The organism is Stenotrophomonas sp. CS3K5, from assembly GCF_059515225.1.
Map to the genome: position 1 here is coordinate 1 of NZ_JCAKRX010000007.1, position 55,998 is coordinate 55,998.

Sequence of the window (55,998 nt, forward strand, 5' to 3'; positions counted from 1 at the left end):
GCCCATTATGTCAGACTTTTTCAGTCTGTCAACACCTTCGTTCGATCATCTCGTTCGGCGGTGGTGGGCGCCCTGTTGTCGCTGAAGCCCCTTGGTGGCGACCCCTGCGACGTGGGAGGAGAAGTATGTCCCCATCTGCATCATTTGTGAAGGGGGTGTGGCGATTTTTTTCAACGGATGTTGCATCCGTTCATGCATCGCACTGCGGGAGGATCCCGTGAAGAGCAGCCGAGCGCGGGCTATGCCGGGCGTCCTGCCCGGCCCCCTGCGGGCCGTCGCAAGCGACGTTGGCAACGGCTCCTGCCGTTGCCTTCGGCCCTACAGGACATAAGGAAGGGCCGGCTGGCGCCGGCCCTTCCTTTGTCTCAGACAGCGACCAGGCGCACGCGGGCGAAGGTGCGCTTGCCGACCTGCAGCAGGCCTTCGAAGCCCGGCTGCAGCACCTGCTGGCCATCTTCCACTACTTCGCCGTCGACCTTCACCGCGCGCTCCTTGAGCTTGCGGTTGGCTTCGGAGTTGCTCGGGGTCAGCCCGGCCGCGGTCAGCAGCGCTGCAATCCGCAGGCCCTCGGCCGGGATCGCCACGTCCTGCAGCGGCAGCTGGGTGATGTCGCCCTGCCCGGTCACCGCCGCTTCCCAGCCGGCAATGGCCTGCTCGGCCGCGGCGGCGTCGTGGAAGCGGGTCGCCAGTTCACGCGCCAGGCGCAGCTTGACCACGCGCGGGTTGAGGCCGCCATTGGCCACCTGCTCGCGCAGCTGCACCGCTTCGGCCTGGCTGATGTCGAACGACAGCAGCTCGATCCAGCGCCACATCAGGGTGTCGTCCACCTTCATGGTCTTGGTGACGATGTCGATGGCCGGCTCGCTGATGCCGATGTAGTTGCCCAGCGACTTGGACATCTTGTTGACGCCGTCCAGGCCTTCCAGCAGCGGCATGGTCAGCACCACCTGCGGCTTCTGGCCATGGTGTTCCTGCAGGCCACGGCCCATCAGCAGGTTGAACTTCTGGTCGGTACCGCCGAGCTCGACGTCCGCTTCCAGGGCCACCGAGTCGTAGCCCTGCACCAGCGGGTACAGGAACTCGTGGATGGCGATGGACTGCTGGGCGGCATAGCGCTTGGCGAAGTCGTCGCGCTCGAGCATGCGCGCCACGGTGTGCTGGCCGGCCAGGCGGATCATGTCGGCCGCACCCATCTTGCCGAACCACTCCGAATTGAAGCGGACTTCGGTACGGCTGCGGTCCAGCACCTTGAACACCTGCTCCTCATAGGTGCGGGCGTTGGCCAGCACGTCCTCACGGCTGAGCGGCTTGCGGGTCAGGCTCTTGCCGGACGGGTCGCCGATCATGCCCGTGAAGTCGCCGATCAGAAAGATGACCTGGTGGCCAAGGTCCTGGAACTGACGCATCTTGTTCAGCAGCACCGTATGGCCCAGGTGCAGGTCGGGAGCGGTGGGGTCGAAGCCGGCCTTGATCCGCAGCGGACGGCCTTCCTGCAGGCGCGCACGCAGATCCTCGAGCTTGAGGATCTCGTCGGCACCACGGCCGATCAGGGCAAGGGCTTCTTCAATCGAGGACACGTGACTACTCCCGGCAACGCCGATTCTTGTGTGGGGTGTTAAAGCAAAGTTAACCCGATTGGCTTCACAAAAGCCAATGGGCACAAGGGTTTGACGCGGTTTTCTCAGGTGTCTATGGTAACCGGCGTTTAGGCCCGCGCTCCCGGGCCGTCAGGAAAAATCGCCGATGCACAATTCCGAACAAGGGCGCGCACGCAAGCAGCGCTTCCAGGAACGCCTCCACGTCCTGCACGACAACGCCCTGCATCGGAAGCTCAGGCAACACCTTCCCGCCGCCTTCAATGAACGCTGGACCCGGCGCCATTGGATGCATGCCAGCCTGTTCGCGACCATCGGTGCGCTGGTGGCGACGATCGTCCCCGGCTTCTCGCACACCATCGATGCGCCCTTCGCCGACAGCCATACCAGCCTGGCGCTGCCGTTGCCGCCGTTGGCCCTGGCCCGCCAGCAACAGGTGCCCGGTGACAGCTGGCAGGTGCTGCGCGTACAGCGCGGCCAGACCCTGAGTGATCTGTTCGACAAAGCCGGTATCCCGGCCACCACCCTGCACCGGGTACTGGACCACCCCGGCGCGCGCGAGGCGCTGACCAAGCTTCGCCCGGGCGCCGAGATCGCCTTCGACATGCCGCTGTCCGGCGACCTGCGCAGCATCCGCTTCGACCGCGATGCCGACAACCGGGTCGAGCTGAGCCTGGCCGGCGATGACATCAAGGAGAAGGTGACCCAGCGCGAGACCTCCACGCGCACGGTGGTCACCAGCGGCGAAATCACCAGTTCGCTGTATGCGGCCGCGCGCCGGGCCGGGCTGTCGCCGTCGGCGATCGCGACGATGACAGACGACATCTTCAAGTACGACATCGACTTCTCCAAGGACCTGCAGCCGGGCGACCGCTTCAGCGTGGTGATGGATGAAACCTGGCGCGAAGGCGAGAAGGTGGACACCAGCAAGATCCTGGCGGCGACCTTCACCACCGGCGGCAAGACCTATTCCGGCTTCCGCTTCGACCGCAACGGCAAGTCCGAGTACTACGACATCAACGGCCGTTCGCTGAAGAAGAGCTTCATCCGCATGCCGATCCCGTTCGCACGGCTGAGCTCGACCTTCGGCGCGCGCAAGCACCCGGTGCTGGGCAAGATGCGCATGCACAAGGGCGTGGACTACGCCGCGCGTACCGGCACCCCGATCATGGCCGCCGGCGACGCCCGCGTGCAGTTTGCCGGCGTGCAGCGTGGCTACGGCAACGTGGTGATCCTCGACCATGGCCGCGGCCACACCACCCTGTACGGGCACATGTCGCGCTTTGCCAACATCAAGACCGGCCAGCGCGTGGCGCAGGGCACGGTGATCGGCTATGTCGGCTCGACCGGCCTGGCCACCGGCCCGCACCTGCACTACGAATTCCGCGTCAACGGCGAGCACCGCAACCCGCTGACCGTGACCATGCCGCCGCCGGAGCCGCTGAAGGGTGCCGAGCTGGTGGCCTTCCGCGCACAGACCGCGCCGGCGATGGCCCGCATCCAGGGCATGGAGAAGCTGATCTACGCCGATGCCAGCCCGGCACCGACCAGCCGCGACGAGGCCGCCCCCGAGGTGGCCAGCGCCAAGGACAAGCAGGCGACCGGCCGCAAGCGCGGCTGAGCCCCTGCGTTGACGAAGAAGGACGCGGCAGCCCAAGCTTGCCGCGTCCTTTTTTTATGCCCGCCATGAACACCACTGCCGACACTGACGCCCCCCTGTACCTTGGCCTGATGTCGGGCACCAGCGCCGACGGCATCGATGCCGCGCTGGTGCAGTTCCCCGACAGCGGGGGCTGCCGCTTCGTGCACGGGCTGACCGCCCGCTGGGAGCCGGTGCTGCGCGCACGCCTGGTGGCGCTGGGCGAAGGCGGTCCGCTGAACTCGCTGGAGGAACTGGGCGAGCTGGATGCGCGGATCGCCATCCACTTCGCCGAGGCCGCCAACCAGCTGCTGTCCGAGGCCGGCGTGGACCGCCGCCAGGTGCGTGCGATCGGCTCGCACGGCCAGACCGTGCGCCATCGGCCACTGGCCGACCCAGCGTTCACCGTACAGCTGGGCGATGGCAACCGCATCGCCGAACTGACCGGGATCACCACGGTAAGCGACTTCCGCCGCCGCGACGTGGCGGCCGGGGGCCATGGCGCGCCGCTGATGCCGGCCTTCCACCTGGGCATGCTGGGTGCGGCCGACGAGGACCGTGCGGTGCTCAACCTGGGCGGTATCGCCAACCTGACCCTGATCCCGCGCGAGGGCCAGGTGCGTGGCTTTGATACTGGCCCGGCCAACGCGCTGATGGATGCCTGGTGCCAGCGCCACACCGGCCGCACCTTCGATGCCGACGGCGCCTACGCGGCCAGCGGTGCGGTGGATGACAGCCTGCTGGCCGGTTGGCGTTCGGACCCCTGGTTCGATCTGCCGCCGCCGAAGAGCACCGGCCGCGAACAGTTCCACCTGGCCTGGGCCGAGGCGCACATGGGGGAAGGGCAGTTCGCCGCCGCCGACGTGCAGGCCACCCTGCTGGAACTGACCGTGGCGACGGTGGCCGACGCGCTGCTGGCGCAGCAGCCGCAGACCCGCCGGCTGCTGGTGTGCGGCGGCGGCGTGCGCAACCGGCAGCTGATGAAGCGGCTGAGCGCACGGCTGCCGGGCGTGCAGGTGGAGTCCAGCGCGGTGCATGGGCTGGACCCGGAGTATGTGGAAGCGATGGGGTTTGCGTGGCTGGCACAGCGGACGCTGGACGGACTGGCCGGCAACCTGCCGAGCGTGACCGGGGCCAAGGGGCCGCGGATCCTGGGTGCGATCCATCTGGCGTGAGCAGAAGCAGTCGAGCATGGCTCGACTCTACAAAAGCACGTGGTAGCGCCGGGCCATGCCCGGCGAGTGGCGATCAGATCAATCGAAGCCCTGCCCTGCCGGCAGGGCCTGCAGCGCGGCGATGGCATCAGAGAGTGCGTCAACTTCGGGATCGCCGAAGCCGGAGCGGACCTCCAGTTCACTACTGAACAGCCCCTGCTCCAGCAGCGCGGCGCAGGTCTGTTCATGGGTCCAGCCGCGGGCCACGGCGACCCGGCGGATGCGTTCCAGCAGCAGCGGGTCCAGGTCCCGCAGCACAACGTCGGCCATGCTCACTTCCCCGTTCGCAAGGCACCGCCCCCTCGGCGCGTCGGGGCGATGATCCCGCAGACCGGGCGGGCAGGCAATCAGGCCGCCGGTGGCGGGGTCCGGTCGACGATGCGCGGCCACAGCCACGCCAGCAGCAGCAGCGTCGGCACCACGGTGATCGAGCTGAGGATGAAGAACGTGCTGTACGACGTGGCTTCCACGATATAGCCGGACACACCACCGACGAACTTGCCGGGCAGGTTGGCCAGCGACACCAGCAGCGCGTACTGGGTGGCGGTGAAATTGCGGTCGGTGAGCGAGGACATGAAGGCCACCAGCACGGTGCCGGCGAAGCCCTGGAACAGGTTGTCGGCACTGAGCGCAGCGTAGAACGCCCACAGCTTGCCCGGGTTGTGCGCCATCAGCAGGAAGGCCAGATTGGACAGCGCGACGCCGAGCGCGGCGACCAGCAGCATGCGACGGAAGCCGAAGGCCGCCACCGCGATGCCGCCGAGGAACGCGCCGCCGATGCCCATCCACACGCCGAACAGCTTGGACACCGTGGCGATGTCGGCCTTGTCGAAGCCCGAGTCGAGATAGAACGGACCGGCCATCACCCCGATGACCTGGTCGGGGAACTTGAACAACCCGACGAACGCCAGCAACACCAGGGCCAGCGCCACGCCATTGCGGCTGAAGAAGCTGGTGATCGGCTGCACGAACGCTTCGGCCACGTCGATGCGCCGCTGCACGGTGGTGGCCGGACGTTCCGGTTCGGCGCACAGCAGGGTGGTGATGATCGGCAGCAGCATCAGCGCGGCCATCGCCAGGTAGGCAACGATCCAGCCTTCGAACTGGGCCAGGTACAGCGCGCCGGCCCCGGCCAGGATCAGGCCGATCCGGTAGCCCAGCGTATAGGTGGCGGCCAGTGCGGCCTGGGCGGTCTGCGGGGCGATCTCGATACGGTAGGCATCGACCGCCGAATCCTGGGTGGCGCCGGCAAACGAGGCCACCAGCACCCACGCCACCAGCGGCCACACCCCCTGCTCGGGGCGTACGAATGCCAACGCCACCAGGCCGACCAGCAGCATCACCTGCGATACCAGCAGCCACGAGCGCCGGCGTCCCAGTCCGCCGAGCAGCGGGAAGGCATAGCGGTCCAGCAGCGGCGCCCACAGGAACTTGAGCAGGTAGAAGAAGCTGGCCAGGCTGATCAGGCCGATGCTGCCCAGGTCCAGGCCGACATCACGCAGGCGGGTGGACAGGGTCTGCGAGGCGATCAGCAGGAATGGCAGGCCGCTGCCGAAGCCGAGCATGGCCATGGTCAGTGCCGAGGGCGTACCGAAGGCGCGCTTGATCCCGGCCCAGCCCTTGTAGCTGGCCGGCGTGGCCGCCTCGGTCACAGGTCGTAGTCCACGGTGAACGGGGCGTGGTCGGAGAAGCGCTCGTCGCGGTAGATCGAGCAGCTGCGCAGGCGCTCACGCAGGCCCGGGGTGATGAACTGGTAGTCGATGCGCCAACCGACATTGTTGGCACGGGCGGCGCCGCGGTTGCTCCACCAAGTGTAGTCCTCGCCGGTGGGGTTGAGCAGGCGGTAGGCATCGGCCCAGCCGCGACCGGCGGCGACATCGGTGGCCTGGCCGTGGTCGGCGCACAGGGCGTTGAGCCAGTCGCGCTCCTCCGGCAGGCAGCCGGAATTTTTCTGGTTGGACTTCCAGTTCTTGATGTCCAGTGCTGAACGGACGATGTTCCAGTCGCCGCACAGCACGTAGTCGCGGCCGCTGCGCGCCCACTCTTCAAGGATCGGCCGCAGCCATTCCATCACTTCGAACTTGAAGCCCTGGCGCAGGTCGCCCGAGCTGCCGGACGGGATATAGAAGGAGACCACGCTGAGGTTGCCGTAGCGGGCCTCGATGTAGCGGCCTTCGTCGTCGAACGGGGCCCAGCCCAGCGAGGTGATGACCTGGTCCGGCTCGCGCTTGCTGTAGATGGCCACGCCGCTGTAGCCCTTCTTGGTGATGGCGTCGCGGTAGAAGCAGTGGTGGCCGTCCGGGCGGAACATCGGGTCGGTCAGCTGGTCTTCCTGGGCCTTGGTTTCCTGGATGCACAGGACGTCGGCGTCCTGGGCCCGGAACCAGTCGAGGAAGCCCTTGGTTGCGGCCGAACGAATGCCATTGGCGTTGAAACTGATGATGCGAAAAGTCACGGTAACCTATTGTTCTTAAATGAGGTCTATTGGGCTTAGTGCCTTCCGTACCAACACCAGTACCAACTGCTTCAGGCGCTGTGTACCAACACATTGCGTCGGCAAGCCTACTTCCGGCTGCGCTCCAATGCTACCGATCGGAGGCCACCCGGGCGATGAAGTAGTCGGGCTTCCTGGCCATGCCCCACTGACGGACAGCGGTACGCACCAGCTCCTTCGCGTCCATGGCATCTACCGGGCAGACCCCACTGTGGACGTAGTAGTCCATCCAGCCATATTCGTTCACGGGCTCTACGTCGCACGACAGGTGAAGCAAGAAGTCGGCGTTCTCTCGCTCGGAATCTGCCGGTTCAATCCCGAGCACGTCCCGGAGCTCCTGAGCCAGGCGCTGGGCGTGCGTCCTCATCGTGTCAACAACCACAATCCCATGAACCAGCAACGCTTCTGCAATCGGGTACACCGGCCGCGGAGAGCGCAAAACGGGAATTTTCATGAAGCCGCCAACGTGGTGAAAGAACCACGATCGTGCTCCGGCCCAGTCGCACCGCCTGAGACGCGGCGGATGGTGGGCAATAGACGGCGTACCAGCCGTGAAAGCGCTATTTCATTGGCATCTGCCAAACCAGGGGCCTCGGAACTCGGCAGCGACGGACCAAAGCCCGTCTATTGCCAGCTCAAACCGAAAGGACCAACTCTGACTTCCAGAGCAACGTCAATGCGAGGTTTTCCTACGAAATGCCAGAAGAAACCACTATGTACAGCGCCCCGCTGACCTGAGAACTTCTAAGTACCAATCGAGAGCTTGCGCACCGCACCAACCAAACGGTCATCAAGCGCCAATCCCTTCCGTTTGTTGATGTGCAACGTGGCGCCAAACCTTCGATCTTCAACCCAAAGGAACGTAATGCATCGAAGAAGTACATTTTTCGTTCTATCTGCATCCATGATCTTGATCGGGTCAGGCATCTGGCATTACTCAACGGCTAAAGACACAACGGAGGCAGAGCGCAAGAACACTACTGCCACTTCATCTGCACCAGCCACTGGACATTCTTCGAGTACATCAACCTCCGCTGTTGCAGCCTCGTCACCACAATCGCCGGCAAACAGGGCAGTTCGCGTGCGGCAACTGTCCGGAAGAGCTTTCGCAGTTGAAGATTTCGGCCGAGTCCCAACCGGGACCGTTGACAAGGTCATAGCGGAACTCACTCCGCAGGCCGCAGCCGGAGACGCCACCGCATCCTATGGAATTTTTCTCAAGCTCAATGAATGCGCGAATATCAGCAGGCGTGCATCAAGAGGCAGCGCACTTCACGCACCGGAGGATGTGGTGGCCGCGTGCGGCGACCTTTCTGTGGAGAACGAATTCAGTTCCAGCAAGTGGTTAGCGCTTGCAGCAGAGCAAGGAAATATAGGAGCGCGGCTCCTCTATGCCGCGGATTCAGAGTCCGCTCTTGGCGGACGCGCAGAACTCCTACGCGATCCTGATCGCGTGAAAGATTACAAACAAAGAGCCGTTGGCTATCTGGAAGAGATGGTCAACCAAGGAAGCGTGGATGCACTTCTACAACTTGGCAATGCCTACCACGCTGGCGTACTGATCGATGAGGACCCAGTTACGAGCAGAGCCTACTTTGAAGCTGTTCGTATCGCAGATCCGTCGGTGGTTCCAGTTCAGCAAGTAAGCACATTGGACAAAGCACTGAGCGCACAACAACTGTCGCTTGCCATAAGAAAAGGAAATCAGATACATGACTCGTGCTGCAGGTAGGACCGGACTCCGCATCTCGCAACGAAACGCAATACTCATCCTGCTGGTTGCTGCAGGACTTGCAGTTGCCGCAAGCACATTGGCCTTTGAGCGAGGACCATACTTCTGCACGGACTGTAGAGTGGAGTCGCCAGTACCGGACGGAAAAACGCTGGAGATCATCAAAGATTCTCGTGCGCCAATCGACTACGTCCCCCTTTTCGCCTGGGCAACAGGGACCACTTATCAGATCTGTAATCCAACGCATTGCACCGTCTATCACGAGAACTTTGAATCAAACTGGGTGGGCGAAGGTCAGACGCCGCGCGAAGGAGCCCTTCCCGTACCTATTGACGAAGGAGGTGGCGGTGGCGATGGCGGTGGCAGTGGCGCCGCAGGCGGAAATGGCGGAATGGACCGTCCTGGCAGCAACTGGGGAAACGAGCCGCCGATGTGCGGTCGCGGCCCTTGTAGCGGCACCGTAACCGTCGGCGGGTAACAACTGGGTAGCGTTTAAACCCATCGCATCACTTACCCACCCTACGCCGCTAGCAGTAACCTCGGGGGGCGTACCGAGGGTTGGAGATCACGGCCGTGCGTCACCAACGGCGGCAGCGGCGTATCGGATACCATCCAAGACCGCATACGCCTCCAGACCAGCCAGCAGCTTGCCCGATGTCACGGCGAAGTGCGCCACAACGTGCATCACGGGTGGCTTCCTGATTGCGCGGCGTACGGGGTGTCTCGGGGCGATCGCATGCTCGGATACGGACGACCGCGTCTGCCGGGTAACTATGGCCGCAGATAGCGCCTTGCCCGGTCTCGGTGCGAGGCCGCCCAAACATTCTCCGCGTTTGAGTACCCGTCCTCGGGCACTGGTGGTGCGCATGCGGGGGAACCTGCGGCGGGAAACCGGGCAAGCATACCGGTTGCCTGCGGGGCTGCGCAGTCTGCCGGCGGCCCCCGGGCGGGCCTTCACGGCGGGGCAAACGAGCGCGAAACGCCCAGCTGGATTAGGATTTGTGCTCCAAATGAAGATGAATCGAATTTTGATGAGCGACCACCGCCACCGTTTCCTGCAGCTGGCCTTGACCGCCGACGCCCTCCGCTTCGGCCAGTTCACCCTCAAGTCCGGCCGCCTGAGCCCCTATTTCTTCAACGCCGGCCGCTTCGACTCCGGTTCGCTGCTGTCCCAGCTCGGCGCCTGCTACGCCGATGCCATCGACGCCACCGGGATCAAGTACGACGTGGTGTTCGGCCCGGCCTACAAGGGCATTCCGCTGGCCACCGCGATGGCCTGCGAGCTGGCCCAGCGCGGCCGTGACCTGCCGCTGTCGTTCAACCGCAAGGAAGCCAAGGACCATGGTGAAGGCGGCCAGCTGATCGGCGCCGACATGAATGGCAAGCGCGTGCTGATCGTCGACGACGTGATCACCGCCGGTACCGCGATCCGCGAGGCGTTGGCCATCATCCGCGGCGCCGGCGGTACCCCGGCCGGCATCGTGGTGGCGCTGGACCGTCAGGAGATCGCCTCGGAATCCGACCGCCGCTCGGCCGCGCAGTCGGTGGCCGAAGAAGCAGGCATCCCGGTGATCGCCGTGGCGTCGCTGGCCGACCTGCTTGATTTCGCCTCCGGCAACCCGGAACTTGTGGGCTACCGGCAGCCGCTGGAAGCCTACCGGGCCCAGTACGGCGTTCGTTCGACCCGCTGACCACCCAGGGGAAAGGCCATGTCCCGCGTTCCTGCTGTTCTCTTCACCGGCCTGCTGCTGGCCGTGCCGTTCACCGTGCCGGCGCAGTCGCGCGACCCCGGCAAGGTGGAGAAGAAGCTGTACTGCTGGAACGAGGGCAAGGAACGGATCTGCAGTGATTCGCTGCCGGCCGATGCGGTCAACCACGCCCGCGAGGAGTTCAATGCGAAGAGCGGCCTGCGCAACGCGCAGGTCCAGCGCGCGTTGACCGACGCCGAGCGCGCCGAGGCCAGCACGGCCGCGGCGCAGCAGCAGCTGGACCTGATGGCCGTGCAGACCCGCCAGCGCACCGAGCAGGCCATGCTGTCCACCTATGGCAGCGAAGACGACCTGCGCCGGGTGTTCGCCGAACGCCAGGAAGTGCTGGACAACAACCTCAAGACGGCCGAGTACAACGTGGCCAGCATGCGTGAATCGCTGGTGGCGCTGTTGTCGGCCGCCGGCGACCGCGAACTGGGGGGCGCCCCGGTGGCCGAGAAGCAGGCCGAGGCAATCCGTCAGCGGCACGCGCAGCTGCAATCCCAGCAGCGACTGCTGGCCGGGTTCGCGCAGCAGCAGCAGGCGTTGAAGGCCGAGATCGAAAGCACCCTGCAGCGCTATCGCGAGCTGAAGGGGCTGGCGCCGGCGAACGCTCCGGCGGGCTGACGGCGCTGCCTCCGCCGGGCCTGGCCCGGCGCTACCCCGGGCCCGGTTACGGGTTGAGCCGCTGAATTTATGCACTCTTTACGCGCCGGCCCGGTCCGGCGTGTAGTGCGTTTATGGGCGTCAGGACCACGATGGCGGCCTGAGGTGGAGGGGTTCCACCAGGACGCTATTGCAATGTCCCCCTGGCTGTCGTTGTTGTGTGGCGTGCTGGTGCTGGTCGCCGCCGCCTATCTGCTTTATGTCGTGCTGCGGCCCGAGTCGTTCTGACGGAGCCTGACATGACTGAGATGCTTGTGATTATTGCCGTCAGCGTTGTGCTGGCGTGGCCGCTGGGCGTGTACCTGGCGCGGGTGATGCGTGGCACGCCGATGAAGGTCGACGTGCTGTTCCACTGGATCGAGAAACCGCTGTACCGGGCGTTCGGTGTCGATCCATCGCGTTCGATGAGCTGGCGCGGCTATGTGCTGGCGTTCGTGCTGAGCAACGTGGTGGTGGCGGTGCTGACCCAGACCGTGTTCATGACCCAGGCCTGGCTGCCGTTGAACCCGGACCAGATCCCGAACATGCGCTGGGACACCGCGCTGCACACGATGATCTCGTTCCTGACCAACACCAACCAGCAGCACTATTCGGGCCAGGCGCAGCTGTCCTACCTTTCCCAGATGACCGGCATCACCGGTCTGCAGGTGGTAACGCCGATGATGGGCCTGGCGTTGGCCGTGGCCACGCTGCGCGCGTTGTTCTCGCGTGCGCCGCAGGCTGCGGCGGCCACCGGCGCCGGCGATGACCGCCAGGTGGCGGTGGGCAACTACTACGTGGACGTGGTGCGCCTGTGCGTGCGCTTCCTGCTGCCGCTGTGCCTGGTGTGGACCCTGCTGCTGACCAGCCAGGGCGTGCCGTCGACGATGGCGGGCGGGCCGCAGGCCACGCCGATCGATGCCAGCGCCGGCATGGCCGAGCAGAAACTGCCGTTGGGCCCGGTGGCGGCGATGGTCGCGGCCAAGCAGCTGGGGGCCAATGGTGGCGGCTGGTACGGCCCCAACAGCAGTTTCCCGCTGGAAAACCCGACGCCGCTGTCCAACGCGCTGGAAGTGCTTGGCATCCTGCTGGTGCCGATGGCGGTGATCTTCATGATCGGTGCCTTCACCGGCCGCCGACGCTTCGGCGTTCTGGTGTTCAGCTGCATGCTGGGCATGTCGCTGCTGTCCACCGGCGCGATGATGTGGAGCGAGGGCCATAGCGCCAGCGCCGCCACCCCGCTGCTGATGGAAGGCAAGGAGGTGCGTTTCGGCGCCGATGGCACTGCGCTGTGGGCGGCGGTGACCACCCAGGTCTCCAATGGCTCGGTGAACGGCATGCACGATTCGCTGGCGCCGCTCAGTGGTGGCATCGCGATGGTCAACATGCTGGTCAGCGCCATCTGGGGCGGCATCGGCTGCGGCCTGCAGCAGTTCATCGTGTACCTGCTGCTGGGCGTGTTCCTGGCCGGCCTGATGACCGGGCGTACGCCGGAACTGTTCGGCCGCAAGCTGGAGACACCGCAGGTACGCCTGCTGGCGCTGCTGGTACTGCTGCAGCCGATCACCCTGCTGGTGTTCACCGCAATCACCCTGGCCGTGCCCGGCCTGGCCGGCACCTCCAACCCCGGATTCCATGGCATCAGCCAGGTGTTCTACGAGTATGTCTCGGCCTATGCCAACAACGGCTCGGGCTTCGAAGGGCTGGGTGACGCCACGCTGTGGTGGAACCTGAGCTGCTCGCTGGTGCTGCTGCTGGGCCGCTTCCCGCTGCTGATCATCCCGCTGGTAGTGGCTGCGCAGCTGGCCGCCAAGCGCCAGGCGCCGGAATCTGCCGGCAGCCTGCAGATCGAAACGCCGACCTTCGCCCTGACCCTGGTCTCGGTGATCGTCATCCTGACCGTGCTGCAGTTCATGCCGGCGCTGGTACTCGGCCCGATTGCCGACCACCTGAGCCTGGGACTGCACTGAGGACACCCCCATGAGTAGTCATGCAAGTTCAACCCGTAGTTCCCATGCGCCGCGCCCTGCCCTGCTCGATGCCGCCGGCCTGCGCCGTGCGCTGATCGAGGCGGTGCGCAAGCTGTCGCCGATGCACCTGGTGCGCAGCCCGGTGATGGCGGTGGTGATGGCCGGCACGATCGTGGCAGCGATCGTCACCCTGACCGGCAATGCGCCGCTGGGCTTCGGCCTGGCGGTGACCGCGATCCTGCTGGTGACCGTGCTGTTCGGCAACTTCGCCGAGGCCGTGGCCGAAGCCCGCGGCCGTGGCCAGGCCGCCTCGCTGCGCCGTGCCCGCCAGGATCTGGTGGCACGCCGGCTGGCGGCACCGCAGCCGGATGCCGCCGAAACCCAGGTTCCAGCCGCCGAACTGCGGCCGGGCGACCACGTGATCGTCAGTGCTGGAGAACTGGTGCCGGCCGATGGCGAGATCGTGCAGGGCCTGGCCACCATCAACGAAGCGGCGGTGACCGGCGAATCGGCACCGGTGCTGCGCGAGGCCGGCACCGACCGTTCCGGCGTGATCGGCGGCACCAAGGTGCTGTCCGACCAGATCATCGTGCGGGTGACCGCCGAGCCGGGCCACAGCTTCCTGGACAGGATGATCGCGCTGGTGGAAGGTGCCAACCGGCAGAAGACCCCGAACGAGATCGCGCTGACCCTGCTGCTGGCGGCGATGACGCTGACCTTCCTGGTGGTGGTGGCAACGCTGCCGGCCATCGGCGCTGCAGTTGGCGTGCAGGTCGATCCGCTGCTGCTGATCGCGCTGCTGGTGTGCCTGATCCCGACCACCATCGGCGGCCTGCTGCCGGCCATTGGTATTGCCGGCATGAACCGAGCGCTGGCCGCCAATGTGCTGGCCAAGTCGGGCAAGGCGGTGGAAGTGGCCGGCGACGTCGATGTGCTGCTGCTGGACAAGACCGGCACCATCACCTACGGCGACCGCCAGGCCAGCCACTTCCATCCGCTGGCCGGTATCGATGCCAGCCAGCTGCGCGAAGCGGCGCTGTTGTCCTCGCTGGCCGACCCGACCCCGGAAGGCAAGTCGATCGTGCGCCTGGCCCGCGAACAGGGCTGCGCCACCGCCGAGCCGGAGCATGCCGACTACCTGGCCTTCAGTGCACAGACCCGCATGTCCGGTGTCGACCTGGAACATGGTCGCCAGATCCGCAAGGGCGCGCTGGATGCGATCCGCAACCACGTGCAGGCGCACGGCGGCAGCGTGCCGGCCGAACTCGGCGGACGCGTCGAGCAGGTAGCACGCAATGGCGCCACCCCGCTGGTCGTCGCCGAGGGCCGCCACGTACTGGGCGTGATCGAGCTGTCGGACGTGGTCAAGCACGGCATGCGCGAGAAGTTCGCGCAGCTGCGGGCGATGGGCATCCGCACGGTGATGATCACCGGTGACAACCCACTGACCGCCGCCGCCATCGCCGCCGAGGCCGGTGTGGACGACTACATCGCCGAGGCGCGCCCGGAAGACAAGCTGGCGCGCATCCGCCAGGAACAGGCCGGCGGTCGCCTGGTGGCGATGGTCGGTGACGGTACCAACGATGCCCCGGCGCTGGCCCAGGCCGACATCGGCCTGGCAATGAACTCTGGAACGCAGGCGGCGAAGGAAGCCGGCAACATGGTCGATCTGGATTCGGACCCGGCCAAGCTGCTGGCGGTGGTGGAGGTAGGCAAGCAGCAGCTGATCACCCGCGGCGCGCTGACCACGTTCTCGCTGGCCAACGATGTGTCCAAGTACTTCGCGATCCTGCCGGCGCTGTTTGCCGCTGCGGTTCCGACCATGGCCGCACTGAACGTGATGCAGCTGTCGAGCCCGCGCAACGCGGTGCTGGCGGCGCTGATCTTCAACGCCCTGGTGATTCCCGCCCTGATCCCGCTCGCCCTGCGTGGCGTGCGCTTCCGCCCGGCCACCGCCACTGCGCTGCTGCGCCGGAACATGCTGGTGTACGGCCTCGGCGGCGTGCTGCTGCCGTTCGCGGCGATCAAGCTGATCGACCTCCTTCTTGTCCTGGTATTCGGCGCATGAACCGTTCTGTTTCCACTTCGTCTTCCCTGTCCCGCGAACCGAAAGCCGAGGCCCGCGTGGCCAGCCTGCAGGACGGTGCCAGCTGGCGCCCGGCGATCGGCCTGGGCCTGGCCACGCTGCTGCTGGCCGGTGCGGTCTATGCCGGCATCGCCACCGGCTTTGCCGGCCTTGCCTTCCCGGGCCAGGCCGAAGGCAGCCTGCTGCGCGATGGCAACGGCCAGGTGCGTGGCTCGGTGTGGCTGGCGCAGCCGTTCACCGCCGAAGGCTATTTCCAGGCGCGGCCATCGGCGGCCAACTACGACCCGATGGCGGCGGCCGGTTCCAACCTGGCGCGCAGCAACCCGGCACTGGCCGAACGCGTGGCCGCCAGCACGGCCGCCGTGGCCGCACGCGAAGGCGTGGCGCCGGCGCAGGTGCCGGCCGATCTGGTCACCCAGTCCGGTGGTGGCCTGGACCCGCAGCTGTCGCCGGCCGCGGCCCAGCTGCAGGTGGTCCGCGTGGCGCGCGCCCGCGGGCTGCCGGTGGAACGGGTGCGGGCACTGGTGCAGGCCCATACCGAAGGACGCCAGTGGGGCGTGTTCGGCCAGCCGCGGGTGAACGTGGTGACGCTGAACTTCGCCCTGGACCACGCGGCCAAGGCGCCGTGATGCCGGCCTGCACCCGCTGCGCGCACAATGGCCGGCATGACAGCGGCACCCATGACTGATGTGCGTACCCGCCAGGCCGATGCCCTGGTGGAAGGCCTGCAACGCGAAGCCGGCGGCAAGCTCACCGTGTTCCTCGGTGCGGCGCCGGGGGTGGGCAAGACCTACACCATGCTGACCCGCGCGCAGGAACAGCTGCGCCGCGGTGTCGATCTGGTGGTCGGGCTGGTGGAAACCCACGGCCGGGCCGATACCCAGGCGCTGCTGGAAGGCCTGCCGCAGCTGCCGCTGAAGGATGTGGCCTACCACGGCCACGCCCTGCAGGAGATGGATCTTGACGCCGTGCTTGCACGGCGTCCTGCGCTGGTGCTGGTGGACGAGCTGGCGCACCGCAATGCGCCGGGCAGCCGCCACGAGCGACGCTGGCAGGATGTGATGGAACTGCTGGACGCCGGCATCGATGTCTGGACGACGGTCAACATCCAGCATCTGGAAAGCCTCAACGATGTGGTGATGCGCATCACCGGCGTGCGGGTCAGCGAGACAGTGCCGGACGGCGTGCTCGATCGCCTGCATGACATCGTGCTGGTCGACCTGCCGCCTCGCGAGCTGATCGCGCGCCTGCAGCAGGGCAAGGTGTACGTGCCCGAGCAGGCCGCGCAGGCGTTGCAGGCGTTCTTCTCGCCCGCCAATCTGACCGCACTGCGCGAGCTGGCGATGCAGGAGGCGGCCGACCGCGTTGACAGCAGCCTGCGCGAGACCCGTGCCGCACGCGGCGAAGGCAACCTGCCGCTGCGGCGTGGCGTGCTGGTGGCCATCGATGGGGGTGGCCAGAGCGAATACCTGGTGCGGGTGGCGCGGCGCATCGCCGAACGCCGCGACGCACCGTGGACGGTGGTGACCGTGCAGAGCCGGCGCCAGGACGAGGCGACCCGGCGCGAGATCGATGCGGCCTTCGCGCTGGCGCGGCGGCTGGGCGGTGACGCCGAACTGCTGCACGGCTCCAGCATCGCCGATGCCCTGCTCGACCATGCCGCGCACAATGGTGTATCCACTCTGGTGCTGGGCCGTACCCGCGAACGGCCGCTGGCACGGATGTTCAACCGCACGCTGACCCAGCAGCTGATCCAGCGCGGCGCGCACTACGAGATCACCATCATCAGCACCCCGCAGGCGCGCGCGCGATCGCGACGCGAAGGCCTGTTGCCGCCCGGGCGCGGCATCAGCTACGAGCCGGTGCAGGCGCTGATCGCCACCGCGCTGGCCTGTGCCGTGGCGTGGCTGGCCGAGCGCTGGGTGGGCATGGCCGACCTGTCGATGGTGTTCATCGTGGCGGTGGTGCTGGTCGCCGCGCGTACCCGCGCCAGCGTGGCGGTGATGGCGGCGATCCTGTGCTTCCTCGCCTACAACTTCCTGTTCATCGCGCCGCGCTTCACCTTCGCCATCGGCGCGCGCCAGGGCGTGATCACCGTGTTCCTGTTCCTGGCCGCGGCACTGGTGGCCGGCCGCCTGGCCTCACGCCTGCGCATGCAGGTGATCGCGTTGCGCGCGGCCAACCGCCACGCCCGCGCGCGCCAGCAGCTGGGCCGCCAGCTGGCCAGCGCGGCCGGCAATGGCGAGGTGGCGCAAGCCGGGCGGCACGCGCTGGAACAGGCCATGGACGTGCCGGCGTGGCTGCGGATCGGCGCCGACACCGCCACCGGCGGCCGCAGCCAGCCAGGCGACACCGATCTGGCGGCCGCCGATTGGGCCCTGCGCCACGGCCAGCCCAGCGGTCGCTTCACCGATACCCTGGCCGGCGCGCAGTGGTGGTTCCTGCCGCTGCTGGATGGCGAGGACCGCGCGATCGGCGTGGCCGGACTGTATCTGCCCGGCGCCCAGGCACGCCTGTTGCCCGAGCAGCGCCAGCTGGCCGAGGCGATGGTCGACGACATCGCCCAGGCCGCGCTGCGCACCCGTCTGGTGGCCGAACTGGAACAGGCGCACGTCAGCAACGAGACCGAGCGCCTGCGCTCGGCGCTGCTCTCCTCGGTATCGCACGATCTGCGCTCGCCGCTGGCGGCGATGATCGGTTCGGCCGACAGCCTGGCCAGCTATGGCGGGGCGATGGACAGCGCCGACCGCCGCGCCCTGCTGGACACCATCCTGGTCGAGGGCGAACGCCTGGACCGCTACATCCAGAACCTGCTGGACATGACCCGGCTCGGCCACGAAGGCCTGAAGATCAACCGCGACTGGATCGGCGTGGATGAGCTGATCGGCTCGGCGGCGCGGCGCCTGCAGCGCTACCAGCCGAAGGTGCGGCTGGAACTGGACATTCCGCCCACGCTGGCGCCGATCTGGGTGCACCCGGCACTGGTCGAACAGGCGGTGTTCAACGTGATGGAGAACGCCGCCAAGTTCTCCCCGCCCGACGCCGCCGTGCAGGTGCAGGCGCGCGAACTGGACGGGCAGCTGCGCATCGACGTGATCGATGCCGGCCCCGGCATTCCCGACGACGAGCGCGCACGCATCTTCGACATGTTCTACAGCGTCGAGCGCGGTGACCGCGGCCGCCACGGCACCGGCCTGGGACTGACCATCTGCCAGGGCATGATCGGCGCGCACGGTGGCAGCGTGCAGGCGCTGCCAGGACGCGATGGTCGCGGTACCCTGATCCGCATCACCCTGCCCCTGCTCAAGCCAGCGTCCCACGATGAGCCCGACTCCGACTGATGCCAGCGCGCCGGCCCCGCGCGTGCTGGTGATCGATGATGAAACCCAGATCCGCCGGTTCCTGGACATCAGCCTGCGCGCGCAGGGCTACCAGGTGCGCCAGGCCGAGAATGGCCAGCAGGGATTGCAGATGGCGGCCAGCGAAGACATGGACCTGGTGATCCTGGACATCGGCCTGCCGGACATGGAAGGCCATGAGGTACTGGAGCAGCTGCGGCAGTGGAGCCAGGTGCCGGTGATCATGCTGACCGTGCGTGCCGGTGAAACGGAAAAGGTGCGGGCGCTGGACAACGGCGCGAACGACTATGTGACCAAGCCGTTCGGTACCCAGGAACTGATGGCAAGGGTGCGGGCGCTGCTGCGCACCCGCAGCGTGCCGACCGACGGCACGCCACCGGTGTTCGACGATGGCCACCTGCACGTGGACCTGGTACGCCGCGAAGTGGCGCTCGATGGCGAGCCGGTGGCGCTGACCCGCAAGGAATACGCGCTGCTGTCGCTGCTGCTGCGCAATGCCGGGCGGGTGGTGACCCAGCCGCAGATCCTGCAGGAAATCTGGGGCCCGACCCACCAGCATGACACCCACTACCTGCGCATCCTGGTCGGCAAGCTGCGGCACAAGCTGGGCGATTCGGCACTGGATTCGCGCTACCTGTTCACCGAACCAGGCGTGGGATTGCGGTTCAAGGGGTGAGGGTGTGCCGACCAACGGTCGGCACCCACCAGACAAGCGAATTGGGAAGAGCATCCACGCATAGCGTGGAACTGCTGTGTCGACCAAGGCCGACACCTACCAACAGCACCGGGAAACTGTCAGAGGTGGGGCGGTGTCCCGCGGATAGCCCGCTCTTGATGTTGAGGTTGATGTTGCTTCGGCGGGTGCCGGGCGCAGCCCGGCCCCGTCTCAGAACCCCAGCGGGGTGTCGCCCAGCACCGGTTGCAGCTGGCTGCGGAACAGGGCCTGGATGCGTTCCAGTGCAGCCTCGTCGCTACCTTCAAAGCGCAGCACCAGCACCGGCGTGGTGTTGGAGGCACGCACCAGGCCCCAGCCGTCGGGGAAGTCCACACGCAGGCCGTCGATGGTCGACAGCCGGCCCCCCACGTAGGGGTTGTCCGGCGATTGCGCAGCCGCCACCAGCATCGCCACCAGCGCATGCGGCGTACCTTCGGCCACCGGCACCTTCAGTTCCGGCGTCGCCACCATCTCCGGCAGCTCGGCCAGCACCTCGTCGGGGGTTTCCTCGCGCTGGGCCAGGATCTCCAGCAGGCGTGCCGCCGCATACAGGCCGTCGTCGAAACCGAACCAGCGTTCCTTGAAGAAGAAATGGCCGCTCATCTCGCCGGCCAGCTCGGCATCGGTCTCGCGCATCTTGGCCTTCATCAGCGAATGCCCGGTCTTCCACATCAACGGGCTGCCACCATTGCGCAGCACGTGGTCGGACAGCTTGCCGGTGCATTTCACATCGTAGATCACCATCGCACCGGGGTTGCGCATCAGCACATCGGCGGCGAACAGCATCAGCAGGCGGTCGGCATAGATGATCCTGCCTTCGCCGGTGACCACGCCCAGCCGGTCACCATCGCCATCGAAGGCCACGCCGAGGTCGGCGCCAAAGCGCTTCACCGTCTGCACCAGGTCTTCCAGGTTGGCCGGTTCGCTGGGGTCGGGGTGATGGTTGGGGAAGGTGCCGTCGACATCGCAGTACAGCGGAATGACTTCGGCACCGATCGCCTCCAGCAGCTGCGGCGCAAATGCACCGGCCACACCGTTGCCGGCATCGGCGACGACCTTCAGCGGACGATCCAGCTGCACGTCATCGGCAATGCGCTGGATGTAATCGGCGCTGACGTCGCGCTGCTGGTAGTCACCCGGTTCGGTGGCCTGCACCAGGCGACCCTCGACGATGCGTGCGTAGAGATCGGTGATGGCATCGCCGGACAGCGTCTCGCCGCCGATGACAATCTTGAAGCCGTTGTACTCGGGCGGGTTGTGGCTGCCGGTCACGGCCACGCAGGTGCCAGTACGCAGGTGGAAGGCGGCGTAGTACACCACCGGGGTCGGTGCCAGGCCGATGTCGATCACCGCGCAGCCGGCGCGGCGCAGCCCTTCGGCCAGGCCCGCCGCCAGCTCCGGGCCGGACAGGCGGCCATCACGGCCGATCACCACTTCGCGCAGCCCCTGTTCCAGCGCCACGGTACCGATGGCCTGGCCGATCAGCGCGGCGGTCTTCGGCGTCAGTTCGCTGCCGGTCACGCCGCGGATGTCGTAGGCACGGAAGATTCCGGCCGCCAGCTCTTCAGCCGGCACCGGCGGCGGCGGCGGCGGGGGGGCATCACGGTTGGCCGTGCTGGCCACCGGCGGCGGGGACTGCTGCAGGCTTTCGCTCAGCGTCGGGCCCAGGTCGGCCTCGACCGCCGAGGCGCGGCGCGGCAGCGGCAGCGACGCCGGCAGGCGATGGCGCCCCACCACCAGCAATACGGCGATGAACGCCAGCAACAGGGCAACGATGGCGCTGGCCAGCGCGCCCAGGCCCAGCGGCCCGGCCTCGACGCTGGGCACCGACGCGGCCAGCCGCAGCGGCGTTCCTGGAATGGGACGCGCCAGTGCTTCGGCACCTTCGGCCAGGCTGGCATTGCCCTGGCTGACCAGGTCGCGCACGCCCTGGCGCAGGCCGAGGAAACCGCTGGACGGCGCACTCGCCTGGTCCAGCGCCGAGGTCAGCCGCAGCAGCGGCTGGCGCACATACACCACGGCCGGGCCGAGGTTGCCCAGCTGTACCGGCGCGGCCAGGCCCAGCCGGTTGCCACCGCCGTCGCGGACCACCCGTACGCCGGGCTTGCCTTCGGCCAGCGCGGCCTCCAGCAGGGCCAGGCGGGCATAACCGAAGGCCGCCGGATCGGCATAGGCGGTCGCCAGGTCGGAGGTCAGCACCTCCACCTGTTCCACGCCGGTCCAGCTCTCGCGCAGGGCCAGGGCGGCGGCGGCCGCATCACCGGCCTGCAGCGCCTGCTGAACGCGATCGTTGTTCAGGTGCTGCTGCAGCTGCTGCACCTGGCCAGCGGCGGCCTGCTGCAGCCCCTGCACGGCCTGGTCACGCGCCTGCTCCAGCGCCTGGCCGTTGGCCTCCTGGCGCCACTGCTGCACCGCGCTCCAACCGAACCAGCCTGCCAGCAGGACCAGCAACACCCCCAGAAGGGGAGCGCTGCGCCCCAATGACCGTCCCCGCTGTCCTTCCCCGATGCCGCTCATCGATGTCCCCTGTCAACGCACCCCGGTATGGCCGAATCCACCCGTGCCCCGCACGCTGTCGGTGAAAGTATCCACCACCTGCAGGCTGACGCGGGCAATCGGCACGACCACCAGCTGGGCGATGCGATCACCCGGCTCGATGGTGAAGGCTTCGCGGCCGCGGTTCCACACGCTGATCAGCAGCGGCCCCTGGTAATCGGCATCGATCAGGCCGGTACCGTTGCCGAGCACGATGCCGTGGCGATGGCCCAGCCCGGAACGCGGCAGGATGACCGCGCACAGGTGCGGATCGGCAATATGGATGGCCAGGCCACTGGGCACCAGCGCGGTGTCGCCAGGCTGCAGGGTCAGCGCGGTGTCCAGCGCCGCACGCAGGTCCATGCCGGCGCTGGCTTCGGTGGCGTAGGCCGGCAACGGCCAGCTGTCGCCGAAACGCGGGTCGAGCAGCTTGACCTGCAACGGCTGCGGGGAAAATGCCGGTGTGGATACCGCCTGGGTCATGCCTGAAGCCTCCGCGCGATCAGCGCCAGCAGTTGTTCGGCCAGCTCGCGCTTGGAGGTGGCCGGGAAGTTCTGTTCGCCGTCCTGCCAGAAGGCCGTGGCGGCATTGTTGTCGCTTTCGAAACCGCCGCCGCTGATGCCGACCTGGTTGGCGATCACCAGGTCCAGGCGCTTGTCGACCAGCTTGCCACGGGCATATTTCTCCACATCGTGGGTCTCGGCGGCAAAGCCCACCACCAGTTTCAGCGACTGGGTCTGCGCGGCGACTTCGGCCAGGATGTCCGGCGTGCGCACCAGCTCAATCACCAGCGACTGGCTGTCGGCGGTCTTCTTCAGCTTCTGCGCGGCCACCTGGCGCGGCGTGTAGTCCGATACCGCCGCTGCACCGATGTAGATGTCGGCCGGCAGCGACTGCAGCACGGCATCGCGCATCTGCGCGGCCGAGCGCACATCGATGCGCTGCACGCCAGGCGGCGTGGGCAGTTGCACCGGGCCACTGACCAGCACCACCTGTGCGCCCATCGCCGCGGCCGCGGCGGCCAGGGCGAACCCCATCTTGCCGCTGCTGCGGTTGCCGACGTAGCGCACCGGGTCCAGATCTTCGTAGGTCGGGCCGGCGCTGACCAGCAGGCGCAGGCCCTGCAGTGCGCGGGTTTCCGGCGCGGCAACCGCTGAGGCCGCGCGGCCGTTGGCGGCCAGCGCGGCCACGATGTCGCCCGGTTCGGCCAGACGGCCGGGACCGGATTCACCTTCGGCCAGCGGGCCATCGACCGGACCGATCACCTGCGCGCCGCGCTGGCGCAGCAGGGCGATGTTGGCCTGGGTGGCCGGATGCAGCCACATGCGATGGTTCATCGCCGGGCAGATCGTCAGCGGTGCGGTGCTGGCCAGGCACAGCGTGCTGACCAGGTCATCGGCATGGCCCTGGGCCAGCCGCGCGAGCAGATCGGCGGTACCCGGGGCGACCACGATACGGTCGGCCCAGCGCGCCAGTTCGATATGGCCCATGGCCTGTTCGGCCGCGCTGTCCCACAGCGTGGTGCGGGTCGGCTGCCCGGACAGGGCCTGGAAGCTGAGCGGGGTGACGAACTGCTGGGCACCGGCGGTCATCGCCACCTGTACCTGGGCGCCGGCGTCGCGCAGCCGCCGCACCAGCTCCAGAGCCTTGTAGGCCGCGATCCCGCCTCCGACGCACAACAACAGTTTCTGGCCTTCCAGCGCGCGGGCCGGCGCCGGGGAAGCGTTGGGGGAGTCAGCCACCTGGATTTCCTGTGCAAACGAGGGCGCTAGCTTACCCGATGGCCGGTAATGTCCCGGTGCAGGGCGCACATAGCCGGCAGCTATCAGCAGATGGAACTTGCACTACGACAATTTCTGCATCCGGAACCGTGCGATTCGGAACTTTCCTATACCTGTAGGCCGACCACCTTTGCAGAATCGTGGTTGGCCACCGCTGGTGCGCCGTTTCGCCTTCCGAGGATTCCACGTGCAACCGCGCATCATCATCGCCGACGACCACCCCGTCGTCCTGCACGGTATCCGCATCGTGCTGCAGACCCATCTGATGGACGTGGTCGGCGCCGCGTGTGACGGCGCCGGGCTGCTGCACCTGGTGGAACGCGAAACCTGCGACGCCGTGCTGACCGACCTGTCCATGCCCGGCACCGGCCCTGATGGCCCTGAGCTGATCGGCGAACTGCAGGCGCGCCACCCGGCGCTGCCGGTGGTGGTGCTGACCGGCGCCCGCCATCCGGGCCTGCTTGATGGCCTGTTGCGCGACGGCGTGGGTGGCCTGGTCGACAAGTGCGCCGATTTCGGCCAGCTGCCGCAGGCGCTGAACGCCGCGATGGCCGGCCAGGTCTTCGTTTCGCCACACCTGCGCCACCACCTTGAAGCGCGCGACCTGATGTTCGCGCGTGAGCCGTCGGCGCTGTCGGCGCGCGAGCAGGAAGTGCTGGACCTGCTGGCGGCCGGGCTGAAGGTCAATGCCATTGCGGCCCATTGCGGCCGCAGCCCGAAGACGATCAGCCGGCAGAAGGCTGAAGCCAAGCGCAAGCTGGGCCTGCAGACCAACCAGGAACTGTTCGCCTATCTGCAGCGCCGGCGCGATTGAGGCATTGGCCGACGCGCGCGCGCGGGGTGTGCCGATGGGAGGCCGCAACGCAGCCGGCGATGATCAACGCATGCCCATCCGCGACTGGCCCGAACAGGAACGACCCCGCGAGAAACTGCTCGCGCACGGTGCTGCCCTGCTGTCCGATGCTGAATTGCTGGCGCTGTTCCTCGGCTCCGGGTCCGGCGGCCGCGATGCCGTGCACACCGCGCGCGATCTGCTCGCCGCGCATGGCCCGTTGCGGCAGCTGCTTGACCGCCCGGCCCGCGACCTGGCGCGGCTGCCCGGCCTGGGTCCGGCACGCAGCTGCACGCTGGCGGCCGGACTGGAGCTGGCCCACCGCTACCTGGCCGCCGAACTGCAGCACGGCGAACCCGTCGGCAACAACCCGGTCGCGGTCGGCCGCTACCTGCAGCACCGGCTGCGCGGCCAGGCCCGGGAGATCTTCATGGTGCTGTTCCTGGACAACCGGCACCGCCTGATCGCCTGCGAGGAACTGTTCCAGGGCACCATCAACGCGGCCCCGGTGTACCCGCGCGAAGTGGTACGGCGGGCCCTGCTGCACAACGCCGCAGCGGTGATCCTCAGCCACAACCACCCGTCCGGCGACCCGGAACCCTCCAGTGCCGACACCCGCATCACCGACGAGCTGCAGCAGGCGCTGGCGCTGGTGGATGTGCGCCTGCTGGACCACTTCGTGGTGGGTGAGGGGCGGCCTGTTTCGTTTGCTGAACGAGGGCTGCTGGCCCAGCCACAACCGCGCCTGTTCGGCTGAGCGTGGGCCGGCGACGGGGCCCCGGCCCCGCCAGGCAGGCGGGGCTCAGCGTGGCTGCGGGTATCTGCGCTAAAATGGGCGATTCCGCCGCTCATTCTCACAGCAGGCCTCGTGAAAAATCTCCTCCGCGCCCTGATCAGCCAAGGCATCGAAGCCTTGCGCGCCAATGGCACCCTGCCCGCCGACTCCCTGCCGCCGGACTTCGTGGTCGAGCGCCCGAAGACCCGCGACCATGGCGACTTCGCCACCAACGCCGCGATGCTGCTGGCCAAGGCCGCGCGCAGCAATCCGCGCGCGCTGGCCCAGGCGCTGGTCGAGGCGCTGCCGCGCAGCGAGGACGTCAGCAAGGTCGAGATCGCTGGCCCGGGCTTCATCAATTTCCACCTGGCCCCGGCCGCCTACCAGCGCGAAGCCGCTTCGGTCATCAAGGAAGGCCATGACTACGGCCGCAACCTGTCCGGCAATGGCCGCACGGTGGGTGTGGAGTATGTGTCGGCCAACCCGACCGGTCCGCTGCACGTCGGCCACGGCCGCGCCGCCGCGATCGGCGACTGCGTGGCGCGCGTGCTCGATGCCAACGGCTGGAACGCCAAGCGCGAGTTCTACTACAACGACGCCGGCGTGCAGATCGAAAACCTGGCGCTGTCGGTGCAGGCCCGCGTGAAGGGGATCGCCCCGGACCAGGACGGCTGGCCGGAAGGCGGCTATCGCGGTGAATACATTGCCGACGTCGCCCGCGCCTACATGGCCGGCGCCAGCGTCGACCTGGAGGGCACCCTGGTGGTCGGCGCCAAGGATCCGGACGACATGCAGGCGATCCGTCGCTTCGCTGTGGCCTACCTGCGCAACGAGCAGAACCTGGACCTGGCCGCGTTCGGCGTCGACTTCGACATCTACTTCCTGGAAAGCTCGCTGTACGCCGACGGCAAGGTCGCCGAAGCGGTGGCCAAGCTGCAGGCGTCCGGTCACACCTACGAGGAAGGCGGCGCGCTGTGGCTGCGCAGCACCGACTTCGGTGACGACAAGGACCGCGTGATGCGCAAGTCCGACGGCACCTTCACCTACTTCGTTCCGGATGTGGCCTACCACCTGTCCAAGTGGCAGCGCGGCTACGAGCGCGCGATCACTGAGCTGGGCGCCGACCACCACGGTTCGCTGGCGCGCGTGCGCGCCGGCCTGCAGGCCATGGAAGTGGGCATCCCGCAGGGCTGGCCGGAATACGTGCTGCACCAGATGGTCACCGTCATGCGTGGCGGTGAGGAAGTGAAGCTGTCCAAGCGTGCCGGCAGCTACTTCACCCTGCGCGACCTGATCGAGGAAGCCGGCCGCGATGCCACCCGCTGGTTCCTGATCGCGCGCAAGCCCGATTCGCAGCTGACCTTCGACATCGACCTGGCCCGCCAGCAGAGCAACGACAACCCGGTGTTCTATGTGCAGTACGCGCACGCGCGCGTGTGCAGCCTGTTGCGCCAGGCGCAGGAGAAGGGCCTGGTGTACGAACAGAGCAATGGCCTGGCCAACCTCGCCCGCCTGGGCGACGACGCCTCGCTGACGCTGATGAACGAGATCTCGCGGTATCCGGAAGTGGTGGAAGCGGCCGGCGTGGCGCTGGAGCCGCATCTGGTAGCGCAGTACCTGCGTGAATTGGCGCATGCGTTCCACACGTGGTATCACGGGACGCCAGTGCTGGTGGACGACAGTGTTGAGCGCAATGCCAAGCTGACCCTGGCCTGCGCGGCACGCCAGGTGCTGGCCAACGGCCTCGAACTCCTGGGCGTCAGCGCCCCGGAAAAAATGTAAGCATCAGGAGACGCAGTACACATGGCAGCACGACGCGGCAAAAGCCAGGCACGACGCAACAGCGGCAGCCAGGGCACTCCCGGATGGGTGTGGCTGGTGGCCGGTGTGGCGATCGCCGCTGTGGTGTTCCTGGCGGCGCCGAACCTGTTCAAGGGCGAAGGCGATGGTTTCCTGCGCGCCGGTCCGCAGCCGAACCCGAACGCGCAACCGGCCCCGGTCGCCGATGCCGACAGCGATGTCGGCAGCCAGCCGGCCGCGCAGCCGGCCCCCGCCAAGCCGGCCGAAGCGGAAAAGCCGGCCGCCACCCAGTACGACTTCTACACCCTGCTGCCGGGCAAGGAAGTGGAGATGTCCGACGCCGAACTGGCCGCCAGCGCGCGCGCCGAGGACCAGCGCCGGGCCAAGGCCGAGGCGCAGCGCGCGCAGGCCGCACTGGAAGGCAAGCCGGTACCGCCGGCCAGCACGTCCACTCCGGCACCGACGGCAACGGCCAGCGTCGCCAGCACCGCACCGGTGACCGCGACCAACCGTCCGCTGCCGGCACCGCTGAGCGAGCGCCCAGCCGCAGCAACGCCGTCGGCCAGCACCGCACCGGCGTCGACCAGCACGGCGGCCACCACCCCGGCGCCGCGCGCGGAAACCGCACCTGCCGCATCGGCGACGCCAGTGGCCGCTGCCGCACCGGCGTCCGCCGACAATGCGCGCTACATCCTGCAGGCCGGCGCATTCGGTGCCTCCGGCGATGCCGAAGCCACCAAGGCCAAGCTGGCGATGATGGGACTTGCGGCACGCGTGGAATCGGCACAGATCAACGGCAAGACCGTGTACCGCGTGCGCATGGGGCCCTATGGCACGGCCGGCGAGCTGTCCGAAGCCAAGCAGAAGCTGGATGGCACCGGGCTGCAGGCCATGGCGATCAAGGCGCAGTGATCTGCTGGAGTTGAACGGAAAAGCCGGGCATTGCCCGGCTTTTTTTGTTTCTGTAGAGCCGAGCCATGCTCGGCTGAATCCCGACGAAGGCGAGCATGGGCTCGGCTCTACAGGACGCACCCCACCTGCGATGACACGGGACGTCGCTCGGCGCAGGTCAGCCTTCGCGGGCCACCTGGAAGCCGGCGAACGACTGGCTGACCGGCATCAGTTCCAGGCGATTGATGTTCAGGTGCGGCGGCAGCGTGGCCACCCAGAAGATCTGCTCGGCGATGTCCTCGGCGGTCATCGGGTTGGCGCCGCTGTAGAGCTTGTCCGAGGCGTTCTGGTCGCCATGGGTGCGCACCACGGTGAATTCGGTCTCGGCCATGCCCGGTTCGATCGTGGTTACGCGCACGCCGGTGCCGTGCAGGTCCGAACGCAGGCCCAGCGAGAACTGGCTGACGAACGCCTTGGTGCCACCATAGGCATTGCCGCCCGGATACGGGTAGACACCGGCCACCGAAGAGATGTTGATGATCGCGCCGCGGCGCTCCACCAACTGCGGCAGCAGGCGGTGGGTCAGGGTCACCAGTGCGGTGATGTTGGTGTCGATCATGGTGGTCCAGTCCGACAGCTTCGCACCCTGCGCCGGCGCGGTGCCCTGCGCCAGCCCGGCATTGTTGACCAGCAGATCGATCTCGCCGAAGGCCGGCGGCAGCGCCAGCAGCGCTGCTTCCATCGCCACCGCATCGCGGATGTCGAAGGCGGCGGCGTGCACCATATCCTTGCCATAACGGTCGACCAATGGCTGCAGGCGCTCGCTGCGGCGACCGGTGGCGATCACCTTCCAGCCCGCCTGGGCGAAGCGGTGGACGGCGGCGGCGCCGAAGCCGGAGGTGGCGCCGGTAATCAGGACGGTGCGGGTCATCAAGCAACTCCAGGGCGGAAACCAGGTCCCCATTCTGGCACCGTCGGCCGGCACCTGTGTTGCCGGATCGGCCGGATCCGGGGTCGGATCCCTCTGCTCCGCACAGGGATCCGACCCCAGCTGCAGGGGGGCCGGTACAATGGGCCATGATCAACAACGATGTCCTGCGCAGCGTGCGCTACTCCCTGGACCTGGGCGACCAGCACGTGGTGACCCTGTGCCAGATGGCCGACCCGGCCTTCGCCGTGGATACCGAACAGGTGAAGGCCTGGCTGCGTCGCGAGGATGAGGCCGGTTTCGAGGCGATGAACGACCGTGCGCTGGCGCACTTCCTCGACGGGCTCATCGTGCACCTGCGCGGCCGCGACGAGAGCCAGCCGCGGCGTGCAGTGGAAACCCGCATCGACAACAACCTGGTGTTGAAGAAGCTTCGGGTGGCGTTCCAGCTGCGCGATGTGGACCTGATGGAGATCTTCGCCAGCGCCGGTTTCAATGTCTCCAAGTCGGAAGTCGGTGCGCTGTTCCGCCAGCCCGGCCATGCCAACTACCGGCGCTGCCTGGACCAGATGCTGCGCAATTTCCTCAAGGGCCTGAGCCTGCGCCTGCGCGGCTGAGCACGGCCTCGACGAAGGCACGTGCTGCCGGCGTCGGCAACCGCTGCCAGACCAGATGCACGCGGCGGGTCGGGGTGGGCTGCAGCGGAATCTGCACCACCCCTTCGAAGCCGTCGGCGATCAGCGCCGGCACGATGCCCACCGCCAGCCCATGGCGGACGAAGCGCTCGACCAGTTCCATCAGGTTGACCTCGAAGCGCACCGTGTGCGGCAGGCCGGCGGCAGCGAAGGCGTCATCGGTCTGTCGGCGCGCACCAGTGCCGCGCGGAAAATCGACCAGTGCCTCATCCTGCAGCGCGGTCAATGGCAGCCGCCTGCGCCGCGCCAACCGGTGCGACGGGGACAGCACCGCCACCAGGTCTTCCTCCTGCAGCGTCTGGTGACAGACCCCCTCCAGCGCCGCCGAGGGCGCCAGCCCGACCAGCGCCACGTCCAGCGCGCGCGACTGCACCTGTGCGATCAGGTCTTCGCTCTTGTCCACCCGCAACTGGAACTCCACCTGCGGGTGCACCTGCTGGAAGGCAGCCAGCATTGCCACCACGTCGATGCCGGTGAGCGAGGAAATCTGCCCGATGGCCAGCAGGCCACGCACTTCACCACTGACCGCCGCCACATCGGCACGCAGGTGACGCAGGCTGGCCAGCACCTGGCGCGCGTGCACCAGCAGCGCCTCACCTGCGGCAGTAGCGCGGACCAGGCGCGGCAGGCGCTCGAACAGCGTGGCACCCAGTTCCTGCTCCAGCGCGGCGATCTGGTGGCTGAGCGCGGACTGCACGACATGGCAGCGTTCAGCGGCACGGGTGAAGTTGCCTTCCTCGGCCAGGGCGACGGCGAACTCGAGCTGCTTGAGGTTCACGCTTGTATCTTGTTTTCAGATGACAAGGATGATGATGATTCATTTCCATCATGCCTGCAGCAGGCGGACACTGTGCGCCCCGCCCACTGGAACACCGCGTGAGCCCGTCCCTCCCCCCTCTGCACCGCTGGCAGGTGCTGCTGATGTCGGTGGCCACCGGCGTGGCTGTGGCCAGCAACTACTATGCGCAGCCCCTGCTGCATACCATCGCCGATGCCTTCGGCGTGCCGTTTGGCCAGGCCGGCATGGTGGTCACCGCCGCGCAGTTGAGCTATGCCGCCGGCCTGATCCTGCTGGTGCCGCTGGGTGACCTGTTCGAGCGGCGCCGCCTGATCGTAGTGATGAGCCTGCTCTCGGCCGGCGGCCTGGTGATCAGTGCCTGTGCACCGTCGCTGGCCTGGCTGCTGGTGGGCACCGCGATCACCGGCCTGTTCTCGGTGGTGGCGCAGGTGCTGGTGCCGTTCGCCGCCACCCTGGCCGCACCGGAGCACCGCGGACGTGTGGTCGGCACGCTGATGAGCGGGCTGCTGCTGGGCATCCTGCTGGCACGCACCGTGGCCGGCCTGCTCTCGAGCCTGGGCGACTGGCGGCTGGTCTATGCCATCGCTGCGGCCACCCTGGTACTGACCGCGCTGGCCCTGCAGCGTGGCCTGCCACGCTTCCACCACAGCGCAGGCCTGGGCTATTTCGCCCTGCTGCGCTCGATCGGCGTGCTGTTCGTGCAGGAACCGGTGCTGCGCCAGCGCACCTTGCTGGGGGCGTGCAGTTTCGCCATGTTCGCGATCTTCTGGACCCCGCTTGCCTTCCTGCTGGCACAGCCGCCCTATGCCTACAGCGATGCCACCATCGGCCTGTTCGGTCTGGTCGGTGCCGCTGGCACGCTGGCCGCCGGACTGGCCGGGCGCATGTCCGACCGTGGCCAGAGCGGGCGCGCCACGGCCATCGCACTGGTGCTGCTGCTGGTGGCGTGGCTGCCGCTGGGGCTGTCCACCCATTCGCTGCTGGCGCTGCTGGTGGGCGTGGTGGTGCTGGACCTGGCCGCGCAACTGCTGCACGTCAGCAACCAGAACCTGATCTACGCCTTGCAGCCGGCCGCGCGCAACCGGCTCAACGCCGGTTACATGACCGGCTACTTCATCGGCGGCTCACTGGGCTCGCTGCTGTCGGCGCAGGTCTACCAGCGCTACGGCTGGACCGGCATCTGCGTGGCCGGTGCAGCCGTGGCCGTGCTGGCGCTGCTGCTGTGGCTGCCCGGCGCGCTGCGTTCGCGCCAGGCCACCACTGCCGACTAGAAGCTTCCCTGCAGCGCCAGTTCCCAGCGGCCGCCGGCGTTGCCCGGGAACAGGCGCTTGGCGGCGCTGTCGGTGTCGTGCACGGTGGCACGCAGTTCCCAGGCCGGCGTCAGCGTGGCGATCGCGCTGAGCTGGCCATGCAGGTAGTCCGGCCCCTGCGCGTTGGCCAGCCAGTACTGGCCCACCGCCGCTTCCAGGCGGAAGCGCTCGTGCAGCGGCACGCGTACGCCCAGCTGTGCATAGGTACCGCGATGGCCGCCGGCCAGTGCATCGTTGGAATGCGCCAGCTGCAACCAGGCGCGCTGTTTCCAGGTCAGCGTAGTGTTGAGCTCGGTCCAATCCAGCGCGCGTCCGGTGCCCGGGTACAGGTAGCGGGTCAGGTTGGCATCCAGTGTCCAGTGCGGTGCCAGTGCGCCGGACCAACCCGCCACCAGATCGAACTCGCTGCGTGCGCCAATGTCCGGTTCGAACGACACGTTGGAACCCCACACACTGGCGTACCAGCCCGACGGGATCGAAACCTTCCCGCCGGCCTGTACCGCCGGGTCACCATCGCTCTGCGAGCTGCCGCGCCAGACGTAGTCACTCGTCAACGCCGCGGTGCCGCTCACCTGCACCTGTGCCTGCGCGCCGCCGGTTCCGAGCAGCCCTGCCAGGGCGGCCACCGCAGCCGCCATCATCCCCTTGCTGTTCACTGCACTTGTTTCCTCGTCGAAAGCGGCCACGCCGCCGGGACGGCAGTGTCGAGCGCGTGCCCGTAACGGATCGAGGGTGCTGTCGGGCCCGCAGCGCAAATTCGGCGTAAATCCCGTGGAGGCAGGCCACGCGCCGGCGGCGCGCTATCATGGCGCCTTGTTTCCAGGAACCAACCGCGTGGACGCCATCCTGACCCCGGTATCGATCGGCGAGCTGATCGACAAGATCACCATTCTCGAGATCAAGGCCGAGCGCATCGACGATGCCGCCAAGCTGGCCAACGTGCGCACCGAGCTGGACGGCCTGCTGCCCTTGTTGCAGCAGCAGCTGCAGGCGCAACCGGCACTGACCGCATTGAAGCAGCAGCTGAAGGCGATCAACGAGCGCATGTGGGACATCCAGGACCAGCTGCGCGACAAGGAAGCGGCCCAGGTGTTCGACGATGCGTTCATCCAGCTGGCACGCGGCGTCTATGGCACCAATGGCGAGCGGGTGCAGGTGAAGAACGAGATCAACCGCGTGGCCGGTTCGGCACTGGTGGAAGAGAAGCAGTACCAGGGCGAATAAGCCCGCTCATCCGCATTCGAGCAGGTGGCGGTAGCGGAACAGATCGCCGTCACCACGAATGCCGAGCTTGCGGTAGGCCGAGGTCTTCTGCGAGCTGATCGTGCTGGCCGAGCGCCCGGCGCGCAGCGCCATTTCGCTGGTCGTCATGCCCTTCAGCACCAGGCCGAGTACCTCGCGCTCGCGCCGGCTCAGGGGCGGCAGTGCGGGTGTAGGCAACCTGCGGATCCGCGGCAGGTGCAGTGCGGTGCGCAGCTCCGGCGGCACGAAGCGCCCCCCACGCGCCACCACCTCGATGGCGCGCAGCAGGACATGCGGCGGCGTTGATTTGGACAGGAACCCGCGTGCGCCCGCGCGCAGCGCGGAGTTCACCGTGCTGGCGTTGCAGTGCGCCGACAGCACCAGCACCGGCAATGACGGCCATCGCTGCGACAGCAGCCGCAGCAAGGCCAGGCCGTCACCCTGGTCGCCCATCGGCAGCGCGTCGATCAACAGCAGATCCACGCAGGTCGGGCTGCGCTCAAGCAGGTGCAGCAGATGGCGTTCGCTGGACAGGCTCAGCCGCACCTGCACGCTGGCGTGCTGGCGCAACAGCACTTCCACACCCAACCGCAGTACCGGATGCGGATCCAGCAACGCCAGGCGTCGTGGTCGATCGGGAAGCACAGGCGGAAAGGCGGGTGGCATCGCGGCATGTCCAGCAGCACGGGACAGTCACCGTAGGTCGATGTGGCCGCCAGCGGAATCCAATTCATTGCAACGCAGCAATGGCACCCTGCCGGTGGTCAGGCGCCATTTCGGTTCGTCACAACGCAACAGGCCCGGCATTTGCCGGGCCTGTCGAGGCATCGTCAGCGCGCAGGGGCGCCGAGGAGGCAATTACCAGCTGAAGCGCGGGCCGACGGTGTATTCCTTGTCGCCGTCGCGGTTCATCTTCAGCTCGCCGTTCAGGCCCCAGTTCTGGTTCAGCTTGACCTGGCCACCCAGGCGGCCGTACCACTGGCCTTCCGGATTGATGCCGTGCTTCTTGGAGTAGTCTTCGTAGCCGACCAGGCCATAGACCTCGGCGTGGGCGCCGAAGGCGGTGCGGATACCGGCTTCAGCGCTGTAGCCGTTGAAGTCCAGGCCATGCTTCTGGTCCAGCTTCTGGTAGGCAACGCGGGCAATGAAGTCGGTCGACGGGGCGATCTCGACGTTGTAGCCGGCACCGACCTTCCACTGGTCGCGCTTGATGTTGGTGTGGTCGATTTCCTGGCGGCTGTATTCACCGAAGGCGTGGAAATTCGGCAGGAAGCCGTAGGAACCCTTCACGCCCCAGCCGTCGGACTTGAACGCATCGTTGTCGGTCTTGGCGTAGTTGGCTTCGGCGTAGTTGTAGGACAGGTTCTCAGCAGCCGAGGCGGTGAACGGCAGGGCAGCAGCCAGGGCCAGAGCAATCAGCGAATTCTTCATGGGGGTACACCTTTACTTTCTTATGGTGTGCAGCAGCGCCAGGGCGCCATCGCATCGGGAATGTAAATTCTCCGTTATTCGCCACAACGCTCCCTGAAAACAGCGGTCTTCGCATTGCTGAATTTTTTGGCTTGATTCAGGCTGTTTCTGGCATACGCGCGCGGCGCGCGTGCATTCTCCCTGCAGCTTTCCCTCACCTTTCACCCGTTGTCGATCCAGCACGCGCTGGTTCGTCGGGTACTTGAAGGCCGTGCATGCCGCACGGTCCACTGCGGAGGCAGGCAATGAGCTACATCGATGGTTTCGTACTGGCGGTCCCCACCGCCAACAAGGAGAAGTTCCTCGCCCACGCGCGCGCGGGCAATCCGGTCTTCGTCGAGTTCGGCGCGCTGCGCGTGGTCGAGTGCTGGGGCGATGACGTGCCACACGGCAAGACCACCGACTTCTTCGGCGCGGTGAAGGCCACGCCGGAGGAAACGGTGGTGTTCTCCTGGATCGAATGGCCGGACAAGCCCACCCGCGACGCCGGCATGGCCAGAATGATGGAAGACCCGCGGATGGATCCGGCCAAGAACCCGATGCCGTTCGACGGCGCGCGGATGATCTACGGCGGCTTCGTGCCGATCTACGAACTGAAAGGCTGAGCTGGCGCGACGCGCTCAGCGCGCGTCCGCCTCGTCGCTGGCAGACCCATGGCCGGCGCCCAATGCGGCGCCGGCACCCAGGCCCATGCCGGCGCCCATCCCACCGCCCATCCCGCCCCCCGCTCCGCCACCGGCGCGGCCACCCTTGGCATCGCCTTCGCTGCGGCCCTTGCCGCCGCCACTACTGCCGGGCCGGGTCGGCCCCTGCGGTGGAATCTGCAGGTCGGCCGGAATCGGCGCCAGGTCCAGCGCTTCTCGCACGAAATCGCGCAGCGAGATCACCAGTTCGTGGGTGTGTACTGGCCGCCCCTGTGCCAGTTCATTGGCGGCACGCGCCGCCAGCCGCACCTGCTCGTCGGTGCCCAGCAGCAGGATGTCCGACAGTGCCGCTTCAACCGCATCACGGATACGACGCGCGCGATCCGAGCGCGGCTCGGCGATGCCTTCGGCGTCTTCGCGCTGGCGCAGGTCACGGCGATGCGAAGGATCCACCCCCAGCTCGCCGGTGAACGAACCGCCCAGGGTCTTGTAGGCCGCCATCAGGGTGCGCAGGCGTTCGTTGATCTGCCGGTTCTCGCGCTCACGGCGCTGCTGCAGGGTCTGCATCACCAGCAGGCGGATGCCCACGCCCAGCAGGGTGATCAGCACCAGCCCGGCCAGGGTGGACAGCACGCCCTGCCAGGAACTGAAATCGATACCGCGCATGCTCGGGGCTCCGGCCGGAAGAACCCGCATCTTGCCCCAGGCCATGTCCCACAAATGCGAAAGGCCCCACCACCCGTTGGGCGGCAGGGCCTTCGGTCACGGCGCGATTACTTGCGCTTGGCGACCTTGCGCACGGCCTTGGCCGGGGCCTTCTTGGCGGCAGCCTTCTTGGCCGGAGCCTTCTTGGCAGCAACCTTCTTCAGCGGCGCAGCCTTCTTGGCGACAGCCTTGCGGGTGGCAGCGACCTTCTTGCCGACGACCTTCTTGGCAGCAGCGGTCTTCTTGGTGGCAACCTTCTTGGTGGCGGCAACCTTCTTGCCAACAACCTTCTTGGCAGCGGCAGTCTTCTTGGTGGCAACCTTCCTGGTGGCGGCAACCTTCTTGCCGACAACCTTCTTCGCAGCCACGGTCTTCTTGCCGGCGACCTTCTTGCCGGCGACCTTCTTGGCGGCGACGGTCTTCTTGGCGACGGCCTTCTTGGCGGTGGCGACCTTCTTGCCGACCACCTTCTTGGCGGCCGCAGCCTTCTTGGCGACGGTCTTCTTGGCGACGGCGGCCTTCTTGGTGGCAGCCTTCTTCACGGTGGCGACCTTCTTGCCGGCAGCCTTGGTGGTCTTCTTGGCAGCGGCGGCCTTCTTGGTCACGGCCTTGCCGGCAGCGGCCTTCTTCTTGGCCACTTCCTTCTTCAGGGCAGCGGCTTCGGCCTTGGCATTCTTCTTGGCCGTTTCCAGCTTCTTCTTCGCCTTGGCAACGGTCTTGCCGACCGACTTGGCAGCCTTCTCGGCCTTCTTGGCAACGGTCTTCTCGACCTTGGCCACAGCCTTCTTGGCCTTGGCAACGCGGGTACCGGCAGCCTTGGTGGCGCGCTTGACGGTCTTCTTGACCGACTTCACGGCGTCTTCGGCGGCGTGGGCGATGGTCTCGCCGACGTTGGTGGCGGCTTCTTTGACGTTCTCGACGGCGTCGGTCACGACCGACACACCATTACCGTTGCTCATGTTGCCCTCCTGCGGGCCTTAGGTATCAAAACGGGGCGATGCTATACCGACATTGACGATCGTGGAACGGGGCATGCGCCGTCAATCGCATCTGCTGCGACGGCAATGATGTAGCTGGTTGCCGTCGCCGGGCTTGCAGGTGTGCAGGAAACCCCTTTTTTTCAGTGCTGCGCCGCACGCCAGGCACAGCGGAAAGGGCGTGCCGCGTGCATCGGCCCGGGTGCGGCCGCAGGTGTGCGTCGTGGTGTCCTGCAGCACCCGGTTGCGCGGAACTGCGCAAGTATCGGCCGGTACCGGCTGCGTTCGCGGCGTGCCTGGACGCTGCACGCATGGCCTCCGCCGGTGTCGCACTCTGCGTTCCTGGCCACGCCTGGCGCCGAGGTTACGCATCCGACTTTCATGGCGCATTTATCCAGATCGCGACAGACTCATTCAGCTTGTTTTACCGTAGGGCCGAACGGCCCCTCCTTCCTGCCTGCGAACCGACGCCCATGCGACCGCTACCCACCCTGCTCACGCTCGCAATCGCCGCCGCCTTCGGTGGCTTCGTTGCCACCGGCATCAACGCGCACCTGGACAATCGCGCCGATGCAGCGCCCCTGCCAGCAGTGCTACCCACCACGGCGGCGCTGCCGGCTTCGGTCGCCGGGCAGGCGGTACCGTCGCTGGCGCCGATGCTTGAAAAGGCGATGCCGGCGGTGGTCAGCGTCAACACCAAGCAGGTGGTGCGCGTGCGCAACCCGTTCTTCAACGACCCGTTCTTCCGTCGCCTGTTCCCGGATATTCCGCAGGAGCGCATCAACGAATCGCTGGGTTCGGGCGTGATCATCGACGCCAAGGAAGGGCTGGTTCTGACCAACCACCATGTCATCGACAACGCCGATGACGTGCAGGTGACGCTGGCCGACGGGCGCACGGTCAAGGCCGAGTTCCTCGGCTCGGACCGCGACACCGACATCGCACTGATCCGCATCCCGGCGCAGAACCTGACCGACATCAAGCTCGGCAACAGCGACCAGCTGCGGGTAGGCGACTTCGTGGTGGCCATCGGCAACCCGTTCGGTTTCAGCCAGACGGTCACCTCGGGCATCGTCTCGGCGGTGGGCCGCAGCGGCATCCGCGGGCTGGGCTACCAGAACTTCATCCAGACCGATGCGTCGATCAACCCCGGCAACTCCGGTGGCGCGCTGGTCGACCTGCAGGGCCAGCTGGTGGGCATCAACACCGCCAGCTTCAATCCGCAGGGCAGCATGGCCGGCAACATCGGCCTGGGCCTGGCCATCCCTTCCAACCTGGCGCGCAGCGTGGTCGACCAGCTGGTCAAGCATGGCGTGGTGGTGCGCGGCACGCTGGGCGTGGAAAGCCAGAACCTGACCGCGCAGATCGCGCAGGGCCTGGGCCTGGGCGAAACCCGTGGTGCACTGATCACCCGCGTGCTGGCCGGCTCGGCCGCCGCCGCCGCCGGCCTGAAGCCGGGCGACGTGGTGGTTGCGGCCAACGGCCAGCGCGTGGACAGCGCCGAAGCCCTGCACAACGTGGAAGGCCTGGCCGCAGTAGGCAGCGCGATGGCGCTGGACGTACGTCGCGAAGGCAAACCCTTGCAGATCAAGGCGACACTGAAGGAACAGGCACGTGCTGTCACCGGCGACAGCCTGGACCCGCGGCTGGGCGGCGCCACCTTCGTCGACCTGCCCGAATCGCTGCGCCAGTCCGGCGCGGGCGGGGTGCTGGTCAGCGAGGTCAAGCGCGGCAGCCGCGCGGCCAACAACGGCCTGCAGCAGGGCGACATCATCACCGATGCCACCGTAGGTGAATTCGCTGATCTGGCCAGCTGGCGCGCCAACTTCCAGCAGCGCCCACCGACCCTGGTGCTGCGCATCCTGCGCAACAACGGCCAGCAGCAGGGCCAGCTCGTGATGCGCTGATCGCTCAGCCGTAACACCTCCTATACCCCGGCAATGCTATTGCTGTCAGTCCAGGTCGGCACCGCCGACGCCCGTTCCCCCATCGCAACAGGAGTGATTCGATGAGCCCCACCAATACCGAGAACCTGAAGGAACACCTGGGTGAAGCCGGTTCCCACCTGAAGCAGGCCGCCAGTGCCGCCGGCGGTGCGATCAAGGGTGCGACCGGTGCAGCGACCGACGAGCTGCGCATCGGCAAGGCCAACGTCAAGGCTGAACTGTCCGACAGTGCCCTGTCCGGCCTGGCCGCCGCCGAGTTCGGCGGTGCCGCCGCCAAGGAACAGGTCGATGCACTGATGGACAAGGGCAAGGACCTGATCGACAGCGCCGCTGAACTGATCCGCGAACGTCCGCTGGCTTCGTTCGGTGTGGCCTTCGCTGCCGGCTGGATCATCGCCAAGCTGGCCCGCGGCAGCAGCGACAAGTAAGCGACAGCGTGAGCGAAGACACCACGCAAACGCCTGATCCAGCGGCGACCCCGCCGCTGGATGAGAGCATCCGCCAGGTCGGCGCGGCCGGTCGTGCCGCAGCTGATTCGGCCAAGCACACCGTGCGTTCGCTGCGTCGGCTGGCGTCTGCCGATTTCGCACTGGCCCGCAGTGCGTTCGGCCGTGCGCTGGCCTGGGCCGGTGTGGCCATCGTATTCGGCGCCTCGGCCTGGCTGCTGATGGCCGCCACCCTCATCGCCCTGCTGCAGAGCTGGGGCCTGAGCTGGCTGCAGGCGCTGCTGATCACCTCGCTGCTGAGCCTGGCAGTCACCGGCTATGCGATCTGGCGGGTGTCCTACTTCTTCCACCACACCGGCATGCACGCCACCCGGCGGCAGCTGTCACGCCTGGGCCTGTTCGACGAGCCCAGCGAAGACGATCCCGATGCCGGCGTGCAGCTGCCGGAGGGCAAGCCATGAAGTTCGGCGCGCTGCAGCGGAGGGTGAAACGCTGCGAACAGGTGGTGACCGTGCGCCTGGGCGAAACCCAGGACCACTGGTCAACGCTCAGCCAGGTCTGGCGCCAGGGCTGGTCACCGCTGCGCATCGTGGTGGTCGGCCTGGCCGGCGGGTTCATCGCCGGCAAGCTGGAGGTGCCGGGCAAGGTCAACGGTGCGCGCTGGCTGCAGATGGTCGGTTCGGTCTCCAACCTGTTCGCCAGCGCACAGGCGGCGTTCGCCACCGCGATGGCCGCACAGGCCGCTGCCTCCGCCGACGATGCGGCCGACGACGCCGACCAGGCCAGTGAACAGGCACAGGCGGCGGCCTCCAACGCTGAAGCGCGGCCAACACCGCACCCGGCGCCGGAACCGGAACTGCGCGAACCGCGCCCGGCCGAAGCGGCCACCGAGCTGTCCGAACGTTGATCCATGGAATCCGCCGCGCCGATCACAGCCGGCGGATAATGCGTTCCCCTTCCTGGTTGCCGCATCGATGAGCGAGTCCCTTCTGTCCCCCTCACCGGGCAACCCGGACGCACCCGAGGCGCCGCTGCCGCCACCGTCGCGCCCACGCGGGCCGATGTCGCTGGTGGTGCTGGCGACCCTGGCGGTGGGCTTCACCCTGTGGGCCGCGCAGGACATCATCCTGCCGGTGCTGCTGGCGATGTTCTTTGCGCTGGTCGGCAACCCGATCCTGCGCCTGCTGCAGAAGCTGTGGATTCCACGCGCACTGGGCGCGCTGCTGATCCTGGGTGCCGGCCTGGGCGTGACCGGTGCGCTGGCGGTGCAGCTGATCGGCCCTGCCATGGACTGGGCGCAGGAGGCGCCGCAGCAGCTGCGCAAGGTCGCCCGCCAGGTGCAGGACCTGACCAAGCCGGTGCAGCAGGCCAACCAGGCGGCGGAGAACTTCGCCCGCGTGGCCGGTGGTGACAGCAACCACAAGGTGCAGGTGATCCGCACCCAGCTGGACGACCCCTACCGCATGCTGACCCGCGCGCCACGGCTGGCCGCCTCGGTGCTGGCCGTGGTGCTGCTGACCCTGTTCTTCATGATCTACGGCCAGAGCCTGCAGCGCGCAGCGATCGCGCTGTTCCCGAACCGCCAGCAGCAGCGCTTCACCAGTGACATCCTGCGTTCGATCGAGCGCGAGGTCTCGCGCTATGTGCTGACCATCAGCGTGATCAACACGCTGGTGGGCCTGGTGTTCTCCGGCGTGCTGATGCTGCTCGGCATCGGCCTGCAGGAGGCGTTGCTGTGGGGCACGGTGGCCGCGCTGCTGAACTTCGCACCGTACGTGGGCCCGCTGATCGGCGTGACGCTGATGCTGTTGATGGGCTTCGTCGAGTTCCGCGACCCGTTGCAGGCGCTGCTGCCAGCGGCCGCCTACCTGGCCCTGCACACCCTGGAAGGACAGATGGTGACCCCGATCGTGCTGGGCCGGCGCATGAAGCTATCGCCGCTGGTGCTGATCCTGGCGCTGATGGTGTTCGGCTGGGCCTGGGGCATGATCGGCCTGCTGCTGGCGGTGCCGCTGCTGGTCTGCATCAAGCTGGTGCTGGCGCGGCTGGACGGCATGCAGGGCTGGGCGCGGCTGCTGGAATGAACACGGCAGCGGCGGCGGCGCGCAGACAGCAGGGCCGGAACAAGGGCAGAACTGGCAGGCTATGCCCCCTTTTTTCGGATGGATCCGTTCGCATGATCTCTCTCGCTACGCGTTGCCTCGCTCTGGCCTGCCTTGCCGCTCCCGCGTTCGCCGCCGCACCACCGACCGCCGAGCAGGCGCGTTCCCAGCTTGTGGAAGCGGTGACCTGCAAGCGACACCTCACGCCCCAGCAGTTCGACGCCATGGCCCGGCTGCTGGCACCGGCCCCGGCGCGGGCGCAGAACGGCGAATCCAGCGGCGAGTTCCGGCTGACCACGCCCTTGATGGTGCTGGGCCAGCCGGTGAACCGCCTGCAGTCCTATGACGGCGCCAGCGGCGAGGACGGCATCGACAGTTTCACCGCGTACTTCAGCACGGCCAGGGTTGAGCAGATCGCGGCCCTGGCGAAGATGACCGACCCGGTGGCCGGCACCTATACGAAGGAAGTGGGCCGGCATAATCTGGACGTGCAGGCGTTCGACGGACAGACCACCATCGCCTGCTCGTACAACCTGCGCTGACCCGGCCCAGCGCCCGTGCCCCCGCCCGCCGCGCCGCATGAAAGGCCGCGCGGGCAGGGGTAGAATGGCGGGGTGAATTTCCCCGTCCAAGCCATCACCCTCGACCTTGACGACACGCTGTGGCCGTTCGCTCCGATCGGCGCCCGCATTGAACAGGTCCTGCACGCGTGGATGTGCGAACACAGCCCGGCCACCGCTGCGATGTATCCGGTGGCGGCGATGCGCGAACTGCGCGAGCGGCTGTACCACGCCCATCCGCACCTCCACCACGACCTGAGCGCGCTGCGCCGGCTGACCCTGCACGAAGCGCTGCACACCAGTGGCTCCAGCCTCGATCTGCTGGAACCGGCGTATGAGGTGTTCTACGCCGCGCGCAACCAGGTGGAGTGCTACCCGGATGCAATCGACGCGCTGGCGCGGATCGCCGCGCGGGTGCCGGTGGCGGCGCTGAGCAACGGCAATGCCGACCTGGAACGGATCGGCCTGGCCCATCATTTCGCCTTCCAGCTGGGTTCGCGCGAACATGGCGCGGCCAAGCCCGAGGCCAGCATCTTCCACGCCGCCTGCACCCGCCTGGGTGTGGCGCCGGCCCAGGTACTGCACGTCGGCGACCACGCCGAGATGGACGTGGCCGGAGCGATTGCCGCCGGCCTGCGCGGCTGCTGGATCAACCGCGAGGCTGCCACCTGGACCCATCCGCAACTGCAGCCGGACCTGCAGTTCGACACCCTCACCGGCCTGGCCGACTGGTTGGACGCCAACCTCGACGCCGCCGCACCCCGGAGTATCTGACGCATGAGCGAGATCACTGGCTTCACCGCCGACACCACCGCGGCACTGCCGCTGTACGTACTGGACCGCGAACAGTTTGCCGCCTGGAAAGACGGTCAACCGGCCGCGACCCAGGCGTGGCTGGCCTCGCAGGGCTTCAGCGCCGGCGCGCACAGCGTGGCCCTGCTGCCCGGTGCCGATGGCCTGGCCGGTGCGGTGATGGGCGTGGGCGATCGCGCCGATGCCTACAGCTATGCGCACGCGCCGCACGCGCTGCCGGAAGGCAGCGTCTGGCAGCTGGCCAATGACCTGCCGGCCGCCGAACAGGCGCTGCTGCAGCTGGGTTGGGGCCTGGGCAGCTACCGCTTCGACCGCTACCGCAAGCGCAACCGTGCGCCGGCACGGCTGGTGGCTGCACCGTCGGGCGAAGTGGCCGACCTGATCGCCGCCAGCCTGCGCGTGCGCGACTGGGTCAACACCCCGACCGAAGACATGGGCCCGCAGCAGCTGGAAGACGCCGCGCGTGCGCTGGCCGATGCACACGGTGCGCAGGTCGAGGCGATCACCGGCGATGAACTGCTGAAGCAGAATTTCCCGGCCATCCACGCCGTGGGCCGCGCCTCGCATCGCGCGCCGCGCCTGGTGGTGCTGCGCTGGGGCAAGGACACCGATCCGTCGCTGGTGCTGGTCGGCAAGGGCGTTTGCTTCGATACCGGCGGCCTGGACATCAAGCCGGCCGACGGCATGCGCAACATGAAGAAGGACATGGGCGGCGCCGCCCACGCACTGGCCCTGGCCGGCCTGGTGATGGCACGCGGGCTGCCGGTGCGCCTGACCCTGCTGGTGCCGGCGGTGGAAAACGCGATCGGTCCGGATGCGTTCCGTCCCGGCGAAGTGATCGCCACCCGCAAGGGCCTGAGCGTGGAGATCGACAACACCGACGCCGAGGGCCGCGTGATCCTGTGCGATGCGCTGACCTTTGCCGGTGAGCAGACGCCGGACCTGGTGCTGGATTTCGCCACCCTTACCGGCGCTGCCCGCATCGCGCTGGGCCCGGATCTGCCGGCACTGTTCAGCAACGACGACACGGTGGCCCAGCAGTGGCTGCAGGCTGGCGATGCAACGCGCGACCCGGTCTGGCGCATGCCTCTGTGGCGCCCCTACCTGCGCTACCTGAGCAGCGGCATTGCCGATCTGGCCAACGCCGGTTCGCGCATGGCCGGCTCGGTCACCGCCGCGTTGTACCTGGAGCGGTTCCTGCAGGACGGCCAGCGCTGGGCGCACCTGGACGTGTATGCCTGGAACGATGGCGAACGCCCGGGTCGTCCGGCCGGTGGCGAAGCGCTGGCGCTGCGCTCGGCGTGGGCGATGCTGAAGGCGCGTTACGCCTGATGGCGCCGCCGGGCATGGCCCGGCGCTACCCATGCAAGTGCGGGTACAGGTACTGACCCGCAATCCCGGTGGGTGCCGACCTTGGTCGGCACGCCGTTCCCGGCAAACTTGACGAAAATTTGAATACCGGGCCTGGAAAGGTTCTGCGAGGATGTGTGGGTCGACCACCCACACGCTCCGTGAAGGCAGGACTCCGACCATGTCGCTCTTCCGCTACACCCGTGCCGGCCAGACGCCAGGCGCACCGCGCAGGCCTTCGCCACTGCTCTGGATCGCACTGATCGCACTGATTCTGGGTGCGGTCGCGCTGACCTTCGCCTGGCTGGCCGGCTGGATCGGCAACCGCCTGACCGCACAGCGCTTCACCGACACCATCGAGGCCACCGGCCCGGCCCATCCAGGTTTCCGCCGCGCGCACAGCAAGGGCATCTGCGTGAGTGGCTGGTTCGAACCCAGCGCGCAGGCCCCCACCCTGTCCAGTACACGGGTGTTCTCGCAGACCCGGGTGCCGGTGATGGGCCGCCTGTCGATCGGCGGTGGCGACCCCTACGGCGCCGACAACACCGCACGCGTGCGCAGCCTCGCGGTGCAGATGGTCAGCGACGATGGCCAGGAATGGCGTATGGCGATGAACAGCTTCCCGTTCTTCGCCGTGCCCAACGCCGAGGCGTTCTACGAGCAGACGCGCGCCTCCATTCCCGACCCGGCCACCGGCAAGCCCGACCCGCAGAAGATGGCGGCGGTGCTGGCGAAGTACCCCAGTGCACAGGCGTTCCAGCAGTGGGCCAAGACCGCACCGTGGACCAGCAGTTGGGCCGACACCACCTTCAACAGCGTCAACAGTTTCTGGTTCACCAATGCGCAGGGTCAGAAGCGAGCCGTGCGCTGGCGCTGGCAGCCGCAGGCGGCGGTGGTGGAGATGGATGCGGAAACGCGCAAGCAGGCCAGCGTCGATTTCCTCAGCCAGGAACTGAAACAGCGCTTGGCCAACGGCCCGGTGCGCTGGAACCTGGTCGTCAGCACCGCCGCACCTGGCGATGCCATCGATGATCCGTCGGTGCCGTGGCCCGCGTCGCGCGATGAGGTGGTGGCCGGCGTGCTCAGCCTGGACCGCATGCAGTCGCAGGAGGAAGGCGCCTGCGGCCAGATCAACTTCGATCCGCTGATCCTGCCCAGCGGCGTGCGCGGCAGCGACGATCCGATCCTGGCTGCGCGCTCGGCCGTGTATTCGCAGTCCTTCAACCGCCGCGAGCGCGAGCGCGCCAGCGGCAACGTCGAGCAACCGAAGGGGGCCGCACGATGAGTACCGGCAACGGCCACTTCAACCTGCTGGCGAGGGCTCTGCACTGGAGCATGGCGCTGATGATCATCGCCATGCTGTTCATCGGCGTGACCATGGTCGCCTCACTGCATCTGCGTCCGGTGCTGATCGACCTGCACCGCCCGCTGGGCATCGCGATCCTGCTGCTGGTGCTGCTGCGCCTGTACAACCGCCTGCGCCACCGCCCGCCGCCGCTGCCGGCCGACCTGCCGGTGTGGCAGGTGGTGGCTGCGAAAGCCTCGCACTGGATGCTGTACGCGCTGATGCTGGCGATGCCGCTGATTGGCTGGGCGATGCTGTCGGCCGGCGGCTACCCGATCGTGCTGTGGGGGGGCGTGCACCTGCCGCCGATCGTGCCGCATACCCCGGCGCTGTATGCCGCATTGCGCAATGCGCACAGCCTGCTGGCGTATGTGTTGTTCGCCACGGTGCTGATGCACGTGGGTGCGGCGCTGTTCCACCTGTGGGTGCGCCGCGATGGGGTGTTCCAGGCGATGGCGCGCGGGAAGGATTGAAGGGGTTCGCCGGGAGTTCCCGGCGGATCGTTTCCGCGCCCGCGGAGGGGTGTCACTTTCTTTGCGCGCAAGAAAGTAACCAAAGAAACGCTCCGCCGGCGCGAGCCGACCTGCTGCGCACGCCGGTGCCCTGTGCTCCTCGGCCCGCTTGAAGGCGGACTGGAAGGGCAAGATCAACGGCTAGAGCATCCACGCATGGCGTGGATCTACTGGGTGCAGCTGCGGCTTTTGCTCTTGGGTCCGCCTTGAGCGAGCCGAGCATCGCAGGGGAATCAGGGGCGCAGAGGCGCCGATGTCTGAGCGCAGCGAGTTCGGCGCCGTCCCCTGATTCACCGAGAAGCGCAGGGAACTGGCGCGGAACGACGGCTCGCGCTCTGGCGGCGTGTTTCTTTGGTTACTTTCTTTGCACGAGCAAAGAAAGTGACACCTCTCCGCAGGCGCGGAAATGATCCGCTACAACCACCCCTTCTGCCGCGCCAGCCGGTACGCCTCGATCCGGTTGGCCACACCCAGCTTGCCGATGCACTCGGACAGGTAATTGCGCACCGTGCCGTGCGACAACCCCAGCTGCTCGGCGATCTCGCTGGCGGTGCGGCCCTCACCGGCCAGGCGCAGCACGCGGCGTTCGCGGTCGGTCAGCGGGTCGGCCTGCGACCACGCATCCAGCGCCAGCTGCGGATCGATCGCGCGAATGCCCTGCTTCACCTTGCGCAGGGCCTCAGCCAGATTCTCCGCTGGCGCATCCTTCAACAGGTAGCCGAGCACGCCCGCTTCCAGCGCGCGGCGCAGGAAACCGGCACGGGCGAAGGTGGTCACGATCACCACCTTGATCGGCAACGCATGGCGGGCGATGCGCTGTGCCAGCTCCAGCCCCGACAGGCCCGGCATTTCGATGTCGGTCACCAGGATGTCCGGTTGCAGCTGCTGCAGCATGCGCCAGGCGGCCTCGCCGTCGGCAGCACTGCCCAGCACCTCGATGTCCGGCTCCAGGCCCAGCAGCGCCGACAACGCACCCCGCACCATCGCCTGGTCTTCAGCCAGCAGGATGCGGATCATGCGGCACCGCCCGCTGCCAGCGTCGGCGGCGTGCCCGGCGGCAGCGGCGTGGTGGCCGCGCCCACAGGCACGCGCACGGTCAGCACCGTGCCCTCGCCCTTCGCAGACTGCATCTGCAACTGCCCGCCCAGCGCCGCCACCCGCTCACGCATCCCGCACAGGCCATTGCCTTCGGCCTGCACACCGCCGCGGCCATCGTCGCGGATCTGCATCGCCAGCATCCTTCCTTCCAGCATGAAATCCACCCGCGCCTGCGTTGCCTGCGCATGCCGGGCGATGTTGGTGGCCGCTTCGCGCAGCACCAGCGCCAGGCCGCGTTCGACGTCCACCGGCATTGCCGGTGGCGGCGCATAGTGCAGGTGCACCTGCTGGCATTCCAGCAGCAGGCGTGCCGAGGCCAGTTCGCCCGCCAGGTCGCTGGCACGGATGCCGGTGACCGCACTGCGCACCTGCGCCAGTGCCTCACGCGCGATGTCCTCGGCCTCGCCGATCTCCTGCCGCGCACGTGCGTCGCCACGGTCGTGCAGCTTGCGCGCCAGCTCCAGCTTCAAGGTGATCAGCGACAGGGTATGGCCCAGCAGATCGTGCAGGTCGCGGCCGATGCGCTCGCGCTCGGCGGTGGTCGCCAGCCGCCGCACTTCCTCCTGCGACAGCTGCAATGCGGCGTCCTTTTCCTTGTTCACCGTCTCCACGTTCACCACCATGCCGATGATGAACGACACCGCCGGCACCCAGACCAGGCTCTGCCACGGGTAGTGCGCAAGGTAGGCCACCAGGTAGAACACCGCGTTGAGCGCGGCCAGCAGCAACAGATAGCGCCACCAGCTGCTGCGCCCGCAGACCCGCAGCATCACACAGCCGAAGATGAAGTAGCTGATGCCCGACGGGTACCAGGGCACCAGCACGATGGCCAGCGCGGTCATCGCCAGCGCGTAGCGGGGCGCATGGTGCCGCGGCGACAGCAGCAGGCGCGCATACAGCAGCAGGAACAACGGATAGCTGGCCAGGGTGAACCACAGCCAGCGCAGCGTGTAGCCCCCGGAAAACAGCGGCGTCATGAACACCCACACCGTCCACAGCAGGTGGATGGCATCGGCCCAGGCCGGCTTGCCGCGGCGCAGGTTGTCGGCCACGGCCGAATCCGGCGCGGGACGCAGCAGGGAGGCAAGCCAGCTCGGCGGCACAGGAGGATCCAGGCGGGGACGATCGCTGCCGATCATGCCAGTTCAGCCGATCCGGCGCAGGCGGCGCCGCGCCAGCAGCAACGCCACAAGGGTGACCGCCAGCAGCACCAGCAGATGGCCGGCGACGCTGCCCGCCGACGGCAGCCCCACCACCGGCAACGCCAGCTGCGCCAGGTGCCAGGTGGGCCACAGCGGTGCCATCATCGAAAACACCTTGGGCAGCGCTGACAGCGGCAGCCACAGCCCCGACAGCAACGCCAGCGGCAGGTAGACCAGATTCACCATCGCCGGCGCTGCGCTGGCACTGACATGGCTGCCGATCAGCAGACCGATCGCCCCCAGCGGCAACGCAGCCAGCCCTGCTACTGCCAGCAGTTGCAGCATCTGCAGCGCCGACAGCTGCACACCGCCGAATACACGCGCCACGCCGATCAACACCACAGCCACCAGCAACGCGAACATCACGGCCATGGCCAGGCGTGCCAGCAACGGTGCCGCGGCCGGCATCGGCAGCGCGCGCTTGAGCGTCAGCAGGCCGCCTTCGCGGTCCAGCGCCAGCTGCACGCCGAAGCCGAACAACGCCGGTGCCATCGCGCCGAACACGCAGTAGGTGGCCAGCAGGTACAGCGGCGCGTGGCCACGCCCCAGCAGCACACCGAACAGCAGATAGAACAGCACCGGGAACAGCAACGAAGGCACGGCGAACGCCGGCGTGCGCCAGGCGCGGCGCAGTTCGGCCTGCAGTTCGGCACGGTACGGGCGCACGGCCTGTCGCCAGGCTGGGGCCGGTTGCGCGGCGCTGCGGATCGGGGCGCTGCGGATCGGGGCGCTGCGGATCGGGGTCTTCATGCGGCCTCCCGGGTCAGGTCGAGGAAGGCGTCGGCCAGCGCCGCGCCCTGTACTTCCAGCTCACGCAGCTGCGCATCGGCCGCCAGCAGGCGGGCCACCACCGGTTCGGCCGGGCTGGCCAGCAGCTGCAGGTGCTCACCGTCGCGCTGCACCTGCTGCACCTCCGGCCACTGCTGCACCTGCTCGGCGGGCAGCACACTGCGGCAGCGGATGCGGCGCGGCCGGTCGGCCAGGCGCAGCTCGGCCAGCGGCGCATCGGCCAGCACGCGGCCCTGTTCCAGCACCACCACCTGCTGCGCCAGGGCCTCGGCCTCTTCCAGGTAGTGGGTGGTGAGCAGCACGCCGCAGCCTTCGGTCACCAGCTGCCGGATCGCCTGCCACAGGGTCTGCCGTGCCTGGAGGTCCAGGCCGGTGGTCGGCTCATCCAGGAACAGCACGCGCGGACGGCCACACACCGCGATGGCGAACTGTACGGCGCGCTGCTGGCCACCGGACAGCTGGCCATAGCGGCGGCGCGCCAGCGCCTGCAGCCCGGCCCGCTGCAGCGCCTCGGGCAACGGCATCGGGTCGGGGTAGCAGGCACTGGCCTGGGCCACCAGCTCGTCCACCTGCAGCATCGGCGGCAGGCTGGTGCTCTGCAACATCACGCCCAGGCCGAGGCGGCTGGCGCGCTGCTGCGGGTCGCCGCCCAGCAGCTCGACCTGGCCGGCATCGGCGCGGCGCAGGCCCAACAACACGCTGATCGCGGTACTCTTGCCGGCACCGTTGCGGCCCAGCAATGCCAGCACCTGGCCAGCGCGGACCTGCAGGTCGATGCCCTGCAGGGCGGTATGGTCGCGATAGCGCACCTGCACCTGCTGCAGGCGGGCCAGCGACGGGGCGATCGGATCCATGGGCGGTACCGGTAGCGGGGACGTTGCCATCCTGTGCCGCCGTGGTCACATATCGCAGTTGCCGCCGTCAGGGACATCGGATGACAGCTGTCACTGCCGTTATCGCTGTGCTTGCCCTCATGCTGTGCCGCACGCTCCACCGCCGGAACCGCCGCCGTCCGCCCTTCCGGTCACACCCGCCCGAACGCCTGTGATGGAACGAATGAACGCTTCTGCCGAGCTGTTGAAGGAACTCCGTATCGAACGCAAGTCGCCGCCGCCTGCCTCCGGCGGCAGTGGAGGCGGCCGCCGCTGGCTGTGGATCGTGATCATCGTGATTGCGCTGCTGCTGGCCGCCGGCGCCTTCGCGCTGTTCGGCCGCACCCCCGCCGTGGAGGTGGAAACCGCGCCGGCAGTGGCCATCCAGCAGGGCAGCGCCAGCAGTTCGGTGCTCGATGCCAGTGGCTATGTGGTCGCCCGGCGCATGGCCACGGTATCGGCCAAGATCACCGGCAAGGTGCGCGAGGTGATGATCGAGGAAGGCATGCGGGTCGAGGCCGGCCAGGTGATGGCCACGCTGGATCCGATCGACGCCGATGCGCAGCGCAGCCTGTACGCCTCGCAGCTGCAGGCCGCGCGCAGCCAGGTAGCCGGTTTGGAGGCGCAGCAGCGGCAAGCCGCCGCCGAAGCCAGCCGCCTGCAGGCGCTGGTGGGCCAGCAGCTGGTATCGCGCTCGCAGTACGACCAGGCCGTGGCCCAGCGCGACAGCCTGCGTGCGCAGCTGGATACCGCACAGCGCAACGTCAAGGTCGCCCACGACCAGTTGGCCATCGCCGACCTGGGTGTGGACAACAACGTGGTGCGCGCGCCGTTCTCCGGCGTGGTCACCGCCAAGGCGGCGCAGCCGGGCGAAATCGTCTCGCCGCTGTCGGCTGGCGGTGGCTTCACCCGAACCGGCATCGGCACCATCGTCGACATGGATTCGCTGGAAATCGAGGTCGAAGTCGGCGAAGCCTTCATCGGCCGGGTGCAGCCGAAGATGCCGGTGGAAGCCACGCTCAACGCCTACCCGGAATGGAAGATTCCGGGCGAGGTGATCGCGATCATTCCCACCGCCGACCGCGGCAAGGCCACGGTGAAGGTGCGCGTGGCGCTGAAGGTGAAGGATCCGCGCATCGTGCCGGAGATGGGCGTTCGGGTCAGCTTCCTGGAACAGGCACAGCCGCAGGCCGCGGCCAAGCCGCAGGGCGTGCGCGTGCCGGGCGGTGCCGTGGTCCAGCGCGACGGCGCTTCGGTGGCCTTCGTGCTGGCTGACGAGAACCGCGTGCAGCAGCGCACGGTCGAGGCCGGCCAGGCGATGGGCAAGGACCGTCAGATCCTCAAGGGCGTAAGTGCAGGCGAGTCGGTGGTGGTCAATCCGCCGGACACCCTGCGCGATGGCGCCAAGGTGCAACAGAAACAAGCGCAGTAACGGCCTGGCGCCTTCGGGCGCCGCCGGCAGCACCGTTCGACGCTCGCCCCCGGCCCTGGCCGGTGCGCTTCCCCGTTTCCCGCCTTCCGTGGAGAACCACCCATGTCGACCCTGGTTTCACTGCGCAACATCACCAAGACCTACCAGCGTGGCCCTGAGAAAGTGCAGGTGCTGCATGGCATCGACCTGGACATCGCGCGCGGCGATTTCGTCGCGCTGATGGGCCCGTCCGGTTCGGGCAAGACCACCCTGCTCAACCTGATCGGCGGCCTGGACAACCCCAGCGGCGGCGAGATCAGCATCGAAGGCGAGCGCATCGACCAGATGAGCGGTGGCCAGCTGTCCACCTGGCGCAGCCACCATGTCGGCTTCGTCTTCCAGTTCTACAACCTGATGCCGATGCTGACTGCGCAGAAGAACGTGGAGCTGCCGCTGCTGCTGACCCATCTCAGTGCCGCCCAGCGCAAGCGCAATGCCGAGATCGCGCTGACCCTGGTCGGCCTGGCCGACCGCCGCAGCCACCGCCCCAATGAACTGTCCGGCGGCCAGCAGCAGCGCGTGGCAATCGCCCGCGCGATCGTCTCCGACCCGACCTTCCTGATCTGCGACGAACCCACCGGCGATCTCGACCGCCAGTCCGCCGAAGAGATTCTGGGCCTGCTGCAGCAGCTCAACCGCGAGCACGGCAAGACCATCATCATGGTCACCCATGACCCGAAGGCGGCCGAGTACGCCACCCACACGGTGCACCTGGACAAGGGCGAGCTGGCCGACGCGCCGCTGGCTCACTGACGGAGGCCACGGCGATGAAATATTTCTCGTTGGTGTGGGCGCAGCTGTTCCGCAGCCGCACCCGCACCCTGCTGACCCTGCTGTCGGTGGTGGCCGCATTCCTGCTGTTTGGCATGCTCGATTCGGTGCGGGTGGCGTTCGCCTCCGGTGGCAGCGTGGAAGGCGCCAATCGCCTGGTCGTGGCCTCGCGGCTGTCGATCACCCAGTCGCTGCCGATCCGCCTGGAAACCCAGATCCGCCAGGTGGCTGGCGTGCGCGACGTGGCCTACGGCATGTGGTTCGGTGGCATCTACCAGGACCCGAAGAACTTCTTCCCGAACTTCTCGGTCTCGCCCAACTACTTCGACGTCTACCGCGAGTTGCAGATCGACCCGGCGCAGCTGGAAGACTGGAAGCAGACCCGCACCGGTGCCATCGTCGGCGAGACCCTGGCCAAGCAGTTCGGCTGGAAGATCGGCGACACCATCCCGCTGCAGGCCACGATCTTCCCGCGCGGCGGCAGCAATGACTGGCCGCTGGAGCTGAAGGGCATCTACCGCTCCAAGGACCGTGCGCTGGCGGCCAACGAAGAACGCCAGTTGATGATGAACTGGAAGTACTTCGATGAATCCAACGATTACATCAAGAACCAGGTGAGCTGGTACACGGTGACGCTGGACAACGTCGACCACGCCTCACGCGTGGCGCAGGCCATCGATGCGATCTCGGCCAACTCCGACCACGAGACCAAGACCCAGACCGAATCGGCGTTCCAGCAGGCCTTCGTCAAGCAGTTTGCCGACATCGGCATGATCGTCACCTCGATCATGGGCGCGGTGTTCTTCACCTTGCTGCTGCTGACCGGCAACACCATGGCGCAGGCGGTGCGCGAACGCGTGCCGGAGCTGGCCACGCTGAAGACCCTGGGCTTCAAGGACAGCACCGTACTGACTCTGGTGATGGTGGAATCGGTGCTGCTGATCGGCCTGGGCGGCCTGATCGGCATGGGCCTGGCGTCACTGGTGCTGCCGGCCATCAGCCCCAAGAGCATGGGCATGCTGCCACCGCACGTACCGACCCCGACCTGGCTGATGGGGCTGGGCCTGATCGTGGTGATCGGCATCATCGTCGGCCTGCTGCCGGCGCTGCGTGCCAAGCGCCTGAAGATCGTCGACGCATTGGCCGGCCGCTGAGGAGACCTGCAGATGAACAAGTTCAAGAAGTGGGTCGGCAACGCGTTGACCGTGCTGCTGCTGGTCATCGGCCTGGTGCTGTGGATCGGCCTGCCGTGGATCGGCGTGCTGGCCGTGGCCGTGCTGGTGGCGCTGTGGCTGCTGCTGACCCGCGGCGGGCGGCTGGCCCTGGCGGCCACCCGCATCGGCGTGGCCAGCCTGCCGCAGCGCTGGGGCGCATCGTCGGTGATCGTGGTCGGCATCGCCGGCGTGGTCGGCGTGCTGGTGGCGATGCTGGCGATGGGCGAAGGCTTCCAGGCCACGCTCAACAACACCGGCGATGACACCACCGCCATCGTGCTGCGCGGGGGCTCGCAGGCCGAGACCAACTCGGTGATCACCCGCGAACAGGTGCCGATGCTGTCCACCCTGCCCGGCATCAGCCGCGACGCGCAGGGCCGTCCGCTGCTGTCACCGGAACTGTCACAGGTGGTCAACCTGGTGTCGAAGTCTGATGGCACCGACGTCAACGCGCAGTTCCGCGGCGTCGGCCCGCAGGCGTGGGCGGTGCATGACCGGGTCAAGATCGTCGAAGGTCGCAGATTCGGCACCGGCCTGCGCGAGATCGTGGTCGGCCAGGGCGCCAAGGGCCAGTTCCGCGACCTGGAGGTGGGCAAGACCCTGACCCTGGGCAACCAGACCTGGACCGTGGTGGGCGTGTTCGCCACCGGCGATGCGCATGACTCGGAACTGTGGACCGACGCCGACACGCTGGCCACCACCTACCAGCGCAGTGCCTGGCAGTCGATCACCGTGCGCACCGAGGGCAAGCCGGGCTTCGAGCAGTTCAAGACCGCCGTGGCGGCCGACCCGCGCCTGAAGCTGGACGTGGAAACCACCCGTGCCTACTACGGCAAGCAGGGCGGCGGCCTGACCAAGCTGATCGACATCCTCGGCAAGGTGATCGGCACGATCATGGCGGTCGGTGCGGTGTTCGGCGCGCTCAACACCATGTATGCAGCGGTGGCCACGCGTGCGCGCGAGATCGCCACGATGCGCGCGATCGGCTTCCGCGGCCTGCCGGTGGTGACCGCGGTGATGCTGGAGACGATGCTGCTGGCGCTGCTCGGCGGCCTGCTCGGCTGCGCGGTGGCGTGGCTGCTGTTCAACGGCTACAGCGTGTCCACCATCGGCAGCAACTTCAGCGCGGTGGTGTTCAAGTTCCATGTGTCGCCGGAACTGCTGTGGACCGGCCTGAAATGGGCGCTGGGCATCGGCCTGGTCGGCGGCCTGTTCCCGGCGCTGCGCGCGGCACGCCTGCCGATCACCACGGCACTGCGCGAAACCTGAGCTTGGGTTTCGCAGCGGTACACCCGGAAGGACGGAGCGAAAGCTCCGTCCTTTTTTTTGTCACGTGTCTGTGGATTGTTGGACGCGATTCATCTTGCCGCCGCGCTGTCAGACCGCTGCCCAGGGAAACCCTCTAGAATCGCGCGCCCATCATCTGCAACCGCGTTCCCGTCACGGCCATCTCTCTCCTGGCCGTGGATGGAAGCAGAACGGCGCCCTTCGGGGCGCCGTTCTTTTTGCAGGAAGCTATCGCTTGCGCATCGCGCGCAGGTTGTCGCCGACAAACAGGATCAGGCCGGCCCAGATCGCGGCAAAGCCGATCGCCTTGCCGGTATCGAAGGCCTCATGGAAGAAGAACACGCCCAGCAGCAGCTGCAGGCTCGGTGCGATGTACTGCAGGATGCCGACCAGCGACAGCGGAATCCGTTTCACGCCGTAGGCAAAACCGATCAAGGGCACAGCGGTGACCACGCCCCCGAAGATCAGCAGCAGATCGTTGCGCCAGCCCCAGCCATGGAAGAACGCGCCGCCATGGCCGTTCTCGGCCCAGATCGCAAACGCCAGCGCCGGCAGGAACAGGTACAGGCTTTCCACGCCCAGCCCAGCCACCGGATCGACCGAGACCAGCTTGCGCAGCAGGCCGTACAGCCCGAACGAACAGGCCAGGCCCAGCGCGATCCAGGGCGGCGTGCCGGCGTCGATGGTCAGCCAGGCCACCCCCACCGCCGCCATCGCCACCGCCACCCACTGCAGGCGGCGCAGGCGTTCCTTCAGCACCAGCACGCCCAGCAGCACGTTCACCAGCGGGTTGATGAAGTAGCCCAGGCTGGTCTCGATGACATGGCCGGCGTTGACCGCCCAGATGTACAGGCCCCAGTTGAAGGCGATGGTCAGGCTCGACACCAGCAGGATCGGCAGCGCGCGCGGCTGCGCGGCGATCTTCTGCCACCAGCCCAGGCGCGCACTGAGCAGCAGCCAGCCCAGCACCAGCACCGTGCTCCAGATGATGCGGTGAGCGATGATCTGGAACGAGGGCACCTCGTTAAGCAGGTGCCAGTACACCGGCACCAGCCCCCAGATCACGAAGGTGGAGGCGGTGACCAGCAGGCCACGGCGTTGTTCTTTTTCGTCCATGCTCATTTCCTGCGCGTCCTTGCCATCGTCAGCACCACCACGCCCAGCAGGATCACCGCCATCGCCAGCAGGTCGCGCCAACCGAAGCGCTCACCGTTGAGCAGCGCGCCCAGCAGCACCGCAATCACCGGGTTGACGTACGCATAGCTGCCGGCCAGCGCCGGGCGCACGTTCTGCAGCAGCCAGACGTAGGCGGTGAAGGCGACGATGGAGCCGAACACACACAGATAGGCCATCGCCAGCAGGCCGTCGGTGTCGGGCAGCGTGGTCGGGCGTTCGCCAACGGCCAGGCCGATCAGCACCAGCAGCACGCCACCGCAGATCATCTGCCCGGCTGCGGTCATGAACGGGCCCGGCAGGTCCAGCCCGCGTGCCCACACCGAGCCGAACGCCCAGCCCACCGGTGCGATCAACAGCAGCACCAGCCCGGTCGGCGAAGCGGTCAGGCTGCTGCCGGCATTGAGCCAGACCACGCCGAGGAAGCCGATGGCGATGCCCAGCCACTCACCACGGCTGGCGTGCT

The 55,998-nt window shown here is 67.7% G+C and carries 54 protein-coding genes (1 of these 54 only partly in view); 33 read left to right on the forward strand and 21 right to left on the reverse strand.

What is annotated here, in order from left to right; all coding sequences use genetic code 11:
• Positions 1-365 precede the first annotated feature (365 nt).
• On the reverse strand, positions 366-1,577 hold the full coding sequence (tyrS, locus tag AC5YGJ_RS11670) for a tyrosine--tRNA ligase (protein ID WP_309336882.1): 1,212 nt from the start codon (positions 1,575-1,577) through the stop codon (positions 366-368).
• Positions 1,578-1,743: 166 nt separating this feature from the next.
• On the opposite strand from tyrS, the gene AC5YGJ_RS11675 reads away from it, so the two are divergent.
• Positions 1,744-3,216 (forward strand): M23 family metallopeptidase, encoded by a 1,473-nt coding sequence (locus AC5YGJ_RS11675; RefSeq protein WP_107231552.1) that lies wholly within the window; start codon positions 1,744-1,746, stop codon positions 3,214-3,216.
• A gap of 65 nt (positions 3,217-3,281) precedes the next feature.
• Entirely contained in the window at positions 3,282-4,409 is a 1,128-nt protein-coding gene (locus tag AC5YGJ_RS11680) for an anhydro-N-acetylmuramic acid kinase (protein ID WP_309336880.1), read from the forward strand.
• A 78-nt stretch (positions 4,410-4,487) separates the two neighbouring features.
• Here the strand turns inward: AC5YGJ_RS11680 and AC5YGJ_RS11685 are convergent, their stop codons facing one another.
• The 4 genes from AC5YGJ_RS11685 to AC5YGJ_RS11700 form a co-directional block, all read right to left on the reverse strand.
• Positions 4,488-4,718, reverse strand: coding sequence for a hypothetical protein (locus AC5YGJ_RS11685; RefSeq protein ID WP_005420465.1), 231 nt, complete (start codon positions 4,716-4,718; stop codon positions 4,488-4,490).
• Positions 4,719-4,795: 77 nt separating this feature from the next.
• Positions 4,796-6,100: an AmpG family muropeptide MFS transporter gene (locus AC5YGJ_RS11690; RefSeq protein WP_496186629.1), complete on the reverse strand. Its 1,305-nt coding sequence runs from the start codon at positions 6,098-6,100 to the stop codon at positions 4,796-4,798.
• Positions 6,097-6,903 (reverse strand): exodeoxyribonuclease III, encoded by an 807-nt coding sequence (locus AC5YGJ_RS11695; RefSeq protein WP_107231550.1) that lies wholly within the window; start codon positions 6,901-6,903, stop codon positions 6,097-6,099. The genes AC5YGJ_RS11690 and AC5YGJ_RS11695 overlap by 4 nt, the downstream gene beginning before the upstream one ends.
• Positions 6,904-7,033: 130 nt before the next feature.
• A complete protein-coding gene (locus tag AC5YGJ_RS11700) occupies positions 7,034-7,396 on the reverse strand; it encodes a hypothetical protein (protein WP_496186630.1) in 363 nt (120 codons plus the stop codon).
• A gap of 627 nt (positions 7,397-8,023) precedes the next feature.
• Between AC5YGJ_RS11700 and AC5YGJ_RS11705 the strand changes: the two genes are divergently transcribed.
• The 9 genes from AC5YGJ_RS11705 (at position 8,024) to AC5YGJ_RS11745 (ending at position 19,158) form a co-directional block, all read left to right on the forward strand.
• Positions 8,024-8,674: a hypothetical protein gene (locus tag AC5YGJ_RS11705; protein WP_496186631.1), complete on the forward strand. Its 651-nt coding sequence runs from the start codon at positions 8,024-8,026 to the stop codon at positions 8,672-8,674.
• Between the two features lie 1,031 nt (positions 8,675-9,705).
• Entirely contained in the window at positions 9,706-10,365 is a 660-nt protein-coding gene (gene pyrE / locus AC5YGJ_RS11710; RefSeq protein WP_057498237.1) for an orotate phosphoribosyltransferase, read from the forward strand.
• Positions 10,366-10,383: 18 nt separating this feature from the next.
• Positions 10,384-11,049 (forward strand): hypothetical protein, encoded by a 666-nt coding sequence (locus AC5YGJ_RS11715; protein ID WP_249842160.1) that lies wholly within the window; start codon positions 10,384-10,386, stop codon positions 11,047-11,049.
• Between the two features lie 174 nt (positions 11,050-11,223).
• Positions 11,224-11,316, forward strand: coding sequence for a potassium-transporting ATPase subunit F (locus AC5YGJ_RS11720; RefSeq protein ID WP_005407770.1), 93 nt, complete (start codon positions 11,224-11,226; stop codon positions 11,314-11,316).
• A gap of 11 nt (positions 11,317-11,327) precedes the next feature.
• Complete coding sequence (gene kdpA, locus AC5YGJ_RS11725) at positions 11,328-13,037, forward strand: potassium-transporting ATPase subunit KdpA (RefSeq protein WP_496186632.1); 1,710 nt, start codon at positions 11,328-11,330, stop codon at positions 13,035-13,037.
• A gap of 10 nt (positions 13,038-13,047) precedes the next feature.
• Positions 13,048-15,105 (forward strand): potassium-transporting ATPase subunit KdpB, encoded by a 2,058-nt coding sequence (kdpB, locus tag AC5YGJ_RS11730; protein WP_249842162.1) that lies wholly within the window; start codon positions 13,048-13,050, stop codon positions 15,103-15,105.
• Positions 15,102-15,752: a potassium-transporting ATPase subunit KdpC gene (gene kdpC, locus AC5YGJ_RS11735; RefSeq protein WP_496186633.1), complete on the forward strand. Its 651-nt coding sequence runs from the start codon at positions 15,102-15,104 to the stop codon at positions 15,750-15,752. Before kdpB ends, kdpC begins: the two co-directional genes overlap by 4 nt.
• A 51-nt stretch (positions 15,753-15,803) precedes the next feature.
• Complete coding sequence (locus AC5YGJ_RS11740; RefSeq protein WP_249842164.1) at positions 15,804-18,464, forward strand: ATP-binding protein; 2,661 nt, start codon at positions 15,804-15,806, stop codon at positions 18,462-18,464.
• A complete protein-coding gene (locus tag AC5YGJ_RS11745) occupies positions 18,445-19,158 on the forward strand; it encodes a response regulator transcription factor (protein WP_107231543.1) in 714 nt (237 codons plus the stop codon). Before AC5YGJ_RS11740 ends, AC5YGJ_RS11745 begins: the two co-directional genes overlap by 20 nt.
• A 210-nt stretch (positions 19,159-19,368) precedes the next feature.
• On the opposite strand, the gene AC5YGJ_RS11750 is transcribed toward AC5YGJ_RS11745, so the two are convergent.
• Genes AC5YGJ_RS11750 through coaBC form a run of 3 tightly spaced genes read right to left on the reverse strand, consistent with a single transcriptional unit; the run spans position 19,369 to position 23,474 of the window.
• Positions 19,369-21,714, reverse strand: a complete 2,346-nt coding sequence (locus AC5YGJ_RS11750; RefSeq protein ID WP_496186634.1) for a phosphomannomutase/phosphoglucomutase — start codon at positions 21,712-21,714, stop codon at positions 19,369-19,371.
• A gap of 12 nt (positions 21,715-21,726) precedes the next feature.
• On the reverse strand, positions 21,727-22,215 hold the full coding sequence (gene dut, locus AC5YGJ_RS11755) for a dUTP diphosphatase (RefSeq protein WP_309336863.1): 489 nt from the start codon (positions 22,213-22,215) through the stop codon (positions 21,727-21,729).
• Positions 22,212-23,474 (reverse strand): bifunctional phosphopantothenoylcysteine decarboxylase/phosphopantothenate--cysteine ligase CoaBC, encoded by a 1,263-nt coding sequence (gene coaBC, locus AC5YGJ_RS11760; protein ID WP_309336861.1) that lies wholly within the window; start codon positions 23,472-23,474, stop codon positions 22,212-22,214. Before coaBC ends, dut begins: the two co-directional genes overlap by 4 nt.
• Before the next feature lie 226 nt (positions 23,475-23,700).
• Between coaBC and AC5YGJ_RS11765 the strand changes: the two genes are divergently transcribed.
• The 4 genes from AC5YGJ_RS11765 to AC5YGJ_RS11780 all read left to right on the forward strand — a co-directional run bounded on the left by AC5YGJ_RS11765 (position 23,701) and on the right by AC5YGJ_RS11780 (position 27,832).
• Positions 23,701-24,327 (forward strand): response regulator, encoded by a 627-nt coding sequence (locus tag AC5YGJ_RS11765; protein WP_496186635.1) that lies wholly within the window; start codon positions 23,701-23,703, stop codon positions 24,325-24,327.
• Between the two features lie 70 nt (positions 24,328-24,397).
• The gene (gene radC / locus AC5YGJ_RS11770) at positions 24,398-25,102 is read left to right on the forward strand and encodes a RadC family protein (RefSeq protein ID WP_249842169.1); all 705 of its coding nucleotides are present in this window, start codon (positions 24,398-24,400) and stop codon (positions 25,100-25,102) included.
• Positions 25,103-25,213: 111 nt separating this feature from the next.
• A complete protein-coding gene (argS, locus tag AC5YGJ_RS11775) occupies positions 25,214-26,902 on the forward strand; it encodes an arginine--tRNA ligase (RefSeq protein WP_496186636.1) in 1,689 nt (562 codons plus the stop codon).
• Between the two features lie 21 nt (positions 26,903-26,923).
• Positions 26,924-27,832: an SPOR domain-containing protein gene (locus AC5YGJ_RS11780; RefSeq protein ID WP_496186637.1), complete on the forward strand. Its 909-nt coding sequence runs from the start codon at positions 26,924-26,926 to the stop codon at positions 27,830-27,832.
• 157 nt (positions 27,833-27,989) lie between these two features.
• Here the strand turns inward: AC5YGJ_RS11780 and AC5YGJ_RS11785 are convergent, their stop codons facing one another.
• Positions 27,990-28,742, reverse strand: coding sequence for an SDR family NAD(P)-dependent oxidoreductase (locus AC5YGJ_RS11785; protein WP_496186638.1), 753 nt, complete (start codon positions 28,740-28,742; stop codon positions 27,990-27,992).
• A gap of 146 nt (positions 28,743-28,888) precedes the next feature.
• On the opposite strand from AC5YGJ_RS11785, the gene AC5YGJ_RS11790 reads away from it, so the two are divergent.
• Positions 28,889-29,356 carry a YehS family protein gene (locus tag AC5YGJ_RS11790; protein WP_249842172.1) on the forward strand — a complete coding sequence of 156 codons (468 nt, stop codon included), beginning with the start codon at positions 28,889-28,891 and terminating at the stop codon, positions 29,354-29,356.
• On the opposite strand, the gene AC5YGJ_RS11795 is transcribed toward AC5YGJ_RS11790, so the two are convergent.
• On the reverse strand, positions 29,325-30,212 hold the full coding sequence (locus AC5YGJ_RS11795; RefSeq protein WP_309336852.1) for a LysR family transcriptional regulator: 888 nt from the start codon (positions 30,210-30,212) through the stop codon (positions 29,325-29,327). The two genes, AC5YGJ_RS11790 and AC5YGJ_RS11795, sit on opposite strands and share 32 nt — an antisense overlap.
• A gap of 143 nt (positions 30,213-30,355) precedes the next feature.
• Between AC5YGJ_RS11795 and AC5YGJ_RS11800 the strand changes: the two genes are divergently transcribed.
• Entirely contained in the window at positions 30,356-31,504 is a 1,149-nt protein-coding gene (locus AC5YGJ_RS11800) for an MFS transporter (RefSeq protein ID WP_496186742.1), read from the forward strand.
• Here the strand turns inward: AC5YGJ_RS11800 and AC5YGJ_RS11805 are convergent.
• Entirely contained in the window at positions 31,501-32,199 is a 699-nt protein-coding gene (locus AC5YGJ_RS11805; protein ID WP_496186639.1) for a TorF family putative porin, read from the reverse strand. The genes AC5YGJ_RS11800 and AC5YGJ_RS11805 overlap by 4 nt on opposite strands.
• 178 nt (positions 32,200-32,377) lie before the next feature.
• On the opposite strand from AC5YGJ_RS11805, the gene AC5YGJ_RS11810 reads away from it, so the two are divergent.
• Positions 32,378-32,767 (forward strand): DUF6165 family protein, encoded by a 390-nt coding sequence (locus AC5YGJ_RS11810; RefSeq protein ID WP_496186640.1) that lies wholly within the window; start codon positions 32,378-32,380, stop codon positions 32,765-32,767.
• A gap of 6 nt (positions 32,768-32,773) precedes the next feature.
• Here the strand turns inward: AC5YGJ_RS11810 and AC5YGJ_RS11815 are convergent, their stop codons facing one another.
• Both AC5YGJ_RS11815 and AC5YGJ_RS11820 read right to left on the reverse strand, forming a co-directional pair.
• The gene (locus AC5YGJ_RS11815) at positions 32,774-33,451 is read right to left on the reverse strand and encodes a response regulator (protein WP_496186641.1); all 678 of its coding nucleotides are present in this window, start codon (positions 33,449-33,451) and stop codon (positions 32,774-32,776) included.
• Positions 33,452-33,643: 192 nt separating this feature from the next.
• Complete coding sequence (locus AC5YGJ_RS11820) at positions 33,644-34,216, reverse strand: OmpO family porin (RefSeq protein ID WP_107231529.1); 573 nt, start codon at positions 34,214-34,216, stop codon at positions 33,644-33,646.
• 284 nt (positions 34,217-34,500) lie between these two features.
• Between AC5YGJ_RS11820 and AC5YGJ_RS11825 the strand changes: the two genes are divergently transcribed.
• Entirely contained in the window at positions 34,501-34,860 is a 360-nt protein-coding gene (locus AC5YGJ_RS11825; protein WP_107231528.1) for a DUF1428 domain-containing protein, read from the forward strand.
• A 15-nt stretch (positions 34,861-34,875) separates the two neighbouring features.
• Here AC5YGJ_RS11825 and AC5YGJ_RS11830 read toward each other — a convergent pair whose 3' ends face one another.
• Positions 34,876-35,565, reverse strand: a complete 690-nt coding sequence (locus AC5YGJ_RS11830; RefSeq protein WP_249842178.1) for a hypothetical protein — start codon at positions 35,563-35,565, stop codon at positions 34,876-34,878.
• 107 nt (positions 35,566-35,672) lie between these two features.
• On the reverse strand, positions 35,673-36,563 hold the full coding sequence (locus AC5YGJ_RS11835) for a histone (RefSeq protein WP_496186642.1): 891 nt from the start codon (positions 36,561-36,563) through the stop codon (positions 35,673-35,675).
• A 491-nt stretch (positions 36,564-37,054) separates the two neighbouring features.
• On the opposite strand from AC5YGJ_RS11835, the gene AC5YGJ_RS11840 reads away from it, so the two are divergent.
• The 10 genes from AC5YGJ_RS11840 to AC5YGJ_RS11885 all read left to right on the forward strand — a co-directional run bounded on the left by AC5YGJ_RS11840 (position 37,055) and on the right by AC5YGJ_RS11885 (position 45,616).
• Positions 37,055-38,488: a Do family serine endopeptidase gene (locus AC5YGJ_RS11840; RefSeq protein ID WP_249842180.1), complete on the forward strand. Its 1,434-nt coding sequence runs from the start codon at positions 37,055-37,057 to the stop codon at positions 38,486-38,488.
• Positions 38,489-38,589: 101 nt separating this feature from the next.
• Positions 38,590-38,955 carry a hypothetical protein gene (locus tag AC5YGJ_RS11845; RefSeq protein WP_010486932.1) on the forward strand — a complete coding sequence of 122 codons (366 nt, stop codon included), beginning with the start codon at positions 38,590-38,592 and terminating at the stop codon, positions 38,953-38,955.
• An 8-nt stretch (positions 38,956-38,963) separates the two neighbouring features.
• Positions 38,964-39,434 carry a phage holin family protein gene (locus AC5YGJ_RS11850; RefSeq protein ID WP_496186643.1) on the forward strand — a complete coding sequence of 157 codons (471 nt, stop codon included), beginning with the start codon at positions 38,964-38,966 and terminating at the stop codon, positions 39,432-39,434.
• Positions 39,431-39,880: a protein sip-5 gene (locus AC5YGJ_RS11855; protein WP_496186644.1), complete on the forward strand. Its 450-nt coding sequence runs from the start codon at positions 39,431-39,433 to the stop codon at positions 39,878-39,880. Before AC5YGJ_RS11850 ends, AC5YGJ_RS11855 begins: the two co-directional genes overlap by 4 nt.
• A 67-nt stretch (positions 39,881-39,947) precedes the next feature.
• A complete protein-coding gene (locus tag AC5YGJ_RS11860; protein WP_496186645.1) occupies positions 39,948-41,057 on the forward strand; it encodes an AI-2E family transporter in 1,110 nt (369 codons plus the stop codon).
• A 92-nt stretch (positions 41,058-41,149) separates the two neighbouring features.
• Entirely contained in the window at positions 41,150-41,617 is a 468-nt protein-coding gene (locus AC5YGJ_RS11865) for a hypothetical protein (RefSeq protein WP_409460791.1), read from the forward strand.
• Between the two features lie 72 nt (positions 41,618-41,689).
• Positions 41,690-42,409: an HAD family hydrolase gene (locus AC5YGJ_RS11870; RefSeq protein WP_496186646.1), complete on the forward strand. Its 720-nt coding sequence runs from the start codon at positions 41,690-41,692 to the stop codon at positions 42,407-42,409.
• A 3-nt stretch (positions 42,410-42,412) separates the two neighbouring features.
• Positions 42,413-43,780: a leucyl aminopeptidase family protein gene (locus AC5YGJ_RS11875; protein WP_249842186.1), complete on the forward strand. Its 1,368-nt coding sequence runs from the start codon at positions 42,413-42,415 to the stop codon at positions 43,778-43,780.
• Between the two features lie 199 nt (positions 43,781-43,979).
• On the forward strand, positions 43,980-45,083 hold the full coding sequence (locus AC5YGJ_RS11880) for a catalase family peroxidase (RefSeq protein ID WP_496186647.1): 1,104 nt from the start codon (positions 43,980-43,982) through the stop codon (positions 45,081-45,083).
• Positions 45,080-45,616: a cytochrome b gene (locus AC5YGJ_RS11885; RefSeq protein ID WP_496186648.1), complete on the forward strand. Its 537-nt coding sequence runs from the start codon at positions 45,080-45,082 to the stop codon at positions 45,614-45,616. Before AC5YGJ_RS11880 ends, AC5YGJ_RS11885 begins: the two co-directional genes overlap by 4 nt.
• A 453-nt stretch (positions 45,617-46,069) precedes the next feature.
• Here the strand turns inward: AC5YGJ_RS11885 and AC5YGJ_RS11890 are convergent, their stop codons facing one another.
• The 4 genes from AC5YGJ_RS11890 to AC5YGJ_RS11905 are packed head-to-tail and all read right to left on the reverse strand — an operon-like array spanning position 46,070 to position 49,598.
• Positions 46,070-46,672 (reverse strand): response regulator transcription factor, encoded by a 603-nt coding sequence (locus AC5YGJ_RS11890; protein ID WP_107231516.1) that lies wholly within the window; start codon positions 46,670-46,672, stop codon positions 46,070-46,072.
• Positions 46,669-47,892 carry a sensor histidine kinase gene (locus AC5YGJ_RS11895; protein ID WP_249842189.1) on the reverse strand — a complete coding sequence of 408 codons (1,224 nt, stop codon included), beginning with the start codon at positions 47,890-47,892 and terminating at the stop codon, positions 46,669-46,671. Before AC5YGJ_RS11895 ends, AC5YGJ_RS11890 begins: the two co-directional genes overlap by 4 nt.
• A gap of 6 nt (positions 47,893-47,898) precedes the next feature.
• Entirely contained in the window at positions 47,899-48,705 is an 807-nt protein-coding gene (locus tag AC5YGJ_RS11900; RefSeq protein WP_496186649.1) for an ABC transporter permease, read from the reverse strand.
• Positions 48,702-49,598 carry an ABC transporter ATP-binding protein gene (locus tag AC5YGJ_RS11905; protein WP_496186650.1) on the reverse strand — a complete coding sequence of 299 codons (897 nt, stop codon included), beginning with the start codon at positions 49,596-49,598 and terminating at the stop codon, positions 48,702-48,704. The genes AC5YGJ_RS11900 and AC5YGJ_RS11905 overlap by 4 nt, the downstream gene beginning before the upstream one ends.
• A 202-nt stretch (positions 49,599-49,800) precedes the next feature.
• Here AC5YGJ_RS11905 and AC5YGJ_RS11910 point away from each other — a divergent pair, with 202 nt between their 5' ends.
• The 4 genes from AC5YGJ_RS11910 (at position 49,801) to AC5YGJ_RS11925 (ending at position 54,341) form a co-directional block, all read left to right on the forward strand.
• The gene (locus tag AC5YGJ_RS11910; RefSeq protein ID WP_107231512.1) at positions 49,801-51,048 is read left to right on the forward strand and encodes an efflux RND transporter periplasmic adaptor subunit; all 1,248 of its coding nucleotides are present in this window, start codon (positions 49,801-49,803) and stop codon (positions 51,046-51,048) included.
• Between the two features lie 102 nt (positions 51,049-51,150).
• Positions 51,151-51,840, forward strand: a complete 690-nt coding sequence (locus tag AC5YGJ_RS11915) for an ABC transporter ATP-binding protein (protein WP_004153799.1) — start codon at positions 51,151-51,153, stop codon at positions 51,838-51,840.
• A gap of 14 nt (positions 51,841-51,854) precedes the next feature.
• Positions 51,855-53,012, forward strand: coding sequence for an ABC transporter permease (locus AC5YGJ_RS11920; protein WP_057498632.1), 1,158 nt, complete (start codon positions 51,855-51,857; stop codon positions 53,010-53,012).
• 12 nt (positions 53,013-53,024) lie between these two features.
• Complete coding sequence (locus AC5YGJ_RS11925) at positions 53,025-54,341, forward strand: ABC transporter permease (RefSeq protein ID WP_496186651.1); 1,317 nt, start codon at positions 53,025-53,027, stop codon at positions 54,339-54,341.
• Between the two features lie 246 nt (positions 54,342-54,587).
• On the opposite strand, the gene rarD is transcribed toward AC5YGJ_RS11925, so the two are convergent.
• Positions 54,588-55,481 carry an EamA family transporter RarD gene (gene rarD, locus AC5YGJ_RS11930; RefSeq protein WP_107231510.1) on the reverse strand — a complete coding sequence of 298 codons (894 nt, stop codon included), beginning with the start codon at positions 55,479-55,481 and terminating at the stop codon, positions 54,588-54,590.
• On the reverse strand, positions 55,478-55,998 hold the 3' portion of the coding sequence (gene yedA / locus AC5YGJ_RS11935; protein WP_496186652.1) for a drug/metabolite exporter YedA. It continues 385 nt past the right edge of the window; the window shows 521 of its 906 coding nt (coding positions 386-906); its start codon lies beyond the right edge, outside the window — the gene reads right to left on this strand; the stop codon is at positions 55,478-55,480. The genes rarD and yedA overlap by 4 nt, the downstream gene beginning before the upstream one ends.

What these genes read in the sequence shown, in the direction of transcription:
- AC5YGJ_RS11815 (WP_496186641.1), bottom strand. Translation starts at nt 33,451, where the DNA reads ATGCCACCCGCCTTTCCGCCTGTGCTTCCCGATCGACCACGACGCCTG.
- AC5YGJ_RS11830 (WP_249842178.1), bottom strand. Translation starts at nt 35,565, where the DNA reads ATGCGCGGTATCGATTTCAGTTCCTGGCAGGGCGTGCTGTCCACCCTG.
- dut (WP_309336863.1), bottom strand. Translation starts at nt 22,215, where the DNA reads ATGACCCAGGCGGTATCCACACCGGCATTTTCCCCGCAGCCGTTGCAG.
- AC5YGJ_RS11715 (WP_249842160.1), top strand. Translation starts at nt 10,384, where the DNA reads ATGTCCCGCGTTCCTGCTGTTCTCTTCACCGGCCTGCTGCTGGCCGTG.
- kdpC (WP_496186633.1), top strand. Translation starts at nt 15,102, where the DNA reads ATGAACCGTTCTGTTTCCACTTCGTCTTCCCTGTCCCGCGAACCGAAA.
- AC5YGJ_RS11875 (WP_249842186.1), top strand. Translation starts at nt 42,413, where the DNA reads ATGAGCGAGATCACTGGCTTCACCGCCGACACCACCGCGGCACTGCCG.
- AC5YGJ_RS11790 (WP_249842172.1), top strand. Translation starts at nt 28,889, where the DNA reads ATGATCAACAACGATGTCCTGCGCAGCGTGCGCTACTCCCTGGACCTG.
- AC5YGJ_RS11840 (WP_249842180.1), top strand. Translation starts at nt 37,055, where the DNA reads ATGCGACCGCTACCCACCCTGCTCACGCTCGCAATCGCCGCCGCCTTC.
- rarD (WP_107231510.1), bottom strand. Translation starts at nt 55,481, where the DNA reads ATGAGCATGGACGAAAAAGAACAACGCCGTGGCCTGCTGGTCACCGCC.
- AC5YGJ_RS11685 (WP_005420465.1), bottom strand. Translation starts at nt 4,718, where the DNA reads ATGGCCGACGTTGTGCTGCGGGACCTGGACCCGCTGCTGCTGGAACGC.
- kdpA (WP_496186632.1), top strand. Translation starts at nt 11,328, where the DNA reads ATGACTGAGATGCTTGTGATTATTGCCGTCAGCGTTGTGCTGGCGTGG.
- AC5YGJ_RS11845 (WP_010486932.1), top strand. Translation starts at nt 38,590, where the DNA reads ATGAGCCCCACCAATACCGAGAACCTGAAGGAACACCTGGGTGAAGCC.
- AC5YGJ_RS11885 (WP_496186648.1), top strand. Translation starts at nt 45,080, where the DNA reads ATGAGTACCGGCAACGGCCACTTCAACCTGCTGGCGAGGGCTCTGCAC.
- AC5YGJ_RS11900 (WP_496186649.1), bottom strand. Translation starts at nt 48,705, where the DNA reads ATGAAGACCCCGATCCGCAGCGCCCCGATCCGCAGCGCCCCGATCCGC.
- AC5YGJ_RS11910 (WP_107231512.1), top strand. Translation starts at nt 49,801, where the DNA reads ATGAACGCTTCTGCCGAGCTGTTGAAGGAACTCCGTATCGAACGCAAG.
- AC5YGJ_RS11750 (WP_496186634.1), bottom strand. Translation starts at nt 21,714, where the DNA reads ATGAGCGGCATCGGGGAAGGACAGCGGGGACGGTCATTGGGGCGCAGC.
- AC5YGJ_RS11820 (WP_107231529.1), bottom strand. Translation starts at nt 34,216, where the DNA reads ATGAAGAATTCGCTGATTGCTCTGGCCCTGGCTGCTGCCCTGCCGTTC.
- AC5YGJ_RS11785 (WP_496186638.1), bottom strand. Translation starts at nt 28,742, where the DNA reads ATGACCCGCACCGTCCTGATTACCGGCGCCACCTCCGGCTTCGGCGCC.
- AC5YGJ_RS11905 (WP_496186650.1), bottom strand. Translation starts at nt 49,598, where the DNA reads ATGGATCCGATCGCCCCGTCGCTGGCCCGCCTGCAGCAGGTGCAGGTG.
- pyrE (WP_057498237.1), top strand. Translation starts at nt 9,706, where the DNA reads ATGAGCGACCACCGCCACCGTTTCCTGCAGCTGGCCTTGACCGCCGAC.
- AC5YGJ_RS11780 (WP_496186637.1), top strand. Translation starts at nt 26,924, where the DNA reads ATGGCAGCACGACGCGGCAAAAGCCAGGCACGACGCAACAGCGGCAGC.
- AC5YGJ_RS11825 (WP_107231528.1), top strand. Translation starts at nt 34,501, where the DNA reads ATGAGCTACATCGATGGTTTCGTACTGGCGGTCCCCACCGCCAACAAG.
- AC5YGJ_RS11865 (WP_409460791.1), top strand. Translation starts at nt 41,150, where the DNA reads ATGATCTCTCTCGCTACGCGTTGCCTCGCTCTGGCCTGCCTTGCCGCT.
- AC5YGJ_RS11680 (WP_309336880.1), top strand. Translation starts at nt 3,282, where the DNA reads ATGAACACCACTGCCGACACTGACGCCCCCCTGTACCTTGGCCTGATG.
- AC5YGJ_RS11920 (WP_057498632.1), top strand. Translation starts at nt 51,855, where the DNA reads ATGAAATATTTCTCGTTGGTGTGGGCGCAGCTGTTCCGCAGCCGCACC.
- kdpB (WP_249842162.1), top strand. Translation starts at nt 13,048, where the DNA reads ATGAGTAGTCATGCAAGTTCAACCCGTAGTTCCCATGCGCCGCGCCCT.
- radC (WP_249842169.1), top strand. Translation starts at nt 24,398, where the DNA reads ATGCCCATCCGCGACTGGCCCGAACAGGAACGACCCCGCGAGAAACTG.
- AC5YGJ_RS11895 (WP_249842189.1), bottom strand. Translation starts at nt 47,892, where the DNA reads ATGATCGGCAGCGATCGTCCCCGCCTGGATCCTCCTGTGCCGCCGAGC.
- AC5YGJ_RS11915 (WP_004153799.1), top strand. Translation starts at nt 51,151, where the DNA reads ATGTCGACCCTGGTTTCACTGCGCAACATCACCAAGACCTACCAGCGT.
- AC5YGJ_RS11880 (WP_496186647.1), top strand. Translation starts at nt 43,980, where the DNA reads ATGTCGCTCTTCCGCTACACCCGTGCCGGCCAGACGCCAGGCGCACCG.
- AC5YGJ_RS11890 (WP_107231516.1), bottom strand. Translation starts at nt 46,672, where the DNA reads ATGATCCGCATCCTGCTGGCTGAAGACCAGGCGATGGTGCGGGGTGCG.
- AC5YGJ_RS11835 (WP_496186642.1), bottom strand. Translation starts at nt 36,563, where the DNA reads ATGAGCAACGGTAATGGTGTGTCGGTCGTGACCGACGCCGTCGAGAAC.
- AC5YGJ_RS11800 (WP_496186742.1), top strand. Translation starts at nt 30,356, where the DNA reads ATGTCGGTGGCCACCGGCGTGGCTGTGGCCAGCAACTACTATGCGCAG.
- AC5YGJ_RS11675 (WP_107231552.1), top strand. Translation starts at nt 1,744, where the DNA reads ATGCACAATTCCGAACAAGGGCGCGCACGCAAGCAGCGCTTCCAGGAA.
- AC5YGJ_RS11720 (WP_005407770.1), top strand. Translation starts at nt 11,224, where the DNA reads ATGTCCCCCTGGCTGTCGTTGTTGTGTGGCGTGCTGGTGCTGGTCGCC.
- AC5YGJ_RS11745 (WP_107231543.1), top strand. Translation starts at nt 18,445, where the DNA reads ATGAGCCCGACTCCGACTGATGCCAGCGCGCCGGCCCCGCGCGTGCTG.
- AC5YGJ_RS11925 (WP_496186651.1), top strand. Translation starts at nt 53,025, where the DNA reads ATGAACAAGTTCAAGAAGTGGGTCGGCAACGCGTTGACCGTGCTGCTG.
- AC5YGJ_RS11700 (WP_496186630.1), bottom strand. Translation starts at nt 7,396, where the DNA reads ATGAAAATTCCCGTTTTGCGCTCTCCGCGGCCGGTGTACCCGATTGCA.
- AC5YGJ_RS11740 (WP_249842164.1), top strand. Translation starts at nt 15,804, where the DNA reads ATGACTGATGTGCGTACCCGCCAGGCCGATGCCCTGGTGGAAGGCCTG.
- AC5YGJ_RS11855 (WP_496186644.1), top strand. Translation starts at nt 39,431, where the DNA reads ATGAAGTTCGGCGCGCTGCAGCGGAGGGTGAAACGCTGCGAACAGGTG.
- AC5YGJ_RS11860 (WP_496186645.1), top strand. Translation starts at nt 39,948, where the DNA reads ATGAGCGAGTCCCTTCTGTCCCCCTCACCGGGCAACCCGGACGCACCC.